Below are 57,443 nucleotides of genomic sequence, written 5' to 3' on the forward strand. Positions count from 1 at the left end.
ACGGGCGGGTCCGGTCCGCAGGGTGCGACGGGTGCGACGGGTGCGACGGGGGAGACGGGCGGGTCCGGTCCGCAGGGTGCGACGGGTGCGACGGGCGGGTCCGGTCCGCAGGGTGCGACGGGTGCGACGGGTGCGACGGGGGAGATGGGCGGGTCCGGTCCGCAGGGTGCGACGGGGGAGACGGGCGGGTCCGGTCCGCAGGGTGCGACGGGTCCGCAAGGCGCCCAGGGAGATACCGGAACCCTTCCTCCGCCCACGGTAGTGACTGGACCTGCCGTGGGCACGAACGCTGTTTCCACCGCCACCTGCCCTGCTGGCACCTTCGCCACCGGCGGAGGGTTTCGGTGGGTCGTTTTCCCGCCCAATTTCATTGAGGAGGAAGGCTACAGCGTTCCGGTCGGCACGCCTCCTACTGGCTGGCAGGTTCAGAACACCGCTGCGGGAGGCAGCCTCCAGGCGTTCGTAGTTTGCAGATGACCAACTGCAGCGCTGCAGTGGAGTAACTAACTCACCCCTCTTCATCCTTGATAGGTGCAGGTCAGCAAGACATTAACGGCCTTGATGATCTTGCTGATGCGGTTGGTGGAGCAGCGGGCTCGGCGCGTGAGGTGCCAGGACTTCAGCTGGGCGAACGCTCCTTCGCCCAACTGTTTTCGCCGGGTAGTTTTGGCCCCACCCCGCCGAGTTGTTTTGGCCCCACTCTTGAGCCATGTGGGCGAAGGGCTGCGGGTGTTGCGGAAGGAACGGAAAGTTTTGGCCCCACTCTCGATCGGGTGAGGTTTCCCGGGTGGTGTGGGGTGCGGTGAGGTGGGTTGCTGTCAGGCATGGTTGGGGGCTGTAGCGTGTGATTCACGACGCCCGCTCTGCGTGGTTCCCTGACAGGACCGCGAAGGGCGGGCGCCGTGCTTGGCGCCCGCCCTTCGCGGTGGTGCTGAGGGATGGGTCAGGCAGCGGCGGCCTTCCGCTTGGCGGTGGTGCTGGCCAGCCGGAACGACTGGGTGCCGGTCTCGATGATGTGGGCTTCGAAGGTGAGCCGGTCGACGATGGCCTGGCAGAGGCGCTTGTCGGTGAAGGTCTGGTCCCACTCGGTGAACGGTCGGTTCGACGCGATGGCGATCGCGTGTCGTTCCTCGCGCTCGGTGAAGATCTGGAACAGCAACTCGGCGCCGTGACGGTCGAGTTTGACGTAGCCGAGTTCGTCAAGGCAGAGCAGGTCGACCCGCCCGTACTTCTTGATCGTGCGTCCGAGCTGCTTGTCACTGGCAGCTTCGGCCAGCTCGTTCACGAGGTTCGCTGCGGTGGTGTAGCGAACGCGGCCGCCGGCCTCGGCGATGGCTGTGCCCAGGCCGATCAGCAGGTGGGACTTGCCGGTGCCGGAATCGCCGATCAGGCAGAGCGGGTTCCCGGCCTGGACCCATGCGGGCTGTGTGAGGGTGTTGATCACTTCCTGCGGGATGTTCGGGTTCTTCGAGAAGTCGAAATCCTCGATCCGCTTGGGGCGGGGGAAGTTGGCCTCCTTGACCCGGCGGACCTTGCGGCGGGCATCACGGTCCTCGCACTCGCTCTCCAGCAGGTCGGCCAGGAAGTCCGCGTAGGACGCCTGCTCGCGCAGGGCCTGGGCGGCGAACTCGTCCCAGCGTGAACGGATCCCGGACAAGCCCAGTGTCCGGCAGGCCGCGTCGATGGTGTCCGAGGCGTTCGGTCCGCGCTGTGCGGGCAGGCCGAAGGAACCCCACCGCCCCGTGGTCGCAGGGGCGGAGGTGGTGCTCTGCGTCATGCTGAGCCTTTCGGTTGGATAGAGAGCAACTGGCCGTAGGCGGCCAGCGAGGGTTCGGGCCGGGAGTCCGGCGGCAGCGCAGGACGTCGCTGCGGCAGTGAGATGACCTGAGCCGAATCCCCTTCGGGTTCCGCCGGCTGTGCCGTGTCGGGCTCGACTGCGACCGGTGCGGCGGTTTGCGGAGCAATCACGACCGGTGGCGGACCACCTGCCGCGGCGAGAGCCTTGCGGGCCTCGATGGCCACCAGGTCCGGGGCGACTGACCCGGCCTCCAGCACCGCCTTCATGCCCGCGATCACTGCGTCATCGGGCAACAGACGGTGCAGCAGCAGGACCTCGATCAGGGCCCGGGTGCCCTCCGAACGGCCCCGTGACTCAATGGCAGCCGCCCAGAACGCGTCGTGCGTCGCGGTGAACTGGCCGCTCTCGCGGGCCGCGGCCAACCCCGTCGAGTGCTCCAGGGCACCGGGCTTGTGCCGGAGGATCTCCAGGTAGTGATCCAGCAGGTCACGAAAGCCGTAGCGGCCGGCGAGCCGGGGGTGGCGGACCACGATCTGACTGCGGTCGAAGACCCAGACCTCGTCCGCCCGCAGCGAGACACGGACATTGGTGCCGATGAAGCGGGCCGGGACGGAGTACTTGTTCTGCCGGACGGTGATCCGGGAGGTCTTGTCGACCTTCGGCGTCAGCGTCAGCCCGATGTCGAAGTCCTCGAACGGCAGCGGGGCCAGCAGCGGGGCCTCGTAGTCGAAGTCGAAGCCCACCGAGGTCGGCCGGTTGCCGATGTGCCGGACGTCCTCGGCGATCTCGATCTGCTCGATCTTCTCGTTCAGCTCGGCGAGGGTGTCGACCTCGGGAACCGGGACCAGGTGCGAGCGACGGAACCGCCCGCCCTCGTGCTCGACCCCGCCCTTCTCGTGGGCGCCCTCGACTCCGGGGCGGCAGTAGAAGGCGTCGAAGCCGTAGTGCGAACGGAAGGCCACCCACCTTTGCGACTCGACCCGGGAACGGCCGAAGCAGACCTGCGAGACCGCGGGCTTGAGGATGTCGTAACGGATGTGCCGGGTCGGGACGCCGCCCAGGATCCGGAAGGCATCAACGTGCCCCTGCATGAAGGCTTCCTGGCCGGAGGTGGAGAACACCCGATGAACCGCTTTGCCCGAATACGAAAGCCGCAGCGTGAACAACTGGCAGGCCAGCGGCTTGCCGTCGACTCTCACCCAGACCTCGGCGAAGTCGACCTCCGCCTCTTCGCCGGGCCGGTGGAACTGCGGAACCATGCCCTCGGTCAGCATCCGGGCCCGCTCGGTTTCCTCGCGGATCTGTGGCCGGCGCACTCGCAGATAGTCGTTGAGGGTGCTGTAGGAGACGGCGAACCCGTACTCGTCCCGCAGCCGGTCCATGATCCGCTTGTTGGTGTGCCGCTGCTTCGGCGGAGCGGTCAGATCCGCCCGCAGTATCTCGTCGATCCAGCCCTTGCCCTGGTCCAGGACCGACCGACGGCTCTCGATGGGCTTTCGCTCAGGGGGCAAAGCACTGTCCAACGCCTGACGCACCACCCGCCGGTGCACTCCGTAACGCTTGGCCAGGCTTCGGACAGAAGCGTCCTCCAGCCGACGGTCACGACGGATCCGCTCGAACAACTCAACACGCTGCAAAACCCGGCCTCCTGACACGGCCAGCCGACAACCCGCACAGCGTGATCCCGGTCACGAACCCGGGTCAATCCCTCATTACTCCGAACGGGTGTAACCCTCGCGAACGAACCCAGGGCGGGGCCAAAACTTCCCGTTCCTCACCCGGGGCCAGAACTACCCGTTACCCCGGGGCCAATTAAGACCGTCCTAGACAGGCTGGTGTTCGGTGCATGCCCGCTCGGGTCGGATCAGGGGGACCCTGCTGGGCGACTCGAGAATCACCGTCCCAGGAGTAGAGGACAAGCTGTGTCCTCGTTCCTCCGCGTGGCGCAGGGATTCGCAACCGCCGGTCATGGCAGCGTGAAACGCGTGCACATCGATCTGAGCGGCCGGACCGCGATCATCACAGGCTCCTCCCAGGGCATCGGACTCGCCATCGCCGTCGGACTCGCACAGGCCGGCGCCAGAACGGTCCTCACCGGCCGCGACGAGGAACGACTGGCGCAGGCACGGCAGCGGATCACGGACGAGGTACCCGCGGCGCAAGCGATCGCCGTCAGCTGCGACCTGGGCACCGAGGAGGGCGCCGGAGAGCTGCGGACGGAGGTTCCCGAGGCGGACATCCTCGTCAACAACCTCGGCATCTTCGCCCCCGCGGACCCGCTGGAGATCACCGACGAGCAGTGGCGCGCGTACTTCGACACCAATGTGCTGACCGCCGTACGTCTCATCCGCGCTTATCTGCCCGGCATGCGGCAGCGTGGCTGGGGGCGCATCCAGAACATCGCCAGCGACTCGGCGCTCGTGATCCCCGCCGAGATGATCCACTACGGAATGTCGAAGACGGCTCTGCTGGCCGTCTCCCGCGGCTACGCCAAGGCAGCCGCGGGCACGGGCGTGACGGTGAACTCGGTGATCGCCGGCCCCACTCACACCCCGGGCGTCGAGGACTTCGTGTACGACCTCGTCGGGCGCGATCGTTCCTGGGACGAGGCCCAGCGCGAGTTCATGCGCCTGCACCGCCCCCAGTCCCTGCTGGGCCGCCTGATCGAACCGGCGGAGATCGCCCATCTGGTCGTCTACCTCAGCTCGGAGCAGGCCTCCGCCACGACCGGGGCAGCGGTCCGGGTCGACGGGGGATACGTCGACTCGATCGTTCCCTGACCTCCGCTGTTCCCTGACCTCCGCGCGGCGCGTTCCGTCCGGCGGCGGAGCGCCGCTGTCGCGCCGTGGTCACTTCTGCGCCGGGCGGGCCCGTACGTGCATCCGCTCGCCCTGAGCCCCGAACAGGGACAGGAACTCGACGGGGACCTTCCCCGCGTTGGCGAAGCCGTGCGGTGTGCGGGTGTCGAACTCCGCGGCCTCGCCGGCGCCGAGGACGAGGTCGTGTTCGCCGAGAGCCAGCCGCAGCCGGCCGGACAGGACGTACAGCCACTCGTAGCCCTCGTGCACCTTCTGCTCGGGCCGCCCCTCCTCGCCGGCCTTCCGGGCGGGCATGATCAGCTTGTACGCGTGCAGGCCCCCGAGGTAGCGGGTCAACGGCACGAACGTCTGACCGTGCCGGGTGAAGGGGCGCGGGTTGATGCGCGCGTCGCCGCTGGTGGGCGCGCCGACCAGTTCGTCCAGCGGGACACCGTACGCCTTGGCCAGCGGCAGCAGCAGTTCCAGGGTCGGCTTGCGCTGCCCGGACTCCAGACGCGACAGGGTGCTCAGCGAGATCCCGGTCGTCTCGCCGATCTGGGCCAGGGTGCTGCCGCGTGACTGCCGCAGTGCCCGCAACCGCGGTCCCACAGCGGTCAGTACATCCGAGAGTTCGTCGTCAGGCATGCACCCATTGCCACTCCGGCAAATCCGTTTGTCAAGCCGAGCCTCACTTCGCCGGGCGCGGCCCCCGCAGGCGCTTCAGGCGCTTGGATGGTCTCCATGACCGAATCAGCCGAGCAGTTCGACCCCCGCGATCCCTCCGTACGGCAGATGATGCGGACCAATGAGGCCAACTGGGACGCCCGGACACCCGTGCACCTCGCCAGCAGGTTCTACGGAGTGGGCGGCGCGGGCGGGGACGCCGACCCCGACCGCTGGTTCGCCGCCTTCGAATGGGACGACCTCGGTGATCTGACGCGGCGTGACGTGCTGCATCTTCAGTGCCATCTGGGCACGGAGACGCTCTCGTTCGCGCGGCGTGGAGCGCGCACCACGGGCCTCGACATCTCCGGAGCGTCCGTCACCGCGGCCCGGAACCTCGCGGCGGACGCCGGTCTCGACGTCGACTACGTCCGGGCCAATGTCTACGACGCGGCGGACGTGCTCGGCGAGGAACGGCGGTTCGACCTGATCTACACCGGCAAGGGTGCCCTGTGCTACCTGCCGGATCTGGAACGCTGGGCGGCAACCGTCGTCAGGCTGCTGCGGCCCGGCGGTCGGCTGTACCTCGTCGAGTTCCACCCGCTCCTCAACTCCCTCGGACCCAAACCCGCTCCGGGCGAGGGCCCGGAGCTCCTGCTGCGGCACGACTACCTCGGCGGCCGCGGCGCGGTCCGGCGCGACTCCACGTACACGTACACCGACGGCCCCGCCGTGCAGGGCGCGACCGAGAGCTTCGAATGGATGCACGGGCTCGACGAGGTGATCAACGCGCTGACCGGGGCCGGACTCGGCATCACGAGGCTGCGGGAGAGCGACGAACTGCCCTGGCCGCGCTGGCCGCACATGGTGCGCACCCCCGGTGGCTGGTGGCGGCTGCCCGACGGCGCTCCCCGGATCCCGCTGCTGTACGCGCTGCTCGCGCGGCTGTGAGTGGAGGCGAAGGGGTCAGCGCCGCCGCCGCAGGAGTACCGCGATGAGAGCGGCGACGATCCCCGCAACCAGCGCGGCCGCCGCCAGGCGCTTGGCGACCGGAAGACCCGCGGTCCGTACGAGGTCGATCGGCTCGGCGGTCCCGGTGGCACGGGCGGTCGCCTTCGCCGCTCCTCCGGCCGCCGCGGGGGCCGGTGCCTGTGCCCTGGGGGCCTCCGGCCTGGTGGTCTCCGCCCCGGACGTCCCCGCGAGCTTCTCGGACAGACAGTCGGCGAAACGGCCGATGAGTCTGTCGCCGACCTCGGCCATCACCCCGCGGCCGAACTGGGCGGGCCGTCCCGTCACCGTCAGGTCGGTGAGCACCGATACGGCGGTGCCGTCGGCGGCTTCGCCGAGCGTGGCCGTGACGGTGGCTCGTGCCGTGCCCTGGCCGCGTACCTCTTTGCCGCCCGCGGTCAGCACCATCCGGCGCGCCGTCTCGTCCTTCTCGTCGAAGACCGCGGTGCCCCGGTACGTCAGCGTGATGGGGCCCACCTTGACCTTGACCGTGCCGGTGATCGTCTCGCCGTCGTACGCCTCGACGGTCGCGCCGGGCATACAGGGCGCGACGTGTTCGATGTCGAGGAGTGCGCGCCAGGCCTCCTCGACCGGTACGGGGACGGTGAACTCGTGCCGCAGTTCCATGCTCCGCTCCTTCTCACGAGCCGAGGTCCGAGCCGGCGTCCTGGCCGAAGCCCAGGTCGAAGTCCGGGCCGAAGTCCGGGTGGAAGTCCGGGCCCGCGACGGTGTCCTGCCTCATACGGTCGCCGCCCCGGCGGGATGGATCGCCCCGGCCGTCGCCGTCAGCGGAGCGCCGCTCCCGCCCCAGCGCAGCGCGACGATCTCCGCCGCCACCGACACGGCGACCTCTTCCGGGGTACGGGCGCCGAGGTCCAGCCCGACGGGCGAGCGCAGCCGGGCCAGCCGCTGCTCGTCGAGGCCGGCCTCCCGCAGCCGCTTCGCCCGGTCGTCGTGCGTACGACGGCTGCCCATGGCGCCGATGTACGCGGCCGGGCGGCGAAGCGCGAGGTCCAGCAGCGGCACATCGAACTTCGGATCGTGCGTCAGCACGCAGATCACGGTGCGCGCATCCGTCTCGGTCCGGTCCAGATACCGGTGCGGCCAGTCGACCACGACCTCCACGCCCGCGGGGAACCGCTTGGGCGTGGCGAAGACCGGACGGGCGTCGCATACCGTCACCCGGTAGCCGAGGAAGTCACCGATCCGGGCGACGGCGGCCGCGTAGTCGATGGCCCCGAAGACCAGCATCCTCGGCGGCGGGGCGAACGAGTGCAGGAAGACGGAGACCTCGTCCTCGCGGCGCTGCCCCTGGGGCCCGTAGTGCCGAAGCCCGGTCGCACCCTGGGCGAGGCCGCCGCGTGCATCGGCGGTGACCGCCGCGTCCAGGCCGGGCGAGCCCAGCGAACCGGACACCCTGTCCGCCCATACGGCCAGCGCGGCACCGCGCGGCGCCGGTCCGTCGACCACCGTCGCCGCCGTCACCGGACGGTGCCCGGCCACCGAGTCGGCCACCGCGCCGAACACCGTGTCGGTGCCGGGGGACACCGGCCGCACCAGCAGGGTGATCTCCCCGCCGCAGGTCAGCCCGACGGCGAACGCGTCCTCGTCGCTGTAGCCGAAGGTCTGCAACCGTGCCGCGCCGTCGGCGAGGACCTCTTTGGCCAGCTCGAACACCGCGCCTTCCACGCAGCCCCCGGAGACACTTCCCACGACCTCGTCGTCCGGGCCGACGGCCATCGCCGCGCCGGGGCCGCGCGGCGCGCTGCGGCTCACCGAGACGACCGTGGCCAGCCCGAACGGTTCCCCCTCCGCGTACCACCGGCCCAGCGCCGGCAGAATCTCACGCATCCTCGGCTCCTCTCACCACCGCGGCGAGGCGCTCCAGCGCCGCCAGACTGTGCCCCTCGACGAACGCGTCGACGCTCGGCAGGGCCGCCGCCATCCCGGCCGCGAGCGGCGCGTAACCCGGGCGCGCCTTGCGCGGGTTGGCCCACACCACCCGGTGCGCGAGGCGGTGCAGCCGAGGCATCTGGGCCGCCAGCAGCGCCGGATCGCCGCGTTCCCAGCCGTCGGACAGCACCACGACGACGGCACCGCGGGCCATGCCTCGCTGTCCCCACCGGTCGAGGAAGGCGCGCAGCATCTCGCCGAGCCGGGTGCCGCCCCGCCAGTCCGGGACGGCGGCAGCGACGGCCGCCAGCGCGGCGTCCGGGTCGCGGTGGCCCAGCGCACCGGTCACCCGGGTCAGCCGGGTCCCGACCGTGAACACCTCCGTCGAGGCCCGGGCACCCGGGGGACCCCGGTGTGCCGCGGCATGGCCGAAACGCAGCAGCGCGTCCGCGTACGGGGCCATCGAACCGCTCACATCCACCAGCAGCACCAACCGCCGTGGCCGTTCGGTGCGCGCCCGACGCCGCAGCCTGGCCGGTTCGCCGCCGCGGCGCAGCCACTCCCGTACCGTCCGCCGCGCATCCACACCGCCGCGCCGGGCAGGCCGTAGCCGGGCGGAACGCCGCGGCTCGCCGCGCAGCGCGAACGCGGCCAGCAGCCGTCGTACCTGCTCGCGTTCGGCGCCCGTCAGCTCGGCGACGTCACGGTGGCGCAGTACCTCGGTGGAGCTGGCGAGCGCGGCCGCGGTCCCCGTGGGCCCCTCGTCCCGGCCGGGTCCGGCGCGAGCGCGGTCCGCCTCCCGTACGACGAGCCGTGGCACCCAGGGAGCGGGCACCGGACGCAGGCGCCGGCCGGGGCGCGCCGGTAGCCGCCGGTCGAAGTAGGCGGCGAACACCCGGTCGTAGACGTCGAGATCATCCTGGCCGGCGCACAGGGTGAGCCGCCCCGCCCAGTACACGTTCGTGCGCAGTTCCGGCCCGAGGACGTCGAGCGCCCGCAGGAACGTCTGCACCCGGTCGGGACCCGCGCCCAGCCCGGCCGCACGCAGCGCGCGCCCGAACCCCACCAGCACCGCGGGCCCGCCGGCGATCGTCGCCATCGTCCTCACACCCCCGTCCCCGCCGCGCGTGCCGCGAGGACCGAGGACAGATCCAGCGTCCGGGCCCGTTCCGCGTCCTCCCGGTACTTCAGCACCGATCCCAGGGTCGCCACGGCCAACTCGGCGTCCACCTCCGTGGCCCCGAGCGCGTCGAGCGCCTCCGCCCAGTCGATCGTCTCCGCCACCCCGGGCGGCTTCATCAACTCCTCCGCCCGCAGGGCCTGTACGAGCGCGGTGACCTGCTCGGCGAGTCGCGCGGACACTCCTGGCAGACGGCTGCGGACGATCGCCAGTTCCCGGGCGAACGACGGATGGTCGAACCAGTGGTAGAGGCAGCGCCGCTTCAGCGCGTCGTGCACCTCACGGGTCCGGTTCGACGTCAGCACCACCACCGGGGGCGACTCGGCCCGCAGCGTGCCCAGCTCGGGCACGGTGACCGAGTAGTCCGACAACAGCTCCAGCAGAAACGCCTCGAACTCGTCGTCGGCGCGGTCCACCTCGTCGACCAGGAGCACCGACGGTCCCGTCCGCAGGGCTTGCAGGAGTGGCCGCTCGATCAGGAACCGGCGGTCGTACAGCTCGGCCTCCAGCCGCTCCGCATCGGTGATCCCGGCGGCCTCCGCGGCCCGCAGATGCAGCAACTGCCGCGGAAAGTCCCAGTCGTACAGCGCCTGCGAGGCGTCGATCCCCTCATAGCACTGCAACCGGATCAGCGGCGCGCCCAGCAGCTGCGCCAGCGCCCCCGCGAGCGAGGTCTTTCCGACCCCCGCGTCCCCCTCGCAGAACACCGGCCGGTGCAGCGTCAACGCCAGGAAGCAGGCGATGGCCAGCCCCTCGTCCACGAGATAGCCGACGCTCTCCAGCCCTCGCCGGACCTCCTCGGGGCTGCCCGGCCCACCACCGGCGGCTCCGTCCCGCCGCGGCACGCCGCCGGAGGGCCGGCCGAGGGCTGCGCCCGGCCGCGCTCCGTCGTCGCCCGCTTCCCTCGCCGCCGGCCCGGTGGTTCCGCTCATCGGCGCGGCACCCCTCACATCGTCACGCCGATCCGGCGGCGGCCAGGACCGCTCGCCGGGTGAGCACCCGGGCGAGGTGCTCGCGGTACTCGTCCGAGGCCGACAGGTCCGATGTCGGACGGGTGCCGTCGGCCGCCGTCTCCGCGGCCCGTGCCACCTCCTCGGGTCCCTCGGCGCCCGCGAGGGCCGCCTCCGCCGCTGTGGCCCGCAGCGGCGTCGAGCCCATGTTCGTCAGGCCGATCCGTGCCTCGGCGATGCGGTCGCCGTCCGCACGGACGAGGACCGCGACACCCACCGCCGCCCAGCCCTGGGCGACCCGCTGGAACTTCTCGTAGTGGAAGCCCCAGTCGCCGGACTTCGGGATCCGCACCTCCACCACCAGCTCGTCCGGGCTCAGCGCGGTCTGCAGATAGTCGGTGAAGAACTCCCGCGCCGGGATGCTCCGCCTCCCTCGCGGACCCGCGGCGACCAGCTCGCCGTCGAGCGCGAGGACGACCGCAGGCAGATCTGCGGCCGGGTCGGCGTGGGCGAGCGAGCCGCCCAGCGTTCCCCGGTGCCGAACGGCGGGGTCGCCGACCGTCTCGGTCGCCCGTGCGAGCAGCCCGGCGTGCCGGCGCACCAGCGGGTCGGCGATCACGTCGTGATGTGTGGTCATGGCGCCGATGACGAGGGTGTCCCCGTCCTCCCGCACGCCCCGCAGCTCCGCGATCCGCCCCAGGTCCACCAGCAGTTCGGGGAAGGCCAGCCGCAGCCGCAGCATCGTCATCAGACTCTGGCCGCCGGCCAGCACCTTGGCGTCCTCGCCGGCCTCCGCCAGCGCTCGTACCGCCTCGTCGACCGACTCGGGCCGCGTGTAGTCGAAGGCCGCCGGGATCATGCCATCCCCTCCTCGCTCGGGGCGGGCGCCTGGCCGGTCGTGGGTACGTCGCCCTCCGGACGCGCAAGGCCCGGCGCGGTATGTCCACCCGCCGCACGCGCCTGCCGGACGGCCCGCCAGACCCGTTCCGGAGTGCACGGCATGGGCACGTTGGTGACGCCCAGCGGCCGCAGGGCGTCGACGATCGCGTTCACCACGGCCGGCGTCGACGCGATCGTCCCGGCCTCACCCACGCCCTTGACGCCGAGCGGATTGGTCGTGGCGGGCGTCTCGGTGCGCTCCGTGGTGAACTCGGGCAGGTCCATCGCCGACGGCACGAGGTAGTCCGCCATCGTCCCGGACACCAGATTGCCGTCGGCGTCGTACACGGCTTCCTCGTACAGTGCCTGGGCGATGCCCTGAGCCAGACCGCCGTGCACCTGCCCCTCGACGATCGTCGGGTTGATCACCCGGCCCACGTCGTCGACGCAGACGTAGGAACGGATACGTGTCTCCCCGGTCTCCGTGTCGACCTCGACGGCGCACAGATGGGTTCCGTGGGGGTACGAGAAGTTGTCCGGGTCGACCAGGTGCTCGGCGTTGATCGTCGGCTCCATGCCGTCGGGCAGGTCGTGCGAGGAGAACGTCTCGAAGGCGATCTCCTGGATCGTGCGCCGCGCGTCGGGCGAGCCCTTCACGGAGAACACGCCGTCCGTGAAGTCCAGATCGCTTTCGCTCGCCTCCAGCAGATGCGCGGCGACCCTTCTGGCCTTCTCGACCACCTTCTGGGCCGCCGTGTGCACCGCCACACCGCCGACGACCAGGGAACGCGACCCGTAGGTGTCCATGCCCTGCGGCACCGCGCGCGTGTCGCCGTGCACCACCTCGACGTCCTCGAACGGCACCCCGAGGACGTCCGCCGCGATCTGGCTCCAGCACGTCACATGCCCCTGCCCGTGCGGGCTCGTTCCGGTGACCACCTCGACCTTTCCGGTCGGCAGCATGCGGATGCTCGCGGTCTCCCAGCCGCCGGCCGCGTACCGCAGGTCCCTCAGCACCCGGCTCGGCGCGATGCCGCACATCTCCGTGTACGTCGACACGCCGATGCCGAGCCGTACCGGGTCGTCGCGGCGCAGCCGTTCCTGCTGCTCGGCCCGCAAACCGTCGTAGCCGAACAGCGCGAGCGCCTTGTCGGTCGCCGCCTCGTAGTTGCCGCTGTCGTAGGTGAGTCCGGCGATCGACGTGTACGGGAACTCGTCGTGGCCGATCCAGTTGCGGCGGCGCAGTTCCAGCGGGTCCATGCCCAGCTCAGCCGCCAGCTCGTCCATGATCCGCTCGATCGCGAACGTCGCCTCGGGCCGGCCGGCGCCCCGGTAGGCGTCGGTGGGGGTACGGGTGGTGAAGACGCCGGTGCAGGTGAATGCGTAGGCATCCATCTTGTAGATCGCCGGGTACATGAACGCGCCGAGCAGCGGAGTCCCCGGCGTGATCAGCATCAGGTACGCGCCCATGTCCGCGAGGAGGTCGACCTTCAGGCCGAGGAGCTTGCCGTCCCGTGTCGCGGCGACCTCGATGTCCTGGATCTGGCCGCGGCCGTGATGGGTGGCCAGATAGCCCTCGGAGCGGGACTCGGTCCACTTCACCGGGCGTCCCAGCTTGCGCGCGACGGCCAGTGCCACGGCCTCCTCCGCGTACACCTGCAGCTTGGAGCCGAAGCCGCCGCCGACGTCCGGGGCGATCACCCGGAGCTTCTGCTCGGGGATGCCGGTGACCATCGACATCAGGATGCGGACGATGTGGGGGATCTGCGTCGCCGAATAGAGGGTGTACTCGCCGGATGAGGCGATCGGGGTCACGACGACGGCGCGCGGCTCCATCGCGTTGGGGATCAGCCGCTGCTGGAGGAAGCGCCGGCGTACCACGACGTCGGCCCGCTCCCGTACGGAGCCGTAGTCCTCGCCGGTCCTCAGCGGCCAGACGTAGCACTTGTTGGTGCCCTTGTCCGCGTGGACCAGCGGGGCCCCTTCGGCGAGGGCGTCCTCCAGATCGAGGACCGGGTCCAGCGGTGTGTAGTCGACCTCCACCGCCTCCAGCGCGTCGGCCGCCGCGTACCGGTCGCGGGCGACCACGACGGCCACCGCGTCCCCGGCGTAGCGGACCTCGTCGACGGCGACCGGCGGATGATCCGGCATCACGATGTCCTCGGTGACCGGCCACACGCACGGCATGGACGCCAGTCCGTCCGCGAGGTCACGACCGCTGTAGGCGGCGACCACCCCGGGCCGCTGCCGTGCCGGTGCGACGTCCACCCGGTCGATGCGCGCGTGCGCCATGGGGCTGCGCAGCACGGCCATGTGCAGCATCCCGGGCACGCTGATGTTGTCGGTCCACGTCGTCTGCCCGGTGACGAGGTGGGCGTCCTCCTTGCGCGCGCGGGCCCGGCCCACCTCCCGCTCGCGTGTACCGTCCGTCGGCTGCGCGGTCATGCCGTGGCCTCCTGTTGCGCCTGTTCCGCGCCGGCGGCTGCGAGCACGGCCTCGACGATGTTCTGGTAGCCCGTGCACCGGCAGAGATTGCCCTCCAGCGCGTGGCGCACCTCGTGGGGAGTGGGGTGCGGGTTCTCCTTGAGCAGATCCCTGGCGGCCATGATCATCCCCGGGGTGCAGTAGCCGCACTGGAGCGCGTGCTTCTCGTGGAAGGCCTTCTGGAGCGGATCGAGTTCCCCGTTGCCCGGGCCCAGCCCCTGGACGGTGGTCACCTCGCAGCCGTCGGCCTGTACGGCGAGCACCGAGCAGCTCTTCACGCTCTGCCCGTCGAGCTCGACGGTGCAGGCGCCGCAGTTGCCGGTGTCGCAGCCGATGGGGGTTCCGGTCAGGCCCAGGCGGTCCCGCAGATAGTGGACCAGCAGCAGCCGCGGCTCCACGTCGTCCTCGTAGGCGACGCCGTCCACGGTCACCGAGATGCGGTTCATGAGCCCTCCGAGGTGCCCGTGCAGCGCCCGGGCAGGGGATACCGACCAGTTTTGTCTGATATGCCCAACTCTAGATCCGGGCAACATGCCCCGCGACCCCGTCGCTTGCGGGCCATGTCGCGTCCCCGGCCCGGTCGCGGGCTCAGCACTCGCCCTCGACGCTCGTCCTCGGGCTGGTCCTCGGCCTCCGTCGTGGGCCCGGGCCTCAGCCCGCGGCCCCACGCACCGCCGTGAGCACGCCGACCCGGTCGATACGGTGCTCGGGATTGCTCCGGTCGTCGCGCCAGAAGTTGCCGGCCGCGTTGTCCTCCGGTGTGGCGCACGTGGAGATCGTGATCATCGCCTGTGTCGGACGCTTCCCCGGGGAGCCGGGCACCGCCGCCCGCTGCTCGGCGAGGGACCGGGCGGAGCGGAAGGACGTCTTCCTGCTCTCGGTGATCCGGTACTCGTAGACCTTGCCGCCGTACGTCACCAGGACCGCATCGCCGACCCGGACGGACGGCAGGTCGCGCAGCGGGCCGCCGGCGGACAGGCGATGGCCGGTCACGAGGTAGTTCCCGATCTCCCCGGGGCCGACGCCGCCCTGCTCGCCGTAGGGGCTGGCGGCCACGCCGCGGTTCTGGATCCGGGTGCCGGGCCAGTCGTCGGTCGTTCCCTCGTACGGGACGACGCGCAGGTCATCGACGCCGATCGACGGGATGTCGACGGAGGCGGGTCCCGTGCTGCCGGCGGTTTCGCGGGGCGCCGGCTTCGCGGTGGTCTCGCGGAGCGCCGCACTCGGAGTGGTCGCCACGGGTGCGGGCGCCGGCTCGACGGCCGCCGTCACCGCCGGTGCGGTGACGGCAGGCGCTGCGGGCTTGTCGGAGGAGCCGGACGCGGGGGAGCAGCCGGCCAGCAGGACGGCCAGGGCGACGGCCGGTCCGGTGAGGGCGGCGGTGAGGGCGGCACGGGAACGGTGCATGGGCGCTCGGATCCGTAGCGGGGACGCATCGGGCCACGGCCCGCCGGGCCATGGCCATCTCCACGAAGGTAACCGATCGCGTGTTCCCATGCCGTCCGCCCGCACCGGGTCAGTCGACGGGCCAGGTGTGGGCGGGCGCGTTGAGGTGCATGAAGGCGATGTACTGCTGTGTCATCCGCCGCAGCGCCTCATGGTGGGTGACGTGCGCGGTGCCGTCGATGTGATGGAACATCTCCGCCTGCCACACGGCGCCGTTACGGCCCGTGACACATCGCTGCTCGATGATCCCCAGCAGCGGCTCCCGCCACGCCGCGTCCATGCCGGACTGCTCCAGCCCTCGGTGGGCCAGCGGCAGCAGGCGGCGCAGCACGAGCTCGGCGACGGGCACCTCGCCCATGCCGGGCCAGTACAGCCGCGCGTCGATCCCGTGCCGCGCCGCGGTGTGCAGATTCTCCTCCGCGGCCGAGAACGACATCCGCGACCAGACCGGGCGCTCCTCCTCGACCAGGGCGCGGGTCAGCCCGTAGTAGAAGGCACCGTTCGCCAGGACGTCGGCGACCGTGGGGCCGGCCGGCAGCACCCGGTTCTCGACCCGCAGGTGCGGCTTGTCGTGGGCGACGGCGTACACGGGCCGGTTCCAGCGGTAGATCGTGCCGTTGTGCAGCGTGAGTTCGCCCAGCTGCGGGATGTCGCCGCCCTCCAGGGTCTCCACCGGGTCCTCCTCCTCGCACAGCGGCAGCAGCGCGGGGAAGTACCGCACGTTCTCCTCGAAGAGATCGAAGACGCTGTTGATCCAGCGCTCGCCGAACCAGACCCGCGGCCGCACCCCCTGCACCTTGATCTCCTGGGGGCGGGTGTCGGTGGCCTGCTCGAAGAGCGGGATGCGGGTCTCGCGCCACAGCTCCTTGCCGAACAGGAAGGGCGAGTTCGCGGCGAGGGCGACCTGCACGCCGGCGATGGCCTGTGCCGCGTTCCAGTAGCCCGCGAAGTCCTCCGGCGAGACCTGCAGATGGAACTGGGTGCTGGTGCAGGCCGCCTCGGGGGTGATGGTGTCCGCGTACGTCCGCAGCCGGTCCACGCCGTCCACCGAGATCCGCAGATCCTCGCCCCGGGCGGCGAACACCTGCTCGTTCAGCAGCCGGTAGCGCGGATTCTCCGACAGTGCGCTCTCACCCACGTCCTTCTGCCGCAGCGTCGGCAGTATCCCGATCATCGCCAGGTGCGCCCCCACCTCCGCGGCCCGGTCCTCGGCGTGGTTGAGCGCGTCCCTGATCTCCTGCTCCCAGTCGTCGGGCCCTCCGGCCGTCAGCCTTCGCGGCGGGATGTTGATCTCCAGATTGAACCGGCCCAGCTCGCTCGACCAGGCCGGATCCGCGATCGCCTCGAGCACGTCGCTGCTGCGCATCGCCGGCTCCCCCGTGCCGTCCACGAGGTTCAGCTCGATCTCCAGGCCGACTTGGGGCCGTTCCGACTCGAAGCGTGCCTCGCGCAGCATCAGCGCGAAGGTGTCGAGGCACTGCTGCATCTTGTTCCGGTACCGACGGCGGTCGTCACGGGTGAACACGAGCGCCGGGACGTCTCGACCCATCGGCCCTCCTGGGGTTTCTCGGGCCCGCACCTCTACACAGGGTCCCACTCCGTGGCGTGACCGACCAGCGAGGTGCCGACGAGGGGCGCCGCGCGGGCAGGTGGCGGCGCGGCTGTTACACGGCGTCGCGGCCGCTCGTGGTCGGCGGGTGGGGTGGCGCGGGGGGTGGCGTGGACGGGGGCAACCGCTTGTTGTTGATGCTTGTACGGGTCGCTGTAGCACGCAGGTGATTCGTGCGTGGGTGCTCGCACGGTCCGTGGCCCATGCAGCGGAGAGTTACGGAAATATCCGCATTTCGTAACAGGGGTGGTGTGTGTGCTTATGGGTGGATTCGCCAGGTCAAGGTGTGTGTCCTCGGCACCGGCCGAGAGCATGTTCCGCTCGGCGGCCCGATGCAGGGCCGCCGAGCACCGAAGTGAGAGGGCATCTTCATGTCTGCTTCTCGTAACGCCCGTCGTCTCGTTGCGGCGATCCTGGCGTCCGGCGCGATGGTCGGCGCGATGGCTCTGCCTGCCTCCGCGGACAACGGGCACGACCGCCACGGCCGTGATGACCGCAACAGCCGTCATCACGACGACCGCGACCGCCGCGACGGCCGTGGTGACCGCGACGGCCGTGGTGACCGCGACCGCCGGGACGACCGCGACCGCCGTCACCACGACGACCGGCGTTCGTCCGTCGGCATCAGCCAGGTCCAGCACAACGGCGCCGGCCGGGACTTCCGCTCGAACCGCAGCCTGAACGCGGAGTGGGTCGAGGTGACGAACACCGGCCGCCGGGCGGTCGACCTCGACGGCTGGACCCTGACCGACCGCGACGGCAACCGGTACCGCTTCGACGATCTGCGCCTCGCCGGCCGCTCCAGCGTCCGGGTCCACACCGGCCAGGGCCGCGACACCCGCCGCGACGTCTACCAGGACCGCCGCCGCCACATCTGGGACAGCCGCGACACCGCCACCCTGCGCGACGCCCGGGGCCGCGTCGTCGACACGGAGTCCTGGGGCCGCGGACGCCGCTAGTCCGTCTCCGGCAAAGGGGCCGGGCGGTGACCGCGCCGGCGTGAGGGCGTGGTCACCGCCGTATCACCTCCCGTACCCCGCTCGGTCCTTCCACCCGTCCGGTTCCCGACAGGTGGACGGACCGAGCGGCTTCCGCCGTGGTGGGCGACAGATCGCGGTACGGCACATGCGGGGCCCCGCAGTGCCGCCTCCCACGCGGCGGTCGCCGCGCAGGGGCCGACGACCCCGTCCAGATCTCCGATGCCGCGGCGGGTCGCGGCGTCGCGCTCGGCCAGGGATTCACCGCGGTACGAGGCGGGCCCGGTCCTTCCGACCTGGGGTGCGAGCCCTCGATGCAAGCCGCCACGGGCGCGGGCCGTCAACTCATTTCCCGCCGCGTCAGCCGGCAGTGCGTGCCTGTCCGGCCGTCCCGCCGCCGCCGCTGTCGATGCCGCCGTTCGGCCGGGGCTCGGCGAACGGCACCACGTCCTGCCGGCAGGTGGCACCCACCGGAGGAAGGACGCCGTCGACGAAGTACCGGCTCTCGTACGCGTCGACGCAGAGGCTCGGGTTGACGAGCGACGAGTGTCCGTAGCCGTCGACCGTCAGCAGGCGGGCGTCGGCGAGGCGGCGGGTCATCGCGAGCGCGCCCCGGTAGGGCGTCGCCGGGTCGTACCGGGTGTTGACCACGAGGACCGGGTGGGCCGTCGGGCGGTTCCACGGTCCGGTGTAGGAGTCGGCGGCGGTCACCGGCCAGGTGGCGCACGGTTCACTCGCCCAGGCCACGGCACGTCCGAGGTCACCCGCCCGGGCACGGCTGAACTCCTCCAGGGCGGGGTAGCGCAGCGGGTCGCGCGGGTTGGGGCTCTCGGCGCATCGCACCGCCTCGATCTGTTCGTAACCCGGGTACGTCAGGGGACCGTCCGCGGACGGCGATTCCTCCGGGGCCCGCCACTGCCACAGATCCTGCAGCGTGGCGGCCATGGCGGACCACTGCGGATCGACGGCATAGAGGTTACTGAGCAGCGTGGTGACGGTCCTGGCGTACGTCCAGGTGCCCTGGGCACGCTGCTCGAGGCGCCGCATGAGCTGCTCGAACTTGATGCGCGTCGCCTCCGGGCCGCCGGCGGAGAAGGCACAGTGGTCGACCGTGGCGCGACCGCACAGGGCGAGGAACTGCTTCAGGGTCGCGGCCGAACCCAGGTCGACCTCGTCGCGCAGGAACGTGGACAGGCGCGGCTCCGTCCTCGCGCCGGAGTTCACCCAGCCGACGGGGTCGATGTTGCCGTCCAGGACCATGGCGCGGACCTTGGCGGGAAAGAGGTTGGCGTACACGGCGCCCAGGAACGACCCGTAGGACACCCCGAGGTAGTTGAGCTGCCGGTCGCCCACCGCCTGGCGGAGCCGGTCCAGATCACGGGCCGTGTCGGTGGTCGAGACGTGCCGCAGCAGCTGCGGATCACGCTGTTCGCAGCGCCGGCCCAGGTCGGCGTACGCCGTGATCCAGGTCTGTTGTTCCTGCTCGCCCACGGGGAAGCCGGAGGGTAGGCGCTGCTGCCAGTCGACGGCCTCCTCCGGAGTGCCGAAACAGCGGACGGCCGTGCTCGCGCCCACGCCGCGAGGGTCCCAGCTGACGACGTCGAAGCGCTGCCGAACCTGCTCGGGGAACAGGTCGTACCACACGGGCAGTGCCTCGGTGCCCGCTCCGCCGGGGCCGCCGGGGTTGAAGAAGACGGTGCCGATGCGCGTTCCGGGGCCGGTCGCCTTGCGCTTGACGACCGCCAGCTCGATGGTGCGCCCGGCGGGTTCGCGGTGATCCAGCGGCACCTTCGCGGTCGCGCATTCGAAGTCGGCCGCCTCCGGGCAAGGGCTCCACTCCAGCGGGGCGGCGGGACTCGACGGGGCCGTCCCGTCCGCCGGTCCGGGGCGTGGAGCGGGCCCCGGACCGGTGAGTACGGTCGTGAGGATCACGGCTGCCGCGGTGGCCGCGGCGTAGCGCCCGCGGCCCGGTGTGGAACCAGGTATGTGCATGCTCGTCCTTTGCCGCCGCGACACCGGGCGTCGTCTGCCGTCAAGGGCGTCCGTCCCGATATCACTTCGGCTCGCACGGGCACGCAACCGGCCTGCCGCCGAATGGCCGTCACCCGTCAGGCAGAGTGCGGCACCTGAGGCTCCGCCACGAGGGCGCGGCTTCGGAGGGCCGGCTCCCCGTCAGCACCTCGCCCTCCTGGACCGGAGTCCTTGCCCACGGCCCCGGCTGCGATGGCCACGGTTTCCATCCGCCACGCTTACGGTTCCAGCCGCCATGCTTACGGTTCCAGCCACCACGGGCTCGTGTAGGCCACGCCGAGGTCGTTGCAGGGGTGGCCCTCCGGTCCTGGCTGGCCGTTCGGCTGTGAGGGGTCGGAGACACGCAGCACGACCCACGAGCCGTCCTCGACGTCGAGCGGGACGGTGAACGTGGCTGTCGCGCCGGACGTGGTCCCGATGACGTCGACCACGTCCGGCGCGTCGGTGCCGGGGCGCAGCACCTGGATGTCGAGCGGCTTGCCGGCCCACTCGGCACCGCGGTCGAGGTCCACGGCGAAGCTCACGTCCGCCGGAGGCCAGTGGCAGGACGCCGCCCATCTGTACTCCGTTCGCGGTGGCGTCGAGACGCAGGCCCGATTGACATCCTCTCCCTCCTGAAGGGGGAGATTCCCGCCTACCGCGCCGTTGAAGGCTGCGGTGTCGAGTGGGTTCCCGCTTCGCCGCGCGGTGCCGGGACGAGTCTCGGTCTTATCAGCGTCCGACATCAGCGTGTGGTTGTGCAGATCGGCATGGACCAGTTGGGTATCCGGGCTCCTCCGGTCTCGTCCTGCTCCCGTATCTGGAGGGTGAGCGCACCCCGCAGCTGCCGCACACCGCCGGCACCCTGACCGGGCTGCGGCGCGAGTCGATGAAACCGAGCATGTGGAGCGGGCGGTGACGGCCGACGTGCCCTCGCCCGAGGCCCTGGCCCTCCGGCCGGGTCCCTGCGGGCGGGAGCCGGCCGGGACCCCGCGGGCTCCGGCCGGCGCGCACCCGGCGGTGCTCAGTCGTCGTCCGCCGTCGCCGACTCGGCCTCGGCGGCGGCCGATTCCGCGGCGTCCACGAGCTTGTGCATCTCGCCGATCTGCGACGGGCCGGTGGTCACCGGCGCCTCGGCCGCGCCGCCGTCCGTTCCGTCGCCGCCGGGACCACAGCCCGTCAGGCCCGCGAAGCACACGGCGGCAACGGCGATGCCGACGGCGGTGCGGCGGACGGCCGTCACTTCCCGGCCCCGTCCTTGTTCGCCTCGCACCAGGACTTCACCGGGGCCAGGTCCTTCTGGCGCTTCTCCAGCGTCGGAACGAGCGAACGCCGGAAGGTGAGCTTGTCGTTGAGGTAGGTCTCGATCTCGCTGTGGCCGGCCTTGCGGGCATTCTGGACGCGCTTCTCCAGCCGGCTGATGGAGCCGCGCTGCGCCGCGTCGCCCTGGAGGCGGTCCAGGGCACGCTCCAGCCGCTTCTCGATCTTCGGCACCCGCTTGCACAGGGCCTTCGCGCCGTCACCCGTCGGCGTGCTGCCCGGCGACGGTGTCCCGCCGTCGGCCGAGGCCGCTCCCGCCGTGGCGAGCAACGTCGCGACAGTGGTGAGAGCCAGGGCAGTCGTCTTGGCGGTCCTCATGTCGGTGTACCTCCTGGAGCACCGCGCGGGGCCCGTGCGCCCGCGCCTGGCCCGGACGCTAGGCACCGTCCTTGTGGAAACCCTGTGGGCGCCGGGCCGTTCCGATCAGCCAGTCACGCTGGGCCGGGAGCGCGGGCACGGTCTCGCCCCGCACCGGGAGGCGGACCTCGAACCGCGCGCCGCCGCCCGACGGCCGCTCCTGGACCCGCACCCGCCCCCGGTGCAGGGCCGCCTGCTGTGCGACGAGGGTCAGGCCGAGCCCCGAGCCGGGGCTGTCCGGTCCGCGCCGGAAGCGATCGAACACCGCCTCGCGCTGCGACGGCGGCACGCCGGGCCCCTGGTCGTCCACCGTCAGCACCGCGACCGGCTCCTCGCCGGCGCCGCCCGTGCGCAGACCCACCTCGATACGGGCCACGCCGTCACCGCTGCGCCCGTGGACCAGTGCGTTGACGAGGAGGTTGTCGACGATCGTGCGCAGGCCGGGCTCCCATCCGTACACGCCGGTGCGCGGCAGCACCGGTACACCGATCTGCGCCGAGGGGTGCCTGCGCCGGGCATCGGCGACCGAGGCGTCGATCACGTCCGCGAGGTCCACGGGACCGAAGGCGTCGGCCTCCACCAGATCGCCCCGGCCGAGTTCCCGCAGCATCACCAACAGCCCCAGCATCCGTGAGTGCTCGCTGTGCAGATCGCCGAGCACCTCCGTCCGCTCGGCCGGGCCGAGCTCCGGGTGCTCGGTGAGGATGTCCAGGTTCGTCCGCATGCTCATCAGCGGCGTGCGCAGTTCATGGGCGGCGGCGGCCGCGAAGGACCGCGCGGTGGCCAGGGCTCCGGTGGTCCTGGCGGCCTGTTCGTCGTAGCGCGCGAGCACGGTGTGCAGGGTCCGGGCGAGGTCGTCGACCTCGGTGACGCCGGTCGGGGTGTGCTCCAGCCTGGCCGCGTCGGCCCTCGGGTCCAGCCCGCTGGTGCGCCGCTGCAGGCGCCGCAGCGGGCGCGCGGCCCGGGAGGCGACCGCCAGGCCCAGCAGACCTGCCACCGGAGCGGCCAGGAGGGCCACGGTCACCACACGTCTGCGGACGAGCACCAGTTGGCCCCGGCTCGCCGTGTCGGGGGAGAAGAGCCACAGCGTGCCCTCGACACCGGCTCGCGCACCCCGTACCCGCACCGACAGCACGCGCCAGCTGTCACCGCCGCCCTCGACGGTCACCGGCCGTGGCGCGCTGCCCGGGAGTGCCACGGCCGCGCCGGGCTGAGGACCGCCCGAGACGGTTCCCCCCGGCCCGGCCAGCCGGATGCCGACATCCAGCGCCGAGGCGTACAACTGCCGCTCACGCGCCTGTTCCACGGCGGCCGGCCGGTCGGCCGCCGTGACCCGCAGCAGCCGGCGGGCATCTCCCGTGGCCTGTGCCGCCCGCTCCCGCAGATGGGCGTCCTGTTGCGCGTGCAGATCACGCGCGACCAGGTGGAGCAGCAGCCAGCCGGCCGCCAGGACCAGCAGCGGCACCGTGACGCCGACGGCGAGTGCGATACGGGTGGAGAGTTTCATCCGCTCTGCCCCCAGTCGTCCCAGCGCAGGACGAAGCCGATTCCCCGCACCGTGTGGACGCACCGGGCGCGGCCGTCGTTCTCCAGCTTGCGCCGCAGATAGCTGACGAAGGTGTCGACGGCGTCCGTGCGCACCTCGAAGTCGTACCCCCAGACGCGGTCGAGCAGTTGGTCCCTCGTGAGCACGATCCCCGTGTTGCGGGCGAGGACCTCCAGGAGCTCGAACTCCCGCCGGGTCAGCGACAGCGGCTCTCCGGAGATCCGGGCCTCGCGGGCCGCCGGATCCAGTACCAGCGGTCCGGTACGCACGACGTCCGTCTCCTTGGGCGGTCGCCTGCGCAGCAGTGCGTCCAGGCGCAGCACCAGCTCCTGCAAGGCGAACGGCTTGACCAGGTAGTCGTCCCCGCCCGCCTGCAGGCCGGCTATCCGGTCGGCCGTCTCGTCGAGCGCGGAGAGCATCAGGACGGGCACGTCGTCGCCGTCCTCGCGCAGGGTCCGGCACACCTCGATGCCGTCGATGTCCGGCATCGAGATGTCCAGCACGACGACGTCGGCGGGCCGCTCCCGTGCCAGGTCCAGGGCGGGCCGCCCTCCGTCGGCCAGGGACACGGAGAAGCCCGCCAGCCGCAGTCCCCGTTCCAGCGCCCTCCGGATCGCCGGATCGTCGTCCACGACCAGCACCCTGCCCTTGCCGGCTCCCGCGTCCATGCGCCCGCTCCCGTCCTCGGTTCCAGCGGCCCGAGTGTAGGCGGGCCGTGGAAGAGCGCCCGATCCAACTCGAATGATCGAACGATCAGTTCGGTTTTCTTTCTTGAGCGATTGAGTGTTTGCGTGCTAGAAACCGCTTGCTCCTCCTGGTGACCCGCTGTCCTCCGCCTCCTCCCCCCGGAGCTCCCATGACGTCTGTCTGGTCTCGTCGCGGTTTCCTCGCCACCACCGGTGGTTCGGCCCTCACGCTCGGCCTGGCCGGCCCGGCGGCCGCAGCCCACAGGGGCGAGCCCGCGCCCCCGCACAGCGCACCGGAGGCCGCCGCTGCCGCGGACGACGCCTTCGCGGCACTGCGCACCAAGTGGCGCGCACTGATACTCGGGGAGAGCTTCAGCCCCACCGCCGAGCCGTTCAGAACCAAACTCGCCACCCTCGGCACACAGGCCGCCTCCTTGCGGAGCGCCATGGCACCGGCGAGCGGGTCGCTCTGGCCCGACCTCGACTACCGCGACCCGGCCCCGGACACCGACCAGGAGTCGTACGGCTATTCGCAGCGGATGAACGACAGCTTCTACCGGCTGAGCACGATGGCGCAGGCCTACTGCCAGCCGGGCACGGGACTGACCGGGGACGCCGCCCTCAAGGACGCCGTCATCGCCGGACTGGACCACCTCTGTTCGGACGTCTACAGCGCGTCCAAGCCGCGCTTCGGCAACTGGTGGAACTTCCAGATCGGCTCCCCACAGACGCTGATGGACATCGCCGTACTGCTCCATGAGCACCTGTCACCGCAGCAGATCGCCGCCTACTGCGCCGCCGTGGACGCGTACGTGCCCGACTCGGCCGTGTCGAAGTACACCGGCACCAGCACCGGCGCCAACCGCGTCGACCTGTGCCGGGTGCTCGTCCTGCGCGGCGTCGTCGGCGACAGCCCAGCGAAGATCGTCGTCGGCCGGGACGCGCTGTCACCCGTCTTCCCGTACGTCACCACAGGGGACGGCTTCTACGCCGACGGCTCGTTCATCCAGCACACGAACATCCCGTACATCGGGGGCTACGGCGCCGTCCTCAACGACGGTCTGGGCCGGCTGTTCGCGCTGCTGCGCGGCTCCGCATGGCAGGTCGAGGACCCGGCGAGCCAGCTCTTCCTCGACACCATCGAGAAGGCGATCGCCCCGTTCATCTACAACGGGCTGATGATGGACAACGTCTCCAGCCGTGGCATCAGCCGCGGTCTGACCGCGTCCGACACCTTCCAGCTGGCCCAGGACGACCACACCCGCGCCCATGGCGTGATGGCCTCCATCGTCCTCCTCGGCCAGGGCGCCGGCCCGGCGGAGGAAGCCCGCTGGAGGGCCATGGTCAAGGGCTGGCTCCAGCGCGACTACTACGGCCCCGCCCTGAAGAACCCCAAGCTCAGCCTCGTCAACACCGCCCGGCTGCAGTCCCTGGTCGACGACGACACGGTCAAGCCGGCTCCCGAGCCGAGCGTGCACCGGGTCTTCCACAACATGGACCGCGCCACCCACCGCAGACGCGACTGGGCCGCGTCGCTCAGCATGGCCTCCCGGCGCATCGCCCACTACGAGTTCGGCAACGGCGAGCACGCCCGCGGCTACCACACCGGGTCCGGCTGGCTGTCCTGGTGGGGCGACGACCACGGGCTCGAGCAGTACTCGGACGCCTACTGGCCGACCGTCGACCCGTACCGGCTGCCCGGCATCACCGTCTCCAGGAAGCCGCTGCCGGACGGCGTCGGCGGCAACTGGGGCAACCCGAAGCCCGCCACCGGCTGGGTGGGCGGAACCACCGACGGCGAGTACGGGACCGCGGGCCAGCATCTGCAGGGCGTCACCAGCACCATGGAGGCAAAGAAGTCGTGGTTCTTCCTCGACGACTGCGTGGTCTGCCTGGGCGCCGGGATCACCTCGGCCGACGGCGCCGGCGTCGAGACGATCGTGGACAACCGCAATCTGGGTGCCGCCGGGACCGCCGCGCTGAGCATCAACGGCATCCGCCAGCCCGCCACCCAGGGCTGGACGGCCACCCGCAAGCACACGTACTGGGCGCACATCGACGGCCACGCCGGCTACGTCTTCCCCGGCGGCACCGCCCTCACCGCACTGCGCGAGGAGCGCACCGGCGCCTGGAAGGACATCAACAGCGGAAGCTCTCCCGAGCCCTTCACCCGCCGCTATCTGACGCTCTGGCACGACCACGGCACCGACCCGCAGGGCGCTTCGTACGCGTACATCCTGATGCCCGGTGCCGGCCGGTTGCGCACCGCCGCACGGGCCCTGGACCACGACTGGCTGCAGATCCTCGCCAACGACGCCGGCCACCAGGGCGTCCGCGTTCCCTCGCGCGGCTTCACCGGCATCAACTTCTGGAGTCCCGGCACGGTCGGCACCGTCACGGTGAGCGCACCCGTGAGCGTCCAGATCCGCGAACGCCGCGACGGCACCGCGACCATCGCGGTGGCCGACCCCTCCCGCACCGTCCAGAGCCTCACCCTCACCTGGAAGCGCGGGGTCGCATCCGTGCTCTCCACCGCGCCCTCGGTCACCGCGACCGGGACGGGCTCCGCGCTCACCCTGACCTTCGGCGACCTCAGCGGCAGTTACGGCGCCACCCAGAAGATCACCGTCAAGCTCGGCTGACCGGAAGGGACGTTCGCATGACCCGCATGTCTCGCATGACCCGCATGGCTCACACGACGCACACGCCACACGCAGATGAACGCAGGCGTCCGCGTACGAACCGGCGCACCGGTCTGCGGCGGCGCCTCGGCGCCGGCGCAGGGGTGTTCGCCGGGGCACTCGCCTGCCTCCTCTACTCGACGGGACCCGCGGCCGCGGCCGTCACCCCCGGAGGCATGGTCTCCAACTCGTACTCCATCACCGGCGCGCCCGCCGAGGGCCTGGAGAAGCTCGCCTTCCCCCTCAAGGTCATCAGCCAGCCCGACGAGTCCGGTTACTACTGGGCGCAGCAGTACTACTTCAAGTCCGGCCAGGTCGGCTACGTCGGCCTGCAGCCGCGCCCGGGCAACAGCGGTCTGGCCGTCTTCAGCGTCTTCGGCTCCGGCACCTCCACCAGCCACCCCAACTGCCGCACGGGCGCAGACGGCGGAGCCGGCACGAGCTGCAGTGTCACCTACCCGTACGTCGAGGGCCGCTGGTACCAGCTGGAGATCATCAGGACCGGCACCGACAACTGGACCGGTTACGTCGTCGACACCGCCACCGGCGTGTGGACCACGATCGGCAGCTGGAACGTGGCCGCCTCGGCGGGCTGGCTCAGGCCCACCGGCGTCGGCTTCGTCGAGCACTACAAATCCCTGGCCGACTGCGCCTCCATCCCCTACGCCCAGGCGGTGTGGGGCAAGCCCTTCGTCGACCCGGAGCCCGGCACGGGCACCAACACCAGCGCGCACACCTACGGCCCGTGCAAGGCGAACGCGAGCTACACCATCTCCGGTGGGCAGGTGACGATGACGACGGGCGGCTGACATCCGCGGCGCTGGACGACGGGAGGCCGGCACCCGGCCCGGGCTATCGGGCCGTGCCGGCGTTCCACCGCTGGTCCAAGTCGCCGTCGACCGGGTCGAAACCGAGGGAGCTCCCCTCCGAACTCCCCAGCGGCTCCAGGGCGAAGTCAGGGTCGATCCGTGGCCGGACGGCTCCCGAAGCGTCCACGGTGAAGAGCAGGTTGAGGCCGTTCTTGCCGTCCACGGAGGCGCACGACCAGATCCCCGCACCACGGTCGGTGTCGCCGCGCGAGTCGAGGCAGTAGTCGGGATCCGCGCCGCTGCGCAGGAGCCCGCCGGGCTCCAGGCTCCACTGCTGGGTGCGGGCGCCGTTGCAGCGCGTGGTGATGACGTCGGTCCGATTGGCCATGACGCCGTCCTCGATGTCGAGGCACAGTCCCGTGTCGGCGTTGACGACGGGGCGGTGGCCACCGCCGGGGACGATCGGCACGGGACGCGGCGGGACGCTCTTCGACGGCGTGGGCGCCGGACGTTGGGGCGACGGGGCCGACGTGGTCGGACCCGGGGAGCGGGTGGGCCGCTGAGACGGCTGCCGGGTGGGGGCGGCCGACGGGGCGGACGGGGCTGCGGATGCGATGGGCGGGACCACGGCGGCAGTGGGCAGCGCCACCGCGGCACGGGACGGCTCGGGGTCGCCCGAGGAGGCCACGAGCACCGTGCCGGTGACGACGGTGACCGTCGCCACCGCCACGGCGGCGACGACGAGGACGGCGGACCGGGACGGGCGGCGCGCGCCGCCCGCCGTCCTCGCGTCGCCCTGCCACGTCCCGGACCCGCCGAGGAACCCGGCGACGCCCGCTCCGAGCCGGTTCCTCGGTGCGGTCCCGGTCCCGGTCCCGGTCCCGGAGGCCGTGGCGGGCAGGGGGATGCGGGCCCCTGCCGTCCCGGCCGGGCCGGGCACGGGAAGCCGTGTGGTGTACTCCGCTCCGCCCCACCCGAGCAGATGCTCGGCGAAGACCGGCCGGGGGGCGTCCACCATCCTGGTCAGCTCGGCGACCAGCCGCGTGCAGCGGGCGCACTCCGCGAGATGCAGCGTCAGGTCCCCGCTGTGCCTGCGGTCTCCCGGGCGTGCCGCCGCCTCGATGATGCGGCGGTAGCCGAGACACCTTCGGTCCCCGCGCTCCAGGTACGCCTGGAGAAAGGCCCGCCGCAGGGACTCCGGCGCCTTCGCCCGCAGATCGGCCACGAGATCCGGCCGGACGCCGACGCAGGTGGCCACCGTGGTGTCCGGCTCCTGGTCCACCACCGCGTACCAGACGACGCCTCGGGTCAGCGCCGGCAACCGGTAGAAACCGGCGAGCATGGCGGACGACGTGTCGGACGACGCCTCGGACGGACCGCGGCGGGGCGCGGCCGGCCCAGGACCCGGCTCCCCGGCCGTGGCCGTCCCGGTCGCGGCGCCGGTCGCCGTAGTGGTGCTCTGTGCCGTGGCGGTGGTCCGTGCGGTCTCGTCGATCCACGAGGCGAAGTCGGGTGAAAGCCGGTCCCGACGGCTGCTCATGGCCCAGGCGGCGCCCACGCGCTGAACGAGCATCAGCAGATGGTGCCGCCATTGCCCACGGGGCTCGATGCCCCGGCACGCCTCCTCGGAGGCGAGGCGCAGGGCCTGGAGAGCCAGTTGGGTCCCGGCGGTCTGGTTGCGGCCACACAGCCGTGCGTAGGCCAGAACCGCGGGCAGATGCCGGCGTTTGAGCTCCTGTACGGCCGGATGGGCCTGCGGGGCACCGGAACGGATACGTTCGGTGAGCTCGGCGTCCGACAGACCGCTGTAGTCCGGCTGCCCGTCCGCATGCGGCGGACCGGCCCGGTGGTGGAGCTCTGGCACCCTTGCGTCTCCTCGTCCACTACGGCACGACCGGCCCGCCCGCCCCTCGGGGCGCGCCACGCTCCCACGGGGTTACCTGCCGGAAACAAGAGCCCATGGTGGAGCAGCCTGCCGCGCGGGGAAAGGTGTTTCCGCGGGTAAGTCGTCATGAGAAGGCGCGTGACGGCCGTGCCCGGCTCACGCGACCCGGCGGATCCGTGCCAGGACGAGCACCGTGTCGTCGTCCGGAGGGTCGGGCAGCAGACGGGCGAGGATGCGGTCCGCCTCCTCCTCCAGCGGGCCCGAGGCACGGCTCAGCTCGGCGCGGAGCCGGTCCGCCCCCTCGTCGATGTCCCGGCCGCGGGCCTCGATGAGGCCGTCGGTGTACAGGGCCAGGGTGGCGCCGTCGGGGAGTTCGATCTCGGTCGTACCGAAGGGGTGACCGCCGACCCCCAGCGGTACGCCGAGGCACTCGCCGATCGTCTCGACCGTCCCGTCGGAGTGGAGCACGAACGGCGGGGGATGGCCGGCGTTGGCGATACGGGCGCGCCCGCTTCTGGCGTCGTAGACGATGTAGACGCAGGTCGCCAGCTCGATGCCCGCCTCCTGCGCGCACACGTCGAGTTCGGTGAGCAGGGCGTCCGGCTCCTCGTTGTGCCTGGCGAGTGCCTCGGTGGTGATGCGCAGTCGGCCCATGTCCGCGGCGGCCCGGACGCCGTGTCCCATGACGTCGCCGACGATGAGCGCGACGCGGTCCTCGGACAGGTCGATCACGTCGTACCAGTCGCCGCCGACTTCGGTGACGCGGCTGCCGGGCACGTAGCGGTGGGCGACCTGTACGTACGCAGAGGCGTCCAGGGACGTGGGAAGCAGCGCACGCTGGAGCGTGAGCGCGATGTCCTGGACCCGGCTGTACAGGCGCGCGTTGTCGAGGCAGAGGGCCGCACGGGAGGACAGTTCGCCGGCCAGGCTCAGATCCTGCTCGGTGAACGCCGGTCGGGCCGCGGATCGCCCGAACATGGTGAGCCCCTGGACCGTGCCCCGGGCGATGAGCGGGGCGATGAGGATGCAGGTCAGGCCGCTGTCGAGCAGGAGCCGTGCGCGGGCCTGGTGGAGGGCCGTCGTCGTCGCGAAGTCCTCGTTGACGGGGAAGGAGATCGGGCGGCCCGTCTCCACCACGCGGTGGATCCTGGACCCGGGTGGATAGGTCACGGTCTCCAGACCGCTCACCAGCTCGGGGGCGGGAGGAGGCAGCACGGTGCCGGAGGCGATCCGGTGCGTGATCAGCGGCAGTTGCGGATCGTACGGCAGCGATTCGTCCATCCAGTCGACGAGTTCCACGACGGAGGCGTCGCAGAAATCCGGAACTGCCGCCTCGACCAGTTCCTGCGCGGTGACGTTCACATCCAGGGACGTGCCGATCCGGGCCGTGGCCCGGTCGAGCAGGTCCAGTCGCTGACGGGCGGCCGTCGCCTCCAGAATGGCCTGCTCCCGCTCGGTCACGTCGACCATGAGCCCGCCCAGTCCGGGCCGGCTGCCGACCGCCTGGCTCAGCGGGAACATGCTCACCGACCGCACCTGGTCACGGTCGGGGCGCCCCGGTGTGCGCAGGCCGACGAGGGTGCCGATGACGGGCCCGCCCTCCCCGGCCACCGAGCGCATCAGGCGCAGGAACTCCCCGCCGTCGGACGTCACCATGACCTCTTCCACGGAGCGCCCGAGGTGGTCCTCGACGGGCAGACCGTCCATCTCGGCGAGCGCCTGATTGAGGTGGACGTACCGAAGGTTCTCGTCGAGCATCACCAGGCCGATGGGGCACGTCTCGAAGAGCGCGTCGAGGAAGGCCAGATTGGTCTTCACCCGGTCGAGCTCCGCGCTCGGGCTCGCCAGCCCCATCACGAACGAGCGTCCCAGGGCGCCGGTCATGGGGAAGACGCGGAACCCGCACGTGAAGACCGTGCCGTCACGTTGCACCGCCGGGAACCGGCCGCGCCAGTACCCGAGGGTCCGGGCACGCTCGGCGAGCAGCACGGACGCCCGAGGACCGTCCTGGGGCGTGTCCGGGAAGAGGACGGCGGCGGGTCCGGCCAGGACGGCCGCCGAGTCGTGTCCGAAGAGGTCCTGAGCCCCGGGTCCCCAGTAACAGATCCGGTCGTCCTCGTCGATGCCGAAGACCGCCACGGACACGTGTTCCAGCAGGGATCCCGGCTCCGACCGGAGCACGCCGGGGCCCGTCGCGTCCCCCGGCCGGTCATCTGGCACCGGACGATCCTTTCCACCGGAGGCACACCTCAGGCGTGCCTGGGGCGCGCCTGAGGCACGCCGGCGGCTCGGCCGCGGTGACCCGTGAGGCGATGGGCAAGGCCAAGCCTTCTCGTCACCCATTGTGCGGATGTAGCGCCGCGACTGCCCACGTCAGGCGTTCCCGGGACGCCGGCGCGGCCGCCGCAGCCCGGCGACGGGCGTTCGCCGGCTCCTCGGCGTCACGATTCCGTCACCTGGAGTGACCCTCCGGGTGTAGCTCCGCGAGATCGGCGGCACGGCGCAGCACGTCGACGAGCATGGCGGAGGTCAGCCGTCCGGTGTACGTGTTGTGCCGGCTCGGGTGGTAGCTGCCGAGGAGGTGCAGCGGGCGCGGATGCCTGCCCCCGGCCGGCAGGACGACGTGCGCGCCGTGTCCGAAGGCGGGCCGCGGCCGTGGTATCTGCCTCCCCGTGTCGCGCAGTACCGGCAGCAGGGCCTGCCAGCCGAAGCCGCCGAGCACGACCACGGCACGCAGCCGGGGGCCGAGAAGTTCCAGCTCGGCCGACAGCCAGGGCCGGCAGCGGTCCCTCTCCCCGGGAGCGGGCCTGTTGTCCGGCGGGGCACAGTGCACGGGTGCGGTCAGCCGTACGCCGTGCAGGACGAGTCCGTCCCCGGCCTGCCGGGACGTCGGCCGGGAGGCGAGGCCGACCTCATGCAGTGCGGCGAAGAGGAAGTCACCGCTCTCGTCCCCGGTGAACATCCGCCCCGTCCTGTTGGCCCCGTGCGCGGCCGGTGCGAGCCCGACCACGGCGAGGGACGCGTCCGCGGGCCCGAATCCGGCGACCGGCCGCGCCCAGTACTCCCAGCCCTGGTAGGCCGCGCGTTTGACCCGGGCGACCTCCTCGCGCCATGCCACCAGCCGGGGGCAGGCCCGGCACCGCGTCACGAGCCCGTCCAACTCGTCCAGGGTGGTGCAGCCGGGTGCGTGACGGGCCGCGAACGTCGCCTCATCGGCAGCCGGCGCGGCATCGCCCCGCTCTCCCGCTCGCTCCATGCCTTCACGCTACCCAGCGGCCCGTACGGAGGCCCCGCACGGTGCCGACCACCCGGCGGACGAGGCTCCCGGGCGGCCCCGTGTCGGCCCCGGCGACGGAAAATGCGGTGCCCCGGCCGAGCCCGGCTCTCTACACTCGGCTCACGCGCCGCCGGGACATCCCAGCGCGCGCTTTCGACATGTTCGACCGACGAACCGATGAGGGGAGCCCGACCATGCGTCACCGCACCGCTGTCGCCGCTCCCCGGTCACGGTACGACGTGATCCTGGTGTCCTCGGCCGTCCGGTGACGGCTGCGCGGCCGTCACCGGGATCCGTGACGAACACCTGACCCCCTCCGCCCGGTGAGCCGTCTCGCCGGGACCTCGCCCGGACCTCGCCTGGACCGCCCCGTCGCGTTCACGCCGTATCCCGGCGATGACGACGGATCAGGGGACCCTTCCGGCCTGGACCCAGGCCGCTTCGTCCGCGAATCGCGCTGCCTTTTTCTCGATGACCTTCGATCACCCGAAAGGCAACGGGCCGTGCGCACCAACCTGCAACGCCATGCCACCAATCCACTGACCGACGTCCGGAACCTGGGCATCCTCGCCCACGTCGACGCCGGCAAGACCACGGTCACCGAACGGATCCTGTACCTCACCGGCGCCACCCACAAGCGGGGCGAGGTCCATGAGGGCACGACCGTCACCGACTTCGACCCGCAGGAGCGCGATCGTGGGATCACCATCTTCGCCGCCGCGGTGAGCTGCGACTGGGACGGGCACCGGCTCAACCTCATCGACACACCGGGACACGTCGACTTCGCCGACGAGGTGGAGCGCTCCCTGCGCGTGCTCGACGGCGCCGTCGCCGTGTTCGACGCCGTCGCGGGAGTCGAACCACAGAGCGAGTCGGTGTGGCGGCAGGCCGACCGGCACGGCGTCCCGCGGATCGCCTTCGTCAACAAGATGGACCGCGCGGGCGCCGACCTCGACACGGCCGTCGCGTCGATCCGGGAACGTCTGGGCACGGTGCCGCTGGTCGTCCAGCTCCCGATCGGACGCGAGGACGGATTCACCGGCGTCGTGGATCTGCTCCGCATGCGCTCCCTGGTCTGGAGCCCCGGCCGCGACACGTTCGATCAGGGCCCGGTGCCCGACGCCCTTCAGGAGGAGGCACACCGGCGCCGCCGGCTGCTCGAGGAGGCGGTGGCGGAACTGCACCCGGTCGCGCTGGAGGAGTTCTGCGCCCGCTCCGCGGTCTCCACCCCCACGCTGGCCGCCGCGCTGCGCGAGATCACCAACAGGGGTGAGGGCGTGGTGGTGTTGTGCGGGTCGGCCTACCGCAACCGCGGCATCGAACCACTGCTGCAGGCCGTCGTGGCCTACCTCCCCTCGCCGCTGGACGTACCGCCGGTACGAGGCAGTCTGGACGGCGCAGAGCTGGAGCGTGCCGCCGACCCGGCGGCGCCGCTCGCGGCCCTGGTCTTCAAGGTGAACGCGACGGCCACGGGACGGATGACGTACCTGCGTGTGTACGCCGGAACGATACGGAAGGGGGACACCGTGCTGGACGTGGGCGCCCGTCGCACCGAGCGGATCGGGCGGATCGTGAGGGTCCAGGCCGACCGGCACGCGGAGGTGGACCGGGCGGTCGCCGGGGACATCGTCGCGGTGATCGGTCCGAAGGGTGCCCGTGCCGGGGCCACCCTGTGCGCGCCCACGGCGCCGCTGGTCCTGGAACCGCCCACCGTGGCCGACCCGGTCGTCTCGGTGGCGGTCGAGGCCCGCACGGGTCTCGACGCCGACCGGCTGGCGCCGGCGCTGGCACGGCTGGCCGAGGAGGATCCCTCGCTCGTGGTCAGGACCGATCCCGAGACCGGCCAGACGGTCCTGTCGGGCATGGGCGAGCTGCATCTGGAGGTCGCGGTGGAGAAGATCCGGCGCGCCCACGGGATGGACGTCGGCGTCGGCCCGCCGCGGGTGACCTATCGCGAGACGGTCGTCCGCGGCGTGTCCGGGCTGCTGTACCGGCACGTCAAACAGGACGGAGGCGCCGGCCAGTTCGCCCACGTCGTCCTGGACGTCGAGCCGCTGGGAACGACCGCCGACGGCGGCGCGTCCGGCTTCGCGTTCCGATCGGCCGTCGTCGGCGGACGCGTGCCGCAGGAGTACGTCCGCGCGGTGGAGGCCGGATGCCGGGACGCCCTGACCGAGGGTCCCCTCGGCGGCCACCCGGTGAGCGGGCTGCGGGTCACCCTCGCCGACGGAGCCATCCATCCCAAGGACTCCTCGGAGATGGCGTTCCGGACGGCGGGCAGGTTCGCCCTCAGGGAGGCGCTGCGCGCCGCCGTGATGGCGCTGCTCGAACCGGTGGTCGAGGTCACGGTCACCGTGCCCGACGACGCGGTGGGCGGGGTGCTCGGCGACCTCGCGGCGCGGCGCGGCCGGATCTCCGGCTCGACCGCGCGGGGCGGCACCGCGGTGATCACCGCGACCGTGCCGCTGGCCGAGCTGTTCGGGTACGCGTCCCGGCTGCGCAGCCGTACCCAGGGCCGGGGAACCTTCACCACCCGCGCCACGGGCTACGCCGCCGTCCCGGCGTCGGTGTCCGAGCAGATCCTTGCGCGGTAGCCCCCGGCGCTGCTCCCGGTGGCCCCGTCCGTACGCGGGCGGGGCCGTCCCGGGACGGCCCCCGATCGGCCGAGTGGTCGCGGCTCGCGCTGCGACCGCGCACGCTCCGCCGCAACCTGGAGCAAGGACGACCAGAGCCGCTGAGCTTCAGGGAGCACGCATGGGCAACGGTGCCGCGAAACCGGACGGGCCGGTGCTGGCCGGTGTCGACAAAGGCGGCGGCCAGGAGTACGTGGTGCGCTGCGCGGCCGGGCAGGCCGCCCTGCACGGCCTGCCCCTGCACCTGCTGTACGTCTCCGAGCACCCGGACCGGGACGTGCCGGGCACGGACGTGGTGGAGCCCCTGGAGAGGCTGGTCCGGTCCGAGTTCCCTGAGGTGACGGTGACGGCGGAAGCGGTCGCCGGCCGGCCCGCGGCCGTGCTCGTGGAGCGGTCCGCGCGGGCCTTCTGGACGGTCGTCGGCCACCGTGGCAGCGGCGGCTTCCCGCGACTGCCGCTCGGCTCGGTCAGCTGGCAGGTGGCCACACATGCCGCGTGCCCCGTCATCGTCGTACGACCCGGTGACGCTCCCGCCGCCCCGGAGAAACGCGTCGTGGCAGGGGTGGACGTCTGCGACGCCTCCGGTGTCTCGGCGCGCGCCCTGGACGTCGCCTTCGCCGAGGCCCGGCTGCGCGGTGCGCGCCTCGAACTCGTCCACGGAAGCTTCCACCTGGGCGAGACGCCCACCGGCCCCGGCATGGCCGCGCCCGACTTCGAGATCCTCGACGACGCGGTCCACGCCGCGCTGAAGGAGGAGGCGGACAAGCGCCGCGACCGCTTCCCGGACGTGCGGGTCGCACTCCACGCCGAACGGCTGCGGGCGGCGACCCTCCTGGCGGAGTCGTCGAAGGGCGCGGACCTCCTGGTCGTCGGTTCTCACGGCCGCTCCGGTCTGCGCAGACTGCTCCTCGGGTCCGTGAGTTCGGAGCTGCTCCACACCGCCGCCTGCCCCGTGGCGATCGTCCACGCCCCGCACCCGGACTGAGCACCGGGGAGAGCCCCGGCGCCCGGTCCGTCACGCGAGAAGGTCGACTCCCGCCCGGAACACGCGCGGCAGCCGGGACGCGAGCGGAACGATGCGCGCGGCGAGGTACGGATTCTCCCGGGCCCGCAGGAGCGAACCCGTGAGCAGCCGGTAGCTGCGGGAGAGCCGCCGCCACGCATGCTCGTACGCCTCTGGCCGGCCCGCGCGTACGCAGCGGACCAGTTCGCCGGCGGCGGTCAGGGCGAGCGTGAGGCCCTCACCGGTCAGTGCGTCGACGTAACCCGCCGCGTCACCGACGAGGAGCACCCGGCCGGCGACGCGTGAGCGGACGCCCTGACGCAGCGGTCCGGCCCCGCGCACCGGACTCGCGGCCTCGGCCGTCAGCCGCGCCGCCAGGGCCGGGAAACAGTCCAGCTGGGTGTCGAACGGAGCCCGGTGCGCGGTCAGTACGGCGACTCCGACGAGACCGGGTGCGAGGGGGGTGACGTACGCCTCGGAGCGCGCCGACCAGTGCACCTCGACCAGATCGCTCCACGGTGCGACGGCGTAGTGACGGCGCAGACCGTAGCGTGCCGCCCGGCGCGGACCCGGTGGCGCGCACAGCCCGAGCGCGCGCCGGATGGGGGAGTGCAGTCCGTCGGCGGCCACCAGGTAGCGCGCCGTCAGACCGCCGGCCGTCACCTGCCGCTCGTCCTGAAGCACCCGGTCGAGGCGCTGAGGAACGATCCGCACGCCCAGCTCCGCCGCGCGCGCGGCCAGCGCCGGCTGCAGCTCCGTGCGGCGTACGCCGATGCCGTGCCCCGAGCGGAAGCGCGCCTCGGCGGTGTCCCCCGTGACCCCGTCCACGTAGCGGATGCCGTGGAACGGTCCACCGGTGACCTGGACGCCGAGGCTCCCGAGCGCCCGTACGGCCCCCGGCATCAGACCTTCACCGCAGGCCTTGTCGATCGGAGTCGGGCGCGGCTCGGCCACGACGACGTCCAGTCCGGCCAGCGCGCCGTGGATGGCCGTGGCCAGACCGGCCGGGCCGCCGCCGGCGACCAGCAGATCGATCACCGGACGGCGTCCGCCGGCCGTGCGGCGTGCCGTGTCACATCGGTCAGAGCCGCCTCCTCGCAGCGGATGCGTACGGTCAGCAACGCCAGGTTCAGCGCGGTGAACCCGAGCGCGGTGACCCACGCCGTGTGCACCAGGGGCAGCGCGAACCCCTCCAGCACGACCGCCAGATAGTTGGGGTGCCTGAGCCACCTGTAGGGGCCCGACGTGACCAGCGACAGCTCCGGGACCACCACGACCCGGGTGTTCCAGCGCGGGCCCAGGGTGACGATGCACCACCAGCGCAGCGCCTGCGCGAGGACGGTCACGGCGAGCATGGTCCAGCCGAGCACGGGAACGAAGGGGCGGCCCGCGACCCAGGGCTCGACGACGCAGCCGGCCAGGAGGGCGGTGTGCAACGCCACCATGGCCGGATAGTGGCCGCGTCCGTACTCCGTGCCGCCGCGCGTCCTGCTCCACGCGGTGTTGCGGGCGGCGACGACGAGTTCGGCGAGCCGTTCCAGGACGACCAGGAGCACGAGCAGCAGGAACGCGGTGCAGACGTGTGTGTTCATCATCAGTGGGCTCACCAGCGCAGCAGGACGAGTTCGGAGGAGAATCCGGGCCCGAAGGCGAGCATCAGCCCGGGGGAGCCGGGCTCCGGCGGCCCGGCGTCGAGGGTGTCCCGCAGTACGTGCAGGACGGACGCCGACGACAGGTTCCCCGCGCGGGCCAGCGAACGCCGGCTCATCGCGAAGGCGTCGTCGGGCAGTTCGAGGACGTCACCGAGGACGTCGAGGACCTTGGGCCCGCCCGGATGGCAGACCCAGGCCGTCACGTCGGGTGGCTTGAGGTCGTGCGCGGCGAGGAACGAGGCGATCTCCTCGCCCACATGGAGTCTGATCACGTCGGGCAGATCCCTGCCGAGCACCAGGCGGAAGCCCCACTCACCGATGTCCCATCCCAGCAGGCGCTCCGTGCCCGGATACAGGCGGCTGCGGCCGGCGACGACGACGGGGCCGGAACCCGCACGCGGGGCCTCACGATGAAGCGGGTGCTCGCGGCCCGCCGCCAGCAGCGCTCCGGCGCCGTCACCGAAGAGCGCCCCGGCGACGAGGTTCGCCATCGACGTGTCCGCAGGCTGCAGCGTGAGTGAGCACAGCTCGGTGGACAGCAGCAGCGCCACGTCCCGCGGCCGGCCGGCGAGATAGTCGTGGACGCGGGCCACGCCCGCGGCGCCCCCGGCGCAGCCGAGACCGAAGAGCGGCAGGCGTTTGACGTCGGGGCGCAGTCCGACCGCGGCGGCGACCCGGGCGTCCAGTGACGGCGTGGCCAGACCCGTCACGGACGTCGAGAGCACCAGATCGACCTGTTCGGGTGCCAGCCCGGCCTCGGCCAGGGCGAGTTCGACGGCCCGCACTCCGAGCTCGGACGCCACCTCCAGATAGGCGTCGTTGGCCCGTCCGAAGCCGCCCAGCTCGCCGTAGTGGTCCAGCGGCAGCGCGAGATGCCGTGCGTCGACCTGGACGGAGGAGTGGACGCGCCGCAGCAGACCCGGATCGGTTCCGGGAGGCAGCCGGCGAGTCAGCTCATCCGTGATCTCGGCCTGTGAGTAGCGATGAGGCGGAAGCACGGTACTCACGGCCAGAACACGAGTCATTGCCTCAAAATAGAAGCAATCTGACACAACGTAACGAAACGACCCCATCGGGCGCGTCGTGACCTAGCGTGGTGACGTGAAGCTCCCCACCGCCACCATCATCGGCGACGACGCCCCGCTCCTGCCGCCGGTCTCCTCGTACCGGACGGTCACCGGCCTGCTGAAAGCGTGTCACCCGCTGCCCGCCGCGGCCGTCAGCGTCCTCATGGCCGCCCTGATCACGGCCGTCGGCGGACGCGGTCTCATGGCCGGTGCCGTCGCGGTGGGCGCGGTGGCCACCGGACAGCTGTCGGTCGGCTGGTGCAACGACAGGGCCGACATGCGACGGGACGGCACGGCCGGCCGCAGGGACAAGCCCCTGATGACCGGGGAGACGGGACCCACCGCGGTGTCCGTAGCCGCGATCACGGCCCTGGTCCTCTGCGTCACGCTGTCGATGGCGTGCGGCCTGCTCGCCGGCAGCGTCCATCTCGCGGGTGTGGCGGCGGCCTGGTGGTACAACCTCCGCCTCAAGCGCACGGTCGTCTCCTGGTTGCCGTACGCCCTGGCCTTCGGTCTGCTCCCCGCGTTCGTCACCCTCGCCCTGCCCGGCCGTCCCTGGCCGCCGCTCTGGCTGATGGCCGCCGCCGCCCTGCTCGGCACCGGCGCGCATTTCGTCAACGTACTGCCCGACATCGACCACGATCTCGCGGCGGGGGTGAACGGCCTGCCCCAGCGGCTCGGCCGGCGGCGATCGGTGTGTGTCGCGGCCGTCCTCGTTCTGGCCTCGTCCCTGGTCCTGCTCGTCGCGCCCGACGGACCGGTGACGCGGCCCGGCTGGGCTGTGCTCTCCATGACCGTGCTGCTCTGCGCCCTGGCACTCGCGCGCCCGGTCCGCGACGCCGACGCGCGGCTGCCGTTCCTGGCCGTCATCGGCATCGCCGCTGCCGATGTCGTCCATCTGCTGGTGCTCAGCACCACCATCGCCTGACGGCAGGCCTGAGAGAGGGGCGATGGAAACCGGACACCGGTGGGGCTCGGGCGAACGGGAGTGATTGACGCATAAGGGGGTGGCCCGAGGGGCGTCCGGGTGCGCGCGGCGGGTCCGTTCCACCGGACCTTCACCGTCTGCATCACGCCATGATCGACACTGTGCGGGTGACGAGCCGGCCGGGCCGGGGCCGTCCAGATTGCGGAAGCCACTGCAACCGGTCGGGTCCGGAGGGGTGACGGGGGAGGACCGCAAGGTTTCAGCCGTGTTGCACAGCACCTGTGCACGGACGGCCGGTTGAACCCTGAACTGCCTCAACGGCAAGCGCTCTCCCTCCCGTTCCCGCGCATCGCTTCCCCGTGGCGGCGCCGTCGGCCCGGCACCGAGGGCAGCCCGATTCCCGGATAGCAAATGAATCGTAGATTCCGCTCGCCGGCGGGCGACGCGACGGAACCGGCCGAAGCGTTGAGCGGAAGCCCGGCAACGTCCGGCCCCGCAAGGATCCTTCTCCGCGATCTTCCCGATGGACGCGCGTAGAGCGGCCGAAAGGCGATCTTGTCGAGTTCTCAACCGGAAGTCAGGATCCGTAGCCAAGGCATTGTCAGGGGCATGGCGGAGGAGTGTTCGTCCTCCGTCGCCGCCTCCGGGCAGATGCCGGGACCCGTCCACCCAACGGGTCCTCAGAAACCCCCACTGGAGGATGTAGTGAACATCAAGCGCTTCACCCCCCACGCCCGCGTCGCAAGAGGCGCACGGCTGACCGCCGTTGCCTCCGCCTTCCTTGCGGCGGTCGCGCTTGCGGCCCCGAGCGCGGCAGCCGACGCCACCCCTGCGCCGGCCACCGCCGCCCAGCTCGCCGAGGTGAGCGGCGCGGTGCTGGACGCCGATGTCCCCGGCACCGCCTGGTACACCGACGCGAAGTCCGGCAAGCTCGTCGTCACCGCGGACTCCACCGTCTCGGCCGCCGAGCTGGCCGAACTCAAGGAGGCGGCGGGCAGCCGCGCCGCCGCTCTCGAGATCAAGCGCACACCGGGCACCTTCAACAAGCTCATCGCGGGCGGCGAGGCCATCTACACCGGCGGTGGCCGTTGCTCGCTCGGCTTCAACGTCCGCAGCGGCAGCACCTACTACGCCCTGACGGCCGGTCACTGCACCAACATCGGCAGCACCTGGTACACCAACTCCTCCAGCACCACCCTGCTCGGCACCCGCACCGGGACGAGCTTCCCCGGCAACGACTACGGCATCATCCGGCACGCCAACGCCTCGGCCGCGGACGGCCGCGTCTACCTGTACAACGGGACGTACCGGGACATCACCTCCGCCGGCAACGCCTCCGTCGGCCAGTCCGTCCAGCGCAGCGGAAGCACCACCGGTCTGCACGGCGGCAGCGTCACCGGCCTCAACGCCACCGTCAACTACGGCGGCGGTGACATCGTCTCCGGCCTGATCCAGACCAACGTGTGCGCCGAACCGGGCGACAGCGGCGGCCCTCTGTTCTCCGGGTCGACCGCGCTCGGCCTGACCTCCGGTGGCAGCGGCAACTGCTCCAGCGGCGGCACCACCTTCTTCCAGCCCGTCACCGAGGCGCTCGGCGCCTACGGAGTGAGCGTCTTCTAGACCCGGCAGATCCAGCAGACCCGGCAGCTCCGCCGGATCCAGGAGCTCCGGCACTCACGCACCACCGGCCGGCGGTCCGCCTCGCGCGGACCGCCGGCTCCCTCACACCCCCGGCTCCCTCACACCCCCGGCCCCCCGATCGGCCCGGGGTTCTCCGTCCTCACCGCAGGTCCTCAGCGCACCGTGAACGCGGGCGACGTCCCCGTGAACGGCGTGATCTTTCCGAAGAGGTTCCTGGCGTCCCCGAAGTGCACCACCCGGTAGGTTCCCGGCGCGGTGGCCGCGTCGATGGACCACGTGATGGTGGCCTTCGACGTTCCCGTGAGGCCGTTCACCCGCGTCCAGCGGTAGGTGGTCTGCCAGTCGCCGTCGTCGAGCACACGGACCCAGCGGCCGTCGACGAGGCGCTGGACCTCCAGGAACGTCCCGCCGCGGCGCAGGTTGTTCTTCGGGTGTCCCGTGACGAACTCCACCGTGGCCGTCCCGCCCCGCTCGTACGACGCCGCAGGCCCTGTCAGGACGTCACCGAAGGACCTGGCCATCGGGGGACTGTCGTACACGACGCCCGTCTGCAGGGTGAACTGACGCCCCGACTCGTCCGGGGGAGCGGTCCCGCGCCCGATCGCGGTGCCGGCCCGCAGCGACGCCGCCACCTTCGCGAACTCCTGCTGGTAGGCGGGCAGCGTGTAGCGACCGTAGAGGGTGGAGCCGCCCTCGTACTGCTGGGCGTCGTACTCCTCCGGCGTCGTCACGTACTGGCTGTAGGCGTTCGCGTACCCCTGGAGCAGGACGTCGCCGACCGGCACGCCGAGCTGCTCGGCCACCGTGCGCCGGACGCGCAGACCGGCCGTGATCGTGAACTCGCCCGGCCCCGCGACGAGATGGAGCCGGCCGATCTTGACGATCTGCAGCGGCAGGATCCTGGGAGTGACCGGATACAGGTTGCTCAGGAGCCCGGTCGGGACCAGGCTCGCCTTGGGGTACTGACAACTCGCCAGCCACGACGGCGTGTCGACCTTGAGCGCGTCGATGATGTGCGAGACCGGATTGCGCATGCCCTCCGTGAACCCGGGGATCGCCGGTCCGTCCTCCACACTGCCGGCGAGCGTGGACGCCCCCACCACGGCCGGACAGGTGCGGTGCTCCTTGCCGTCCGGGGTGAACGCTCCCCCCACGGTCACGTTCTCCATGTCGACGTAGACCAGGCGGGAGTCGACGCTGCCGGTCAGCGGCGTCGTGGCGGTCCGGTAGATCTCACGGGCCTTCGCGGACTGGCGCTCGCCGATGACGCGGGCGTTGTCGAACTCGTTCTCGGTCGGACCGGACCCCGGCTTCAGGTTGAGGTTCGGGGACATGTCGCCCGCGTTCGTGTTCGGGAACGCGGCCACGAACCCGGGCGTGTTGTCGAGATACCGCACGTCCTCGTGGTCGTGCTCCCAGGAGTAGGCGGCGTAGCCCTTGTTGTCGGGGCTGATCAGCGTGTTCTTGTTGGTGATCGACGTGTTGTGGGTCGCGAACCAGCTGATGGCGCCGACGTCCTGGCCGCCCTGCCGGAACCGCAGGACGGTCATGGCGGGGTCGATCCCGTCCGGGAAGGCGGCCCGGTCACCGGCCGGATTGCGGTCGAAGGCGGCACGGGAGCGGTTCACGCTCGCGTCGTTGAGCGTCCCCGCGCCGAGGCCGATGGTGCCGGGCCTCAGGTCCTCGTGCGCCTCGACGACGGACTCGACGATGCCGTCGACGATCGCACGGTACGTCGCGTCCTGGAAGCCGAGAACGGAGAGGTTGTAGGCCAGATGATGCGAGTAGCCGCCGGGCCCGGAGTGGGTGTGCGTGGCGGACAGCAGCACGTTCCCTTCGTCGTACAGCTGCCCGTACCGCGCCTTGAGACGTGCCACGACACCCTGCTGCACGGACTGGAAGATCATCGCCAGATCGGCGTTGACGTACACCACACGCCTGCCGCTCGACCGGTCGACGACGACGAAGGCGCGCGACCTCTGACGCTGGTGGATCCCGGACGTCTTCTGGTCGAAACTGGAGTAGCCCATCATGCCGGTCTCGGCGGCCTCACCCGTGACGTCGGATATGCCGCGCCCGACAAGGTAGTTGTCCGCGCCTGTATCGGCCGAACCCGGGCCCGTGCCCGCACCTGCGGCCGATGCGGAAGCCGGGACGCCGGCGGACGTCAGACCCAGCACGGCGGCGAGGGTGACGACGAGAAGTGTGCGGTGGGAGCCGTTGCGGGTGGAGCGCATGGAACCTCCTGGAGGTGGGGGGTGGTCCATGAACGCCCGGAACCGGCCGGCGGCTCACCGAGCGGTGCTGTGGTGCACCGGGCGCGCAGTGCCCCGAAACTAGGGCTGCGATCACCAGGCCGCAAGAGGTCTCTACCCGCGAGTAGTTCACGGGTTCCGCGCTCGTCCGGACGCCGCCCGTGCGCCTCGGGCACGCCTCGGGCACTGCCCGCTCCGTCCTTCCGGCCGGCGTCAGGCGAGGCGCAACGTGATCCAGGGGATGGTGTCCCCGGGCAGCAGATAGCGCTCGGTCTCCACGAAACCGTGCCGCCGCGCGAACCGCACACCGTCCTCGTTGGACGAGAGGATGACGGTTTCGATCGCCTCGCCGCCGAGCTCCCGCGCACGGTCGAGTCCGCGTACGTAGAGCTTCTCGCCGAACCCCTGCCGACGGTGCGCGGGCAGGACACGGGCGATCACCGTGGCGGTCGTCGTGTCGTCCTCGGGCGGGCGCACCGTGCTGCAGCCCACCAGCACGTCTCCGAGATACGCGACCTCGAGGTGATTGCGCCCTGCCCGCTCGCGGACGTCGTCCAGGGACAGGACATGGGTCGGGATGATCACGTTGTGGACGTGCCGCCAGTCCTTGAGCGTGGCGTCGTCGACCGGTTGCTCGAAGCGAAGATCAGACATCGCAGCAGACAACCGGAGCCCGGGACGCGTCGTCAACTCGGTTTGCCGCGCCCTCGCACCGTCGGTCACGTTCCGTGCCCGAGCATACATATGGACCACTCGATAGAATTCGGACATGGGAGAGCGGCCCCTGCACGGACAGCCGTCCGATGGTGGACTCTGATGGCACCGGCGTCGGACGACATGAGCCTGTACTCGGGCAGGCCCTCCGGCCTGATCGGGGCACAGATCGCGGGCTACCGGGTGGAGCGCGAGATCGGCCGCGGCGGCATGGCCGTCGTCTACTGCGCGAAGGACCTGCGCCTGGACCGCACCGTCGCGCTCAAGCTGCTCGCTCCCGAGCTCGCCCGCAATGACACCTTCCGCCGCCGCTTCACCCACGAGTCACGAGTGGCGGCGGCCATCGACCATCCGCACATCGTGCCGATCTTCGAAGCCGGTGAGACCGACGGCGTTCTCTACATCGCCATGCGTTTCGTCGCCGGTCTCGACCTGCGGGCCCTGCTGGACCGCGACGGCCCGCTGCCCGTCGCGACCGCCGTCCGTATCGCCGCTCAGGTGGCCTCCGCGCTGGACGCGGCCCACGAACACGATCTGGTGCACCGGGACGTCAAGCCGGGCAACATCCTGGTCGCCAAGGGCACCGACATCGACCACCCGGAGCACGTCTATCTCACGGACTTCGGACTGACGAAGAAGTCGCTGTCGCTCACCGGTTTCACCACCGTGGGCGAGTTCGTCGGCACGCTCGACTACGTGGCACCGGAGCAGATCTCCGGCCGCCCGACGGACGGCAGGTGCGATCTCTACAGCCTCGCCTGCGTCGTCTACGAGTCCCTCTCCGGAGGGCCGCCCTTCCAGCGTGACGAGGACGTGGCGCTGCTGTGGGCGCACCAGTACGACCAGCCGCCGCCGCTGACCGAGCACCGGCCGGAGATCCCCCCGGCTGCCGACGAGGTCATGGCGAAGGCGCTGGCGAAGGTCCCCGACGACCGCTACGACTCCTGTCTGCAGTTCGTCGCGGCGCTGCGCGAGGCCGCCACCGCGGCGCCGGCGGCCGTCGTGGCCAGGCGCGGCCATGCGCCGACACAGGTGGTGACCGGACTCGTCGAGGTCCCGGAGGACACCGGTCCGCCGCCGGAACCGCCCGCCTGGGCCCGCCCGGTCTTCGTCCGCCCGCCCGGCCGCTGAACGCCGCGGCCGTGTCCCTGGGCGCTCCTGCGGTCTGCCGCGCGGAGCGTGCACGGGCGGCATGCGGAACGGCGGCCGCCGTCCGAGACCTGCGGACCGCGGCCGTCAGCGGCGCCGTCCCCGTTCGCGTCCCTGGCTACTCGAACCTCGTGGTGTCGCCGGCCCCTCGTCGTACGATCTCGGCCTCGCCGCCGGAGAAGTCGATGACCGTGGTCGGCTCCGTGCCGCAGTCGCCCGAGTCGACCACGACGTCCACCACATGGTCGAGTCGGTCCTTGATCTCCCAGCCCTGTGTCATCGGCTCGTCCTCGTCCGGCAGGAGGAGCGTGCTGGACAGCAGGGGCTCACCGAGTTCGGCGAGCAGTGCCTGCGCGACCGTGTGGTCGGGAATGCGGACGCCGACCGTCTTCTTCTTCGGGTGCAGCAGCTGCCGCGGCACCTCTTTGGTCGCCGGCAGGATGAAGGTGTAACTGCCGGGCGTTGCCGCCTTGATCGCGCGGAAGACGTCGTTGTCGATGTGCACGAACTGACCCAGCTGCGCGAAGTTCTGGCACACCAGGGTGAAGTGGTGGCGGTCGTCGAGGTTTCTGATCGACCGGATCCGGTTGAGGCCCTCACGACTGCCCAGCTGGCAGCCCAGTGCGTAACAGGAGTCCGTCGGATACGCGACGAGCGCGCCGGAGCGGATGCTGTCAGCCACGCTGCTGATGTTGCGCGGCTGGGGATTCTCGGGGTGCACGTCGACATACTTGGCCATCCGCCGAGTCTAGACGCCGCGTCAGTACCAGATCGCGATCGGCCGCCCCCGCTCGTCGCACTGGGGCGGGTCCGGCAGGCATCCGGCGCGCCCCTGAGCGATCCGGTGGGCGCTCCACGCGGCCGCTGCCGCGTCCAGTACATCGTCCGGCTGGGCGCGTCCCGCTTCGCCGAGGTCGTCGGGAAGGACGATTCCGGCGGCGGCGAGGAGCGAGCGGCGGGTCATCTGCCCCGACCAGCTCTTCTTGCGGTGCGGGAGCGGTGTCCGGTCGTTCAGTGCCCAGAACGACACCTCCGGGTGCACTTCGAAGAGGCGTTCCCCTCCGGTATCGGCGAGGCAGTCGTTCGCCTCACGGAGTTTGGCGGCGAGCCCCCAGCTCTGGCGGCTCAGCCGTCGCCAGCCGGTGTCGAGAAGCCCCAGCGGCATGTCCACGGCGACGACACCGCCCGGGCCGGTGGCGGGTCCTCGCAGCAGGGAGCGCAGACCGGTGGCGATGCTCGCGCCGGCGAAGAGGCCGTCACGGAGTTCGACCGCCACCCAGCCGCCGGGGCACGCGTCGATGCCGAGGACCACCTCGCATTCACCCATGCCGGTCAGTCTCCCCGAACACGACTGCTGTCGGTGCGGAAGTCCTCGCCGCCCGCGTTCCGGTACGACGACGCGCGACGAATCGCAACAGACGAGGGCCGCGCGTGCGAGCGATGAGGGCCACACGAGTGCACCTCGTACGCCGTCCTGCGGAGCCCTGTGGTGTGGCTGTTTGGACGGAGCGCTCCACGTCTATGGATGCCGATGCTTGGACGGCAGACGCAATTGTGTGCCTTCGAATGCGAACACAGACCGGGTCGGTGTGCGGAAGCACACGACCACGGCGCGAAACGGACACGGCGGACCAGCCGGTCCTGCAACGCGGTTCGACCTCATATCGACAACAGAACGCTCATCTCTGATCAAGCGTCTTCCGAAGGAGCCCGAAACCATGCCCAGACGCTCCGGATGGCGAGTCGCCCTGGCCGCCTCCACCGTTAGCCTCCTCGTCGCAGCTCCGCTCATCGCCGCCGAGCCGGCGTTCGCGCAGTACCCGCCGGCCCCGACCCTCGAGGTCGACGACATCACCCTGGCCCCCGGTGATCAGGTCGACTTCACCGGTACCGGGTACGGGGAGAACGAGCAGACACGCGCACGCCTCTTCCCCGTGGACGGAGCGGGCGCCGGCGGAGCGGCGAACTCCGCCGCACAGCGAGGAGCGGCCGCGTTCCCGGGGGCTCTCCCGGGAGCCCTCCCGGCGGACCGTCCCACGTCCAAGCCGAAGCCGTCGCCCACGACCACGACTTCGCCCTCACCCACGACCACCACTACCGCGCCTCCCAACGGGGACGACGGCCGGCCGGTCGTGGAACTCGGCCTCTTCCCCGCGGACGAGACCGGCCGCGTGGAGGGAACGGTCACCATTCCCGAGGGCACCCGGCCGGGCGACTATGACTTCCACCTCGAAGGTCTGACGACGGGCCTTGACCAGTCCGTGCGCGTGAACATCTCCAAGGACGGCGGCGACGGCGACCACGGCGGCGACGGCGACCACGGTGACGACGGGGACCATGGTGACGACGACCACGGGCGTCCCGGCAACGAGCACGGTGACCACGGCTGGTCCGGTCACGGTGACGACGACCACGGCGACGACCATGGTGACGACCACGGCGACGATGACAACGACCACGGTGACGACAACGGAGACGACGACGACTCCGACGACAACGGCAACGGCAAGTCGTCCGACGACGACGGCTCGTCGCTCGCCGCGACCGGTTCCTCGGACGGAACGGTGGCCATGCTCACCGCGGCGGGCGGTCTCGTACTGCTCGGCGGCGGGTCGCTGGTCCTTGTGAAGCGGCGGCGTACGGCCGCTCAGAAGAGCAACTGACGCCCGGTTGCACCGAGCAGTACCGGCAGTCTCCCGAACAGCAGCGCGCTGTCCGGGAGACTGCCTGCTTGTTGGTGCGACGGCCCGTTCATTCCCTGTCCCGATTCACTTGAGGAGCACCCGGTGAGGACACGTCCCACGAGCCCCGTGGCCGCGTGGAAGAGATGGTGGCACTCGGCGACGGTCGCGTGGGGCCGCCATGATCCGTCCTCACGGCGCAGAGCCGTGCATGTCCTGTCGGGCGTCGCCGTGCTCTGCCTGATCGGGGCCGGCTGGATCGCGGTCACCGCCGTGCTGGCGCGTACCGAACTCGTCGCCGCCCAGCGGTCACTGGACACACTGCGGCTGTCGGTCACCGGGGCCGCGGGGCAGCCCGGTCCTGCGGCGGACCGGCACAAGGACGAGCGGAAGGCGGCCCTGGACTCCGCGGCCCTGCACGCGGACCGGGCACACAGCCTCAGCAGCGGACCCGCCTGGTACCTCGCCGCGCACGTACCCTTCTTCGGCCGGCCCCTCGACACGGTGCGCGGTCTGGCGGACGTCGCCGACCGGCTGACGCACGACGTACTGCCCCCGGTGATGCGCATGGCTCCGGGACACGGAGCGAACGCCACCCACCAGAGCGTTCCCGAGGTCCTGTCCGCGCTGGGTGACACGGCTCCGGATCTCGAACGGGCGGCGGAGGCGGCCGCCGACATGCGCCGCGAGGCCCATGAACTGCCACGCAGTTCCTGGCTGCCCGCCGCGGACCGGGCGCGGACGCAGGTGGCAGGGCAGCTCGACCGGATCGCACCGGCCATGTCCGACGCCGCCGTGGCGGCCAAGGTGCTTCCGCCGATGCTGGGTGCGCAGGAGCCGAGACGCTATCTCGTGGTGTTCCAGAACACCGCCGAAGCCCGTGGCACGGGCGGCCTGCCCGGCGCGTTCGCCGCCCTCACCGTCCACAAGGGACAACTCGCCTTCGAGTCCTTCGGAACCGACACGATGCTGGCGGAGGTCGAGCCCTCGCTCGATCTGGGAGCCGAGTACACGAAGCAGTACGGTCACATGGACCCCGTCGACACCTGGGCCAACTCGAATGTCAGCCCCCACTTCCCCAACGCGGCCCGGATCTGGGCATCGACCTGGCGTGAGTACAGCGGCCAGAAGGTGGACGGCGCCGTCGCCCTCGACCCCAGCGCACTGGCCCGGCTGCTGCGGGCGACGGGTCCGGGACAGATGCCCGACGGCACCGAACTCACCGCCGACAACGCCCTGGACCTCGCCGAGCGCACCGGATACGCGCGCTACCCCGACAGCGCGGAGCGCAAGGCATTCCTCCTGGACGTCGCTCGCACCGCCGCGGACCGACTCGTGACGGCGCTCGACGACCCGGGCACCCTGCCCGGGCTGATCATGGCCGGCTACGACATCGTCAAGGAGGAACGCCTGAAGGCGTGGAGCGCCCGCGGGGAGGAACAAGCGCTCCTGGCGGAACACCCGTTGAGCGGCACGCTGCTGGCGACGACCGGCCCCTTCGCCGGAGTGGTGGTCAACAACGCCGCCGGGGGAAAGCTCGACTACTACCTGCAACGGGAACTGCGCTGGATCCCGGGCAGGTGCACCTCGGACGGCCGTTTCGTCACCGCACGGGTCACGCTCACCAACGACGCCCCGGCGTCAGGGCTCCCGGAGTACGTCACACAACGCGGCGACAAGCCCCGCTACTCCACACGACCGGGAGACAACCGGCTGCTCGTCTCGTACTACGCGAGCCAGGACGCCCTGCTCGACAGCGTGACCGTCGACGGCCGTCCCACCAGGGTGCACGGCGGTTACGAACGCGGCCACCCGGTCTACACCGTGGACCTGGAGCTGCCCGCGCAGAGCAGCCGCACCCTCACCTTCCGGCTGCGGGAACCGGCCGCCGACCGGCCCCCGGTGCTGTTGAGCCAGTCGCTGGTCACCCCGCTCCGGGCCCGTGTCGAGCCCTACCCGGCGTGCGACTCCTGAGGAAGTCCCACCCGCTCAGCCGGCCCGCACGGCGGCGAGGATCCGCGCGACCGACTCCTCGATCCGCGCCACGCACGTGTGCACCTCCGCCGCACTCGCGCCCAGCGGATCGGCCACGTCGTCGTCGCCGTGCGCCCCGGCCGTGCCGCGCCGGGTCGCCGCACCCTTGACCAGAGCGGTGAACCGCGCGGCCGGATCAACGACGCCCGCTCCGTCCTCCGCGCTGACCAGCCGGGCGAACTCCCGCAGGCTGAAGGCGCGCGTCAGCGCCCGTACGGGGGAGAGCCGTACCGCGGCCTCACGATGTTCCGTCGATGCTCCGAGCACCAGGTCCGACGCGTCGATCAGCCCGGCGGTCAGCCGCCGGGGGATCGTCGCGGAGACGTCCGTCACCCATCCCTCGACGCAGTACGCCGCGTCCGACACCGGCGCATCAGGGACCGCCGCCGTACCGGCGCTGCTCACGTGGATCGTCTCCCGCTCCGCGGCGAGCCCGGCCCGCAGCAGCTGTTCCACGAACGGCGACCTGTAGATGTTGCCGGTGCACACCGTGAGCACCCGGAACCGGGGCGGGCGCGGAGCGCCGGTATGACTGTCGGAATCGGACATGATGTCAGTATTGCCCAGAGCATACCGATTTCATCAGTGTCCGGCTTCGTGATCCTGCAGTCGGGGACGTCATGACGTCATGACCTGCGGGTCGCCTGATATGTGATCAATATGTCGTTATGGTGCCGTTGGTCCACTCAACGTGTCGTGAAGCGCAGGAGGGCAGATGTGCGGCGTAGCCGGTATCGCGACGACCGAAACTCCCGATCCGGCGATCGTCCAGGAGATGTGCGGCATCCTCTCCCACCGTGGACCGGACGGAGACGGGTTCTACACCGGTGAGAACGTCGCCCTCGGTATGCGGCGGCTCGCGATCATCGATGTGGCCGGAGGAAACCAGCCCGTCTTCAACGAGGACCGCAGTGTGGTCGCGGTGTTCAACGGCGAGATCTACAACTTCGCGGACCTGCGCGGCGAGCTGATCAGCCGTGGCCACAGGTTCCGCAGCAACAGCGACAGCGAAGGCATCGTGCATCTCTATGAAGAGCACGGAGAGGACCTCGTCCACCATCTGCGCGGCATGTTCGCCTTCGCCCTGTGGGACGTGAAGCGCCGTCGGCTGCTGCTCGCCCGCGACCGGGTCGGCAAGAAGCCGCTGTACTACCGGGACACCGGCGAATCCCTGCTGTTCGCCTCCGAGCTCAAGGCGTTGACCGTGGTGGACCAGGACCGCCGGGAGGTGGATCTGGTCGCACTCCACCACTACCTGACCTACCAGTACGTTCCCGCGCCGTGGTCGATCTTCCGCGGGATCCGGAAACTGCCGCCCGGACATCTGCTCACCTGGCAGAGCGGCCGCGTGCACGTACGGCGCTACTGGCAACTGGACTTCACACCCGCCGGGCCCGTCAGCGAGCCGGAGGCAGCCGAACGCACCCGCGAACTCCTGCTCGAAGCCACCCGGATCCGTATGGTGGCCGAGAGGCCCCTGGGCGCGTTCCTGTCCGGGGGCGTCGACTCCTCCGCCGTCGTCGCCGCCATGGCGCGGACCGCCGAGGGGCCGGTCAAGACCTTCGCCGTCGGTTTCGACGACGCCCGCTTCGACGAACGGGCGCACGCCCGGGTCGTGGCGCATCAGTACGGGACCGACCACCACGAGTTCGTCGTGAACGCGTCCGCGCTGGACATCCTCCCCACACTGGCCTGGTACTTCGACGAGCCGTTCGCCGACTCGTCGGCCATCCCCTCGTTCTACGTGGCCAAGCTGAGCCGCGGGCACGTCACCGTCGCCCTCAACGGCGACGGCGGTGACGAGTCGTTCGGTGGCTACACCCGCTACGCGCTCATGGCCCGCACCGCGCGGTACCGGGCCCCACGATCCGTTCATCCCCCCCTCGGGCGCCTGGGCCGACTGCTTCTGGAGAACGGATCGACCCGCACACCCCTGCGGAAGGCGGGAATCGCCCTCACGATGCTGGGCGACACCCTGCCGGGCCGCTACGCCCGGATGATGTCCTATTTCACCCCCGAGCAGAAACACGACCTCTACACCGAATCGATGCGCCGGGAGCTGTCGGGCACCGACAGCTACGACCTGATGGCCCGGGCATTCGGTGCCTCGCGTGCGGACAGCCTGGTGAACCAGCTGATGGACGTCGACGTGAACACCTATCTGCCCGGCGATCTCCTGGTGAAGGTGGACATCACCACCATGGCGAATTCGCTGGAGGCGCGTTCCCCCTTCCTCGACCACCGGCTGATGGAGTGGGCGGCACGGCTGCCCGCGACCCTGAAGGTACGGGGATCCACGACCAAGTACCTCCTCAAGAAGGCGCTGGAGGACTGGCTCCCTCCCGAGGTGCTGTACCGCCCGAAGCAGGGCTTCGGAGTTCCGCTCGGTCACTGGCTCCGTACCGAGCTGAAGGATCTCGCATGGGACGTCCTGACCGACGGGACGGCGAGGTCGCGGGGATTCTTCCGCCCGGAATCCGTGAGGACCCTCCTCGAGGAACACGAGGCCGGCGCGAACCACACGAGACGTCTGTGGGCGCTGATGCAGTTCGAACTCTGGCACCGCCGATTCGTCGACCAGCCCCTGACCGACGCTCCGTCGGCCGCCGGGGAAACCCTGCGGCACATCGGCTGATCCCGGATACGAGGACTCCGGCATGTCGTCGGCACCGCGAAGGAAGTGCGTGATGGTCAATCCGGTGGGCAGCGAATGAGATCGCCTGCTGCCGTCGTCCTCGGCGGGCTGTGCCTGGTGGCCGCAGTGCCGGCCGTCGTGTACCTGGTGCTGTTCCACGGTGCGGCGACCGCCGCCGCGACCGTGGTGACCTGCTTCGCCCTGCTCGTCTGGCCGCGCCCGGACCTGGCCCTCGTGATGCTCCTGGGTCTCGTCCCGGTGGCGGCCGTCGCCGAGCCGAGCGGCACGGCGGCGGTGGTGCTGGTCACGGGTGCCGTCGCCGTCCTCCTGTTCCGGGTCATGCTGAAGGGCCTTCGGCCGCGCGTCGATCTGGCCGTGCTCCTGCTCCTCATCTTCGCGGTCACGGTGAGCTATCTGCTGCCGCAGTTCACGGTGACGACGGAGCGGCCGTGGAAGAGCTACGTGGTGCTGCTCGTGGGGCTCTGCCTCCTCGCGGTGTCCGCCGCGGCGCCCGCGGACCCCCGACGCATCGCGCAGGTCGTCGCGGTCTCGGGAGCGGCGGTCGCCGGATACCTTCTGCTCCAGGAGGAGTACGCCGCCGGCCGCCTGACCGGGCTCGCCCTCAACCCCAACTACATCGGTGCCCTGCTGGCGCTCCCGCTCGTCGCCGCCGTGGGCCTGGCACGACTCAACCGGTCCTGGCTGTGGCTCCTGCCCGCACTGCCCTGTGCCACCGCGATCCTCGAGACACGATCGCGGGGCGCCTTCCTGATGGTCGCGGCAGGCGTGGCGTGCGTCGTGCTCGCCGGCCGACCGCTGCGCCACAAGGTCCTCATCGCGCTGTCGATCTTCGGCGTCGCCATGGTCCTGCCGGGCAGTCTGGACGAGGTGGGGAACAGTCTGACGGGAGACCGGTCGTCCGCCGAACTCACGGCGAACACCGACGTGCGCAAGCGGGCCGCCTGGGTCGCCGCACGTGTCGCCTTCGACCATCCGGTCCGTGGCATCGGGTACGGCATGTTCCCCGAGTACGCCCGGACATCGTCCGACCTCGGCATCTACATCAACACCCACAACGAGTACCTGAGGCTGGCGGCCGAGTCCGGAGTCGGGGCGCTCGTCCTGTTCGTGGCCCTGCTCTGGCTCGGCCTCGCCCGCCGACGCACTCCGGACCTGGCGATTCTTCAAGCGCTGGGCGTGGCCACCGCGGTGGGCCTGCTCTTCGCCAACACCCTGACGAATCTCGTCGTGTCCGCCCCGTTCTGGGTCTCCCTGGGCTGCCTGCTCGCTCGATCGGCGCGCAGTAGTCGGCCGGACCCTGCGCCAACCCCCATCCTCTCCTCAGTAAGGAAGACCTGATTGACATCCTCCCCCACCTAAAGGAGGGGGATTCCCGCCTGCCCGCCGGTGGTGACCGGCTGAGGCTTCGGGTGGGTTCCCCGTTCAACGGGCCGTGCCTGGCGCGGGATTTCCGTGCCAGGTCCGACCGGCCCTCCAGGGGCGTTTAGCCTCTCCACCTGTCCGGCGGCGAGGATCACACGCGACGCATTGAGGTCACGATCATGCTCAGTACCGCAGCCTTCGCACCGCCAGGTGCGCACGTGCAGCGGCTTCCTTCCGTCCACGACCCAGCACACATGGCAGGTCTGGGAGGACGGCAGCCAGCGCGAGACGACACCGACATGCCGACCGGCGCGGGCGGCTTTGTCTTCCAGGACACGCCGGAACATGCCCCACGCAGCATCGTGAATAGACTTGGCCATACGGGTGCGCGCGAGGCCGGAGACCGCCAGATCTTCGAGGTAGACCGCTTGGTTATCGCGGACCAGTCGCGAAGCTGTCTGGTGGCACCAGTCCCGGCGAGCGTCAGCCACCCGGGCGTGGGCGCGGGCAACGCGAATGCGGGCCTTGTTCCGGTTCTTCGATCCCTTCGCCTTGCGGCTCAAGGTCTGCTGCGCCTTGCGAAGCCTGCGTTCGGCCCGTCGCAGGAACCGGGGGTTGTCGATCACCGTGCCGTCGGAGAGGACGGCGTAGTGCGTCAGCCCGAGGTCGATACCGACCTCGGCGGCGACGGGTTCCAGGATCTCAGGCTCCGTTTCAACGACGAAGCTTGCGAAGTACCGGCCGGACGGGTCCTTGATCACGGTCACCGACGAGGGGGCCGAGGGCAGGGGCCGGGACCAGCGGACCCGCACGTCACCGACCTTGGCCAGGTTCAACCGGCCGTTGTCCCGCAGCCGGAACCCGTTCTTCGAGAACCGGACCGACTGCCGGTTGTCGGACTTCTTCTTGAACCGGGGCAGGCCCATACGGCGCCCACGCCGCTTGCCTGTCACCGACGCGAAGAAGTTCGCATACGCGGTGTCGAGATCCCTGATGGAGGACTGCAAGGCGTCCACGGACACCTCCGCGAGCCATGCCCGCTCGGGTGTCCGCTTCGCCTCCGTGATCACCTGCCGGGCCAGAACACCCGTCGCGATACGGGACTTGTCCGCCTGATAGCCGGCCTTCCGCAGGGCAAGCGCATCGTTGTAGACCACCCGGGCGCAGCCGAACGTACGGGCCAGCGCGATGCGCTGACCCGGCGTCGGCTCGATCCGGAAGGAGTACCGCAGATGCATGTGATCAACGTACCGGCCGCCACTGACAACGCCGCTCCGCCCCAGGGGGCGAAGCGGCTATCCCTGCCCCGCTCACGCGGAGCTTCGATTCCTCCCCGTCCTGAAGGCCGGGGTATCCACGAAGGGGTCCCGATGATCGACTGCGAGACCGAGATCAGCCAAGGACGGCGTTTCGCCTTCGGCCAGAACTGGCATCAGTTCGGGCAGCTGGTCGACGAAGCGCGCATCACCTCCGCCAGAAGATCGCTCGAACTGGCGCTGGGCACCTCCGATCTCACCGGGCGGAACTTCCTCGACATCGGCTGCGGGAGCGGACTCTTCTCCCTCGCGGCCGTGCGCATGGGCGCTCGGGTCCGGTCGTTCGACTTCGACCCCGACTCGGTCAGGACGACACAGAAGCTGCGTGAGGAGTTCGCGCCGGACACGGACTGGAGCGTGTGCTGCGCCTCCATCCTGGATCCTGATTTCGTGAAGCGGCAGGGGAAGGCGGACATCGTCTACTCGTGGGGGGTGCTGCATCACACGGGCTCGCTCTGGAAGGCGATGGACGCCGCGTGCGGACTGGTCGCCCCCGGGGGAACGCTGTTCGTGTCGATCTACAACGACCAGGGGCTGGAGAGCCGGGTCTGGACGGAGGTGAAGCGGCGCTACAACCAGTCAGGGCCTCTCGCGCGGCGCCTTCTGCTGTCCGGCAGTGTGCTCTACCTGAGCAGGAACTATCCGGCCCGCGTCCTGTTGAACGTGGCTCGTGGACGCGGCCCGGCGAGTGGGGCCGTCCCCCGTGCCCGGGGCATGTCGCGCAAGCACGACCTCGTCGACTGGGTGGGAGGCTACCCGTTCGAGGTCGCGACGCCCGAGGAGGTGTTCTCGTTCTGCCGGGAGCGCGCTTTCGAGCTGCGTCATCTGAAGACCTGCAGGGGAGGGCTCGGCTGCAACGAGTTCGTCTTCACTCTGGGTTCGCGCGCCGACGGGTGAGCGAACCCGGGCCCGCGGTTCGTGCAGCGGGATCCCGTGTCATCGAGACCGGCCGACATCCAGGTCGCCGCGCCCACGTCGCAGCGAGCTCGTGATGCGAGAGGTGTCGGCGCTCGTCGGCAGCAGGTGCCGCCACGGGATCCCGCTGATCCGCACGAAGTACGCCACCTGCAGGACAACGAGAGTCGCGTAGGCCGCTGTCGAGGCGATCGCGCAGCCGGCGGCGCCCCACAGGGGGATCAGCATCGTGTTGAGTCCGATGTTCACTCCCAGGGCGAGCAGCGACGGCAGGACGACGAAGCGCGCAGACCGGAAGCGCAGCAGGAACGTGGCGACGGGACGGCCTGCCGACAGCAGCAGGATTCCGGGAACCAGCCAGGCGACGAGAGCGGCGGCCTCCGCGTAGGCGTGACCGTACACGGGAGTGATCAGGGCGGACACGGCGATCACCGTCGTGACGACGGACACGGCACCCAGGATCACCATGAGCCGTACCATCCTTGCCGCGACGGCGGCCGAGCCCTCCATGTCGTGATCGAACTGCCGGGGCAGGGTGACCTGTGCGAAGGCGTCGACGCCGATGCGGCTGAGCTCCGCGAGGGTGACGGCGAGCGTGTAGATGCCGACTTCGCGAGGGCCCGCCAGTGCGTTCAGCAGGAACACGTCGGACCTGAGCAGCAGATAGGACGCGGCTGAACCGGGGTGCAGCCGCAGGCCTTTGGTGCAGGTCGCCTTGGCGAGCCCCAGGCGCGGCCGGCTGACGGTGACTCCGCCCCTCCCGACCAGCACCACCAAGGAGACGCCGAACGACACGGACCAGACGACGACGACCGTGTGGACGGTGAGGTGTCCGGTGAGGCCGAGTGCGACCAGGCACGTGCACTGGACGACCGCGCCCGCCAGCGGGGCCAGTCCCGCCACATGGGGGCGGTCGCGCAGTACGGCGATGTTGCTCGAGTACAGCACGCCGACGCCCAGCGGCACGCCCGCGCAGGCCGTGGCCAGCAGCCACAGATCGGGCATGTTGCCGTGCCCCTGGAACACGACGGCCGCCGCCATCGCCGCGAGGGCGGCTCCGGCGCCGACCGTCAGCCCCAGCGGAACGCTGTTGCCCTCCAGGGAGGCCCGTCTTCCCTTGTCCGACCACAGGGCCGTCTGCGCCTGCTCGATGGACAGATGCCCGAGGGCCATGGCGGCGG

At 71.2% G+C, this 57,443-nt stretch carries 46 protein-coding genes (1 of these 46 running past the window's edge); 15 read left to right on the top strand and 31 right to left on the bottom strand.

The features are described from left to right. Positions 1-943 precede the first annotated feature (943 nt). Both istB and istA read right to left on the bottom strand, forming a co-directional pair. Positions 944-1,777 carry an IS21-like element helper ATPase IstB gene (gene istB / locus ACIQMR_RS32885; protein ID WP_401395152.1) on the bottom strand — a complete coding sequence of 278 codons (834 nt, stop codon included), beginning with the start codon at positions 1,775-1,777 and terminating at the stop codon, positions 944-946. Beyond that, the gene (gene istA, locus ACIQMR_RS32890) at positions 1,774-3,453 is read right to left on the bottom strand and encodes an IS21 family transposase (RefSeq protein WP_401395155.1); all 1,680 of its coding nucleotides are present in this window, start codon (positions 3,451-3,453) and stop codon (positions 1,774-1,776) included. Before istA ends, istB begins: the two co-directional genes overlap by 4 nt. A gap of 330 nt (positions 3,454-3,783) precedes the next feature. On the opposite strand from istA, the gene ACIQMR_RS32895 reads away from it, so the two are divergent. Continuing rightward, on the top strand, positions 3,784-4,578 hold the full coding sequence (locus ACIQMR_RS32895) for an SDR family NAD(P)-dependent oxidoreductase (RefSeq protein ID WP_401395158.1): 795 nt from the start codon (positions 3,784-3,786) through the stop codon (positions 4,576-4,578). Positions 4,579-4,647: 69 nt separating this feature from the next. On the opposite strand, the gene ACIQMR_RS32900 is transcribed toward ACIQMR_RS32895, so the two are convergent. Beyond that, the gene (locus tag ACIQMR_RS32900; RefSeq protein ID WP_401395161.1) at positions 4,648-5,241 is read right to left on the bottom strand and encodes a helix-turn-helix domain-containing protein; all 594 of its coding nucleotides are present in this window, start codon (positions 5,239-5,241) and stop codon (positions 4,648-4,650) included. A 96-nt stretch (positions 5,242-5,337) separates the two neighbouring features. Between ACIQMR_RS32900 and ACIQMR_RS32905 the strand changes: the two genes are divergently transcribed. Next, positions 5,338-6,210 carry a class I SAM-dependent methyltransferase gene (locus ACIQMR_RS32905; protein ID WP_401395164.1) on the top strand — a complete coding sequence of 291 codons (873 nt, stop codon included), beginning with the start codon at positions 5,338-5,340 and terminating at the stop codon, positions 6,208-6,210. A 15-nt stretch (positions 6,211-6,225) separates the two neighbouring features. Here ACIQMR_RS32905 and ACIQMR_RS32910 read toward each other — a convergent pair whose 3' ends face one another. The 9 genes from ACIQMR_RS32910 to ACIQMR_RS32950 all read right to left on the bottom strand — a co-directional run bounded on the left by ACIQMR_RS32910 (position 6,226) and on the right by ACIQMR_RS32950 (position 16,648). Beyond that, the gene (locus ACIQMR_RS32910) at positions 6,226-6,894 is read right to left on the bottom strand and encodes an SRPBCC family protein (RefSeq protein ID WP_401395167.1); all 669 of its coding nucleotides are present in this window, start codon (positions 6,892-6,894) and stop codon (positions 6,226-6,228) included. A 111-nt stretch (positions 6,895-7,005) separates the two neighbouring features. Further along, entirely contained in the window at positions 7,006-8,118 is a 1,113-nt protein-coding gene (locus ACIQMR_RS32915) for an XdhC family protein (protein ID WP_401395169.1), read from the bottom strand. After that, entirely contained in the window at positions 8,111-9,259 is a 1,149-nt protein-coding gene (locus ACIQMR_RS32920; RefSeq protein WP_401395172.1) for a VWA domain-containing protein, read from the bottom strand. The genes ACIQMR_RS32915 and ACIQMR_RS32920 overlap by 8 nt, the downstream gene beginning before the upstream one ends. Positions 9,260-9,264: 5 nt before the next feature. Beyond that, a complete protein-coding gene (locus ACIQMR_RS32925; RefSeq protein ID WP_401395175.1) occupies positions 9,265-10,272 on the bottom strand; it encodes an AAA family ATPase in 1,008 nt (335 codons plus the stop codon). Positions 10,273-10,294: 22 nt separating this feature from the next. Beyond that, the gene (locus ACIQMR_RS32930) at positions 10,295-11,149 is read right to left on the bottom strand and encodes an FAD binding domain-containing protein (RefSeq protein ID WP_401395178.1); all 855 of its coding nucleotides are present in this window, start codon (positions 11,147-11,149) and stop codon (positions 10,295-10,297) included. Then, complete coding sequence (locus tag ACIQMR_RS32935; RefSeq protein WP_401395181.1) at positions 11,146-13,614, bottom strand: xanthine dehydrogenase family protein molybdopterin-binding subunit; 2,469 nt, start codon at positions 13,612-13,614, stop codon at positions 11,146-11,148. The genes ACIQMR_RS32930 and ACIQMR_RS32935 overlap by 4 nt, the downstream gene beginning before the upstream one ends. Beyond that, on the bottom strand, positions 13,611-14,099 hold the full coding sequence (locus ACIQMR_RS32940; protein WP_401395184.1) for a (2Fe-2S)-binding protein: 489 nt from the start codon (positions 14,097-14,099) through the stop codon (positions 13,611-13,613). The genes ACIQMR_RS32935 and ACIQMR_RS32940 overlap by 4 nt, the downstream gene beginning before the upstream one ends. Positions 14,100-14,304: 205 nt before the next feature. Further along, complete coding sequence (locus ACIQMR_RS32945) at positions 14,305-15,060, bottom strand: class E sortase (RefSeq protein WP_401395187.1); 756 nt, start codon at positions 15,058-15,060, stop codon at positions 14,305-14,307. A 109-nt stretch (positions 15,061-15,169) separates the two neighbouring features. Then, positions 15,170-16,648 carry a glutamate-cysteine ligase family protein gene (locus tag ACIQMR_RS32950; RefSeq protein WP_401395190.1) on the bottom strand — a complete coding sequence of 493 codons (1,479 nt, stop codon included), beginning with the start codon at positions 16,646-16,648 and terminating at the stop codon, positions 15,170-15,172. A gap of 431 nt (positions 16,649-17,079) precedes the next feature. Between ACIQMR_RS32950 and ACIQMR_RS32955 the strand changes: the two genes are divergently transcribed. Next, on the top strand, positions 17,080-17,667 hold the full coding sequence (locus ACIQMR_RS32955; protein ID WP_401395193.1) for a lamin tail domain-containing protein: 588 nt from the start codon (positions 17,080-17,082) through the stop codon (positions 17,665-17,667). Between the two features lie 378 nt (positions 17,668-18,045). On the opposite strand, the gene ACIQMR_RS32960 is transcribed toward ACIQMR_RS32955, so the two are convergent. From ACIQMR_RS32960 to ACIQMR_RS32985, 6 genes are all read right to left on the bottom strand, one after another. Beyond that, complete coding sequence (locus tag ACIQMR_RS32960; protein ID WP_401395196.1) at positions 18,046-19,677, bottom strand: alpha/beta hydrolase; 1,632 nt, start codon at positions 19,675-19,677, stop codon at positions 18,046-18,048. 278 nt (positions 19,678-19,955) lie between these two features. After that, positions 19,956-20,240, bottom strand: a complete 285-nt coding sequence (locus tag ACIQMR_RS32965) for a hypothetical protein (protein ID WP_401395199.1) — start codon at positions 20,238-20,240, stop codon at positions 19,956-19,958. Between the two features lie 479 nt (positions 20,241-20,719). After that, entirely contained in the window at positions 20,720-20,938 is a 219-nt protein-coding gene (locus tag ACIQMR_RS32970) for a hypothetical protein (protein WP_401395202.1), read from the bottom strand. Then, positions 20,935-21,333, bottom strand: coding sequence for a hypothetical protein (locus ACIQMR_RS32975; protein WP_401395205.1), 399 nt, complete (start codon positions 21,331-21,333; stop codon positions 20,935-20,937). Before ACIQMR_RS32975 ends, ACIQMR_RS32970 begins: the two co-directional genes overlap by 4 nt. Positions 21,334-21,391: 58 nt before the next feature. Then, positions 21,392-22,879, bottom strand: coding sequence for a sensor histidine kinase (locus tag ACIQMR_RS32980; RefSeq protein WP_401395208.1), 1,488 nt, complete (start codon positions 22,877-22,879; stop codon positions 21,392-21,394). Further along, entirely contained in the window at positions 22,876-23,586 is a 711-nt protein-coding gene (locus ACIQMR_RS32985; RefSeq protein ID WP_401395211.1) for a response regulator transcription factor, read from the bottom strand. Before ACIQMR_RS32985 ends, ACIQMR_RS32980 begins: the two co-directional genes overlap by 4 nt. Before the next feature lie 188 nt (positions 23,587-23,774). Between ACIQMR_RS32985 and ACIQMR_RS32990 the strand changes: the two genes are divergently transcribed. Then, positions 23,775-26,246, top strand: coding sequence for a polysaccharide lyase 8 family protein (locus ACIQMR_RS32990; RefSeq protein ID WP_401395214.1), 2,472 nt, complete (start codon positions 23,775-23,777; stop codon positions 26,244-26,246). Positions 26,247-26,290: 44 nt separating this feature from the next. Then, positions 26,291-27,094 carry a DUF3472 domain-containing protein gene (locus tag ACIQMR_RS32995; RefSeq protein WP_401395216.1) on the top strand — a complete coding sequence of 268 codons (804 nt, stop codon included), beginning with the start codon at positions 26,291-26,293 and terminating at the stop codon, positions 27,092-27,094. A gap of 43 nt (positions 27,095-27,137) precedes the next feature. Here the strand turns inward: ACIQMR_RS32995 and ACIQMR_RS33000 are convergent, their stop codons facing one another. The 3 genes from ACIQMR_RS33000 to ACIQMR_RS33010 form a co-directional block, all read right to left on the bottom strand. Further along, positions 27,138-28,958, bottom strand: a complete 1,821-nt coding sequence (locus tag ACIQMR_RS33000; RefSeq protein WP_401395218.1) for a ricin-type beta-trefoil lectin domain protein — start codon at positions 28,956-28,958, stop codon at positions 27,138-27,140. 177 nt (positions 28,959-29,135) lie between these two features. Continuing rightward, positions 29,136-31,199, bottom strand: coding sequence for a SpoIIE family protein phosphatase (locus ACIQMR_RS33005; protein WP_401395220.1), 2,064 nt, complete (start codon positions 31,197-31,199; stop codon positions 29,136-29,138). Positions 31,200-31,431: 232 nt separating this feature from the next. Then, entirely contained in the window at positions 31,432-32,235 is an 804-nt protein-coding gene (locus ACIQMR_RS33010; RefSeq protein WP_401395222.1) for a uracil-DNA glycosylase, read from the bottom strand. A gap of 524 nt (positions 32,236-32,759) precedes the next feature. On the opposite strand from ACIQMR_RS33010, the gene fusA reads away from it, so the two are divergent. Then, entirely contained in the window at positions 32,760-34,850 is a 2,091-nt protein-coding gene (gene fusA / locus ACIQMR_RS33015; protein WP_401395224.1) for an elongation factor G, read from the top strand. Between the two features lie 160 nt (positions 34,851-35,010). Beyond that, positions 35,011-35,874, top strand: a complete 864-nt coding sequence (locus ACIQMR_RS33020) for a universal stress protein (protein ID WP_401395227.1) — start codon at positions 35,011-35,013, stop codon at positions 35,872-35,874. A 30-nt stretch (positions 35,875-35,904) separates the two neighbouring features. On the opposite strand, the gene ACIQMR_RS33025 is transcribed toward ACIQMR_RS33020, so the two are convergent. Genes ACIQMR_RS33025 through ACIQMR_RS33035 form a run of 3 tightly spaced genes read right to left on the bottom strand, consistent with a single transcriptional unit; the run spans position 35,905 to position 38,569 of the window. After that, complete coding sequence (locus tag ACIQMR_RS33025; RefSeq protein WP_401395230.1) at positions 35,905-36,930, bottom strand: NAD(P)/FAD-dependent oxidoreductase; 1,026 nt, start codon at positions 36,928-36,930, stop codon at positions 35,905-35,907. Next, positions 36,927-37,487 carry an isoprenylcysteine carboxyl methyltransferase family protein gene (locus ACIQMR_RS33030; RefSeq protein WP_401395233.1) on the bottom strand — a complete coding sequence of 187 codons (561 nt, stop codon included), beginning with the start codon at positions 37,485-37,487 and terminating at the stop codon, positions 36,927-36,929. The genes ACIQMR_RS33025 and ACIQMR_RS33030 overlap by 4 nt, the downstream gene beginning before the upstream one ends. Before the next feature lie 8 nt (positions 37,488-37,495). After that, a complete protein-coding gene (locus ACIQMR_RS33035) occupies positions 37,496-38,569 on the bottom strand; it encodes a type III polyketide synthase (protein ID WP_401395236.1) in 1,074 nt (357 codons plus the stop codon). 76 nt (positions 38,570-38,645) lie between these two features. On the opposite strand from ACIQMR_RS33035, the gene ACIQMR_RS33040 reads away from it, so the two are divergent. Both ACIQMR_RS33040 and ACIQMR_RS33045 read left to right on the top strand, forming a co-directional pair. Continuing rightward, a complete protein-coding gene (locus ACIQMR_RS33040) occupies positions 38,646-39,539 on the top strand; it encodes a UbiA family prenyltransferase (RefSeq protein ID WP_401395239.1) in 894 nt (297 codons plus the stop codon). A gap of 705 nt (positions 39,540-40,244) precedes the next feature. Then, positions 40,245-41,159: a S1 family peptidase gene (locus ACIQMR_RS33045; RefSeq protein ID WP_401395242.1), complete on the top strand. Its 915-nt coding sequence runs from the start codon at positions 40,245-40,247 to the stop codon at positions 41,157-41,159. Positions 41,160-41,332: 173 nt separating this feature from the next. On the opposite strand, the gene ACIQMR_RS33050 is transcribed toward ACIQMR_RS33045, so the two are convergent. Next, positions 41,333-43,417: a neutral/alkaline ceramidase gene (locus tag ACIQMR_RS33050; RefSeq protein ID WP_401395244.1), complete on the bottom strand. Its 2,085-nt coding sequence runs from the start codon at positions 43,415-43,417 to the stop codon at positions 41,333-41,335. 231 nt (positions 43,418-43,648) lie between these two features. Beyond that, positions 43,649-44,089: a GNAT family N-acetyltransferase gene (locus ACIQMR_RS33055; protein WP_401395247.1), complete on the bottom strand. Its 441-nt coding sequence runs from the start codon at positions 44,087-44,089 to the stop codon at positions 43,649-43,651. 162 nt (positions 44,090-44,251) lie between these two features. On the opposite strand from ACIQMR_RS33055, the gene ACIQMR_RS33060 reads away from it, so the two are divergent. Beyond that, a complete protein-coding gene (locus tag ACIQMR_RS33060; RefSeq protein ID WP_401395250.1) occupies positions 44,252-45,280 on the top strand; it encodes a serine/threonine-protein kinase in 1,029 nt (342 codons plus the stop codon). Between the two features lie 136 nt (positions 45,281-45,416). Here the strand turns inward: ACIQMR_RS33060 and ACIQMR_RS33065 are convergent, their stop codons facing one another. Together ACIQMR_RS33065 and ACIQMR_RS33070 are read right to left on the bottom strand one after the other, a co-directional pair. Next, positions 45,417-46,037 (bottom strand): L-threonylcarbamoyladenylate synthase, encoded by a 621-nt coding sequence (locus ACIQMR_RS33065; RefSeq protein ID WP_401395253.1) that lies wholly within the window; start codon positions 46,035-46,037, stop codon positions 45,417-45,419. A gap of 21 nt (positions 46,038-46,058) precedes the next feature. Further along, entirely contained in the window at positions 46,059-46,625 is a 567-nt protein-coding gene (locus tag ACIQMR_RS33070; RefSeq protein WP_401395256.1) for a DUF429 domain-containing protein, read from the bottom strand. Positions 46,626-47,016: 391 nt separating this feature from the next. Between ACIQMR_RS33070 and ACIQMR_RS33075 the strand changes: the two genes are divergently transcribed. Both ACIQMR_RS33075 and ACIQMR_RS33080 read left to right on the top strand, forming a co-directional pair. Next, entirely contained in the window at positions 47,017-47,961 is a 945-nt protein-coding gene (locus ACIQMR_RS33075; RefSeq protein WP_401395259.1) for an LPXTG cell wall anchor domain-containing protein, read from the top strand. A 123-nt stretch (positions 47,962-48,084) separates the two neighbouring features. Continuing rightward, complete coding sequence (locus ACIQMR_RS33080; RefSeq protein ID WP_401395262.1) at positions 48,085-49,953, top strand: DUF4012 domain-containing protein; 1,869 nt, start codon at positions 48,085-48,087, stop codon at positions 49,951-49,953. A gap of 15 nt (positions 49,954-49,968) precedes the next feature. On the opposite strand, the gene ACIQMR_RS33085 is transcribed toward ACIQMR_RS33080, so the two are convergent. Continuing rightward, entirely contained in the window at positions 49,969-50,562 is a 594-nt protein-coding gene (locus ACIQMR_RS33085; RefSeq protein ID WP_401395265.1) for a low molecular weight phosphatase family protein, read from the bottom strand. Between the two features lie 166 nt (positions 50,563-50,728). Here ACIQMR_RS33085 and asnB point away from each other — a divergent pair, with 166 nt between their 5' ends. Further along, a complete protein-coding gene (gene asnB / locus ACIQMR_RS33090) occupies positions 50,729-52,648 on the top strand; it encodes an asparagine synthase (glutamine-hydrolyzing) (RefSeq protein ID WP_401395267.1) in 1,920 nt (639 codons plus the stop codon). 75 nt (positions 52,649-52,723) lie between these two features. Then, on the top strand, positions 52,724-54,007 hold the full coding sequence (locus ACIQMR_RS33095) for an O-antigen ligase family protein (RefSeq protein ID WP_401395270.1): 1,284 nt from the start codon (positions 52,724-52,726) through the stop codon (positions 54,005-54,007). Between the two features lie 17 nt (positions 54,008-54,024). Here ACIQMR_RS33095 and ACIQMR_RS33100 read toward each other — a convergent pair whose 3' ends face one another. After that, on the bottom strand, positions 54,025-55,269 hold the full coding sequence (locus ACIQMR_RS33100) for an RNA-guided endonuclease InsQ/TnpB family protein (protein WP_401395273.1): 1,245 nt from the start codon (positions 55,267-55,269) through the stop codon (positions 54,025-54,027). Positions 55,270-55,401: 132 nt separating this feature from the next. Here ACIQMR_RS33100 and ACIQMR_RS33105 point away from each other — a divergent pair, with 132 nt between their 5' ends. Next, entirely contained in the window at positions 55,402-56,244 is an 843-nt protein-coding gene (locus ACIQMR_RS33105) for a class I SAM-dependent methyltransferase (RefSeq protein ID WP_401395276.1), read from the top strand. Between the two features lie 39 nt (positions 56,245-56,283). Here ACIQMR_RS33105 and ACIQMR_RS33110 read toward each other — a convergent pair whose 3' ends face one another. Next, positions 56,284-57,443, bottom strand: the 3' portion of a protein-coding gene (locus ACIQMR_RS33110) for a lipopolysaccharide biosynthesis protein (RefSeq protein WP_401395279.1). 145 nt of this gene lie beyond the right edge of the window; only the last 1,160 of its 1,305 coding nucleotides appear in the window; its start codon lies off the right edge, out of view — the gene reads right to left on this strand; the stop codon is at positions 56,284-56,286.

The sequence above is a fragment of the Streptomyces sp. NPDC091376 genome, assembly GCF_044757085.1.
Lineage (GTDB): Bacteria > Actinomycetota > Actinomycetes > Streptomycetales > Streptomycetaceae > Streptomyces > Streptomyces pratisoli.

Excerpts from the sequence above, each read along its gene's own strand:
- istB (WP_401395152.1), bottom strand. The coding sequence starts at position 1,777 with ATGACGCAGAGCACCACCTCCGCCCCTGCGACCACGGGGCGGTGGGGT.
- ACIQMR_RS32900 (WP_401395161.1), bottom strand. The coding sequence starts at position 5,241 with ATGCCTGACGACGAACTCTCGGATGTACTGACCGCTGTGGGACCGCGG.
- ACIQMR_RS32905 (WP_401395164.1), top strand. The coding sequence starts at position 5,338 with ATGACCGAATCAGCCGAGCAGTTCGACCCCCGCGATCCCTCCGTACGG.
- ACIQMR_RS32910 (WP_401395167.1), bottom strand. The coding sequence starts at position 6,894 with ATGGAACTGCGGCACGAGTTCACCGTCCCCGTACCGGTCGAGGAGGCC.
- ACIQMR_RS32915 (WP_401395169.1), bottom strand. The coding sequence starts at position 8,118 with ATGCGTGAGATTCTGCCGGCGCTGGGCCGGTGGTACGCGGAGGGGGAA.
- ACIQMR_RS32920 (WP_401395172.1), bottom strand. The coding sequence starts at position 9,259 with ATGGCGACGATCGCCGGCGGGCCCGCGGTGCTGGTGGGGTTCGGGCGC.
- ACIQMR_RS32925 (WP_401395175.1), bottom strand. The coding sequence starts at position 10,272 with ATGAGCGGAACCACCGGGCCGGCGGCGAGGGAAGCGGGCGACGACGGA.
- ACIQMR_RS32930 (WP_401395178.1), bottom strand. The coding sequence starts at position 11,149 with ATGATCCCGGCGGCCTTCGACTACACGCGGCCCGAGTCGGTCGACGAG.
- ACIQMR_RS32935 (WP_401395181.1), bottom strand. The coding sequence starts at position 13,614 with ATGACCGCGCAGCCGACGGACGGTACACGCGAGCGGGAGGTGGGCCGG.
- ACIQMR_RS32940 (WP_401395184.1), bottom strand. The coding sequence starts at position 14,099 with ATGAACCGCATCTCGGTGACCGTGGACGGCGTCGCCTACGAGGACGAC.
- ACIQMR_RS32945 (WP_401395187.1), bottom strand. The coding sequence starts at position 15,060 with ATGCACCGTTCCCGTGCCGCCCTCACCGCCGCCCTCACCGGACCGGCC.
- ACIQMR_RS32950 (WP_401395190.1), bottom strand. The coding sequence starts at position 16,648 with ATGGGTCGAGACGTCCCGGCGCTCGTGTTCACCCGTGACGACCGCCGT.
- ACIQMR_RS32955 (WP_401395193.1), top strand. The coding sequence starts at position 17,080 with ATGTCTGCTTCTCGTAACGCCCGTCGTCTCGTTGCGGCGATCCTGGCG.
- ACIQMR_RS32960 (WP_401395196.1), bottom strand. The coding sequence starts at position 19,677 with ATGCACATACCTGGTTCCACACCGGGCCGCGGGCGCTACGCCGCGGCC.
- ACIQMR_RS32975 (WP_401395205.1), bottom strand. The coding sequence starts at position 21,333 with ATGAGGACCGCCAAGACGACTGCCCTGGCTCTCACCACTGTCGCGACG.
- ACIQMR_RS32980 (WP_401395208.1), bottom strand. The coding sequence starts at position 22,879 with ATGAAACTCTCCACCCGTATCGCACTCGCCGTCGGCGTCACGGTGCCG.
- ACIQMR_RS32985 (WP_401395211.1), bottom strand. The coding sequence starts at position 23,586 with ATGGACGCGGGAGCCGGCAAGGGCAGGGTGCTGGTCGTGGACGACGAT.
- ACIQMR_RS32990 (WP_401395214.1), top strand. The coding sequence starts at position 23,775 with ATGACGTCTGTCTGGTCTCGTCGCGGTTTCCTCGCCACCACCGGTGGT.
- ACIQMR_RS32995 (WP_401395216.1), top strand. The coding sequence starts at position 26,291 with ATGGCTCACACGACGCACACGCCACACGCAGATGAACGCAGGCGTCCG.
- ACIQMR_RS33010 (WP_401395222.1), bottom strand. The coding sequence starts at position 32,235 with ATGGAGCGAGCGGGAGAGCGGGGCGATGCCGCGCCGGCTGCCGATGAG.
- ACIQMR_RS33020 (WP_401395227.1), top strand. The coding sequence starts at position 35,011 with ATGGGCAACGGTGCCGCGAAACCGGACGGGCCGGTGCTGGCCGGTGTC.
- ACIQMR_RS33030 (WP_401395233.1), bottom strand. The coding sequence starts at position 37,487 with ATGATGAACACACACGTCTGCACCGCGTTCCTGCTGCTCGTGCTCCTG.
- ACIQMR_RS33035 (WP_401395236.1), bottom strand. The coding sequence starts at position 38,569 with ATGACTCGTGTTCTGGCCGTGAGTACCGTGCTTCCGCCTCATCGCTAC.
- ACIQMR_RS33050 (WP_401395244.1), bottom strand. The coding sequence starts at position 43,417 with ATGCGCTCCACCCGCAACGGCTCCCACCGCACACTTCTCGTCGTCACC.
- ACIQMR_RS33055 (WP_401395247.1), bottom strand. The coding sequence starts at position 44,089 with ATGTCTGATCTTCGCTTCGAGCAACCGGTCGACGACGCCACGCTCAAG.
- ACIQMR_RS33060 (WP_401395250.1), top strand. The coding sequence starts at position 44,252 with ATGGCACCGGCGTCGGACGACATGAGCCTGTACTCGGGCAGGCCCTCC.
- ACIQMR_RS33065 (WP_401395253.1), bottom strand. The coding sequence starts at position 46,037 with ATGGCCAAGTATGTCGACGTGCACCCCGAGAATCCCCAGCCGCGCAAC.
- ACIQMR_RS33070 (WP_401395256.1), bottom strand. The coding sequence starts at position 46,625 with ATGGGTGAATGCGAGGTGGTCCTCGGCATCGACGCGTGCCCCGGCGGC.
- ACIQMR_RS33075 (WP_401395259.1), top strand. The coding sequence starts at position 47,017 with ATGCCCAGACGCTCCGGATGGCGAGTCGCCCTGGCCGCCTCCACCGTT.
- ACIQMR_RS33085 (WP_401395265.1), bottom strand. The coding sequence starts at position 50,562 with ATGTCCGATTCCGACAGTCATACCGGCGCTCCGCGCCCGCCCCGGTTC.
- asnB (WP_401395267.1), top strand. The coding sequence starts at position 50,729 with ATGTGCGGCGTAGCCGGTATCGCGACGACCGAAACTCCCGATCCGGCG.
- ACIQMR_RS33095 (WP_401395270.1), top strand. The coding sequence starts at position 52,724 with ATGAGATCGCCTGCTGCCGTCGTCCTCGGCGGGCTGTGCCTGGTGGCC.
- ACIQMR_RS33100 (WP_401395273.1), bottom strand. The coding sequence starts at position 55,269 with ATGCATCTGCGGTACTCCTTCCGGATCGAGCCGACGCCGGGTCAGCGC.
- ACIQMR_RS33105 (WP_401395276.1), top strand. The coding sequence starts at position 55,402 with ATGATCGACTGCGAGACCGAGATCAGCCAAGGACGGCGTTTCGCCTTC.